General features: G+C 68.9%; 51 protein-coding genes and 2 tRNA genes (1 of these 53 running past the window's edge). 27 read left to right on the top strand and 26 right to left on the bottom strand.

Features of this window, described 5'->3' with window-relative positions; translation table 11 throughout:
- Positions 1–10: 10 nt before the first annotated feature.
- Together mdoH and J3S89_RS10790 are read right to left on the bottom strand one after the other, a co-directional pair.
- On the bottom strand, positions 11–2,287 hold the full coding sequence (gene mdoH / locus J3S89_RS10795) for a glucans biosynthesis glucosyltransferase MdoH (RefSeq protein ID WP_338019791.1): 2,277 nt from the start codon (positions 2,285–2,287) through the stop codon (positions 11–13).
- Positions 2,288–2,317: 30 nt separating this feature from the next.
- Positions 2,318–3,853, bottom strand: coding sequence for an OpgD/OpgG family glucan biosynthesis protein (locus J3S89_RS10790; RefSeq protein ID WP_217927542.1), 1,536 nt, complete (start codon positions 3,851–3,853; stop codon positions 2,318–2,320).
- 333 nt (positions 3,854–4,186) lie between these two features.
- Between J3S89_RS10790 and J3S89_RS10785 the strand changes: the two genes are divergently transcribed.
- On the top strand, positions 4,187–5,053 hold the full coding sequence (locus tag J3S89_RS10785) for a xanthine dehydrogenase (RefSeq protein WP_217927541.1): 867 nt from the start codon (positions 4,187–4,189) through the stop codon (positions 5,051–5,053).
- A 157-nt stretch (positions 5,054–5,210) separates the two neighbouring features.
- On the opposite strand, the gene J3S89_RS10780 is transcribed toward J3S89_RS10785, so the two are convergent.
- Positions 5,211–5,678: a BA14K family protein gene (locus J3S89_RS10780; RefSeq protein WP_230489072.1), complete on the bottom strand. Its 468-nt coding sequence runs from the start codon at positions 5,676–5,678 to the stop codon at positions 5,211–5,213.
- Positions 5,679–5,983: 305 nt separating this feature from the next.
- Positions 5,984–9,691 (bottom strand): vitamin B12-dependent ribonucleotide reductase, encoded by a 3,708-nt coding sequence (locus J3S89_RS10775; protein ID WP_217927540.1) that lies wholly within the window; start codon positions 9,689–9,691, stop codon positions 5,984–5,986.
- A 567-nt stretch (positions 9,692–10,258) separates the two neighbouring features.
- On the opposite strand from J3S89_RS10775, the gene J3S89_RS10770 reads away from it, so the two are divergent.
- From J3S89_RS10770 to J3S89_RS10760, 3 genes are all read left to right on the top strand, one after another.
- Complete coding sequence (locus J3S89_RS10770; protein ID WP_217927539.1) at positions 10,259–10,936, top strand: response regulator; 678 nt, start codon at positions 10,259–10,261, stop codon at positions 10,934–10,936.
- Positions 10,937–11,070: 134 nt separating this feature from the next.
- The gene (locus J3S89_RS10765; protein WP_217927538.1) at positions 11,071–11,481 is read left to right on the top strand and encodes an NADH:ubiquinone oxidoreductase subunit NDUFA12; all 411 of its coding nucleotides are present in this window, start codon (positions 11,071–11,073) and stop codon (positions 11,479–11,481) included.
- Between the two features lie 116 nt (positions 11,482–11,597).
- Positions 11,598–12,206 (top strand): DUF2155 domain-containing protein, encoded by a 609-nt coding sequence (locus tag J3S89_RS10760; protein WP_217927537.1) that lies wholly within the window; start codon positions 11,598–11,600, stop codon positions 12,204–12,206.
- 165 nt (positions 12,207–12,371) lie between these two features.
- Here the strand turns inward: J3S89_RS10760 and aat are convergent, their stop codons facing one another.
- The 6 genes from aat to J3S89_RS10730 form a co-directional block, all read right to left on the bottom strand.
- Entirely contained in the window at positions 12,372–13,046 is a 675-nt protein-coding gene (gene aat / locus J3S89_RS10755) for a leucyl/phenylalanyl-tRNA--protein transferase (RefSeq protein WP_217927536.1), read from the bottom strand.
- 61 nt (positions 13,047–13,107) lie between these two features.
- On the bottom strand, positions 13,108–14,457 hold the full coding sequence (gene accC / locus J3S89_RS10750; protein WP_217927535.1) for an acetyl-CoA carboxylase biotin carboxylase subunit: 1,350 nt from the start codon (positions 14,455–14,457) through the stop codon (positions 13,108–13,110).
- Between the two features lie 20 nt (positions 14,458–14,477).
- A complete protein-coding gene (accB, locus tag J3S89_RS10745; protein WP_217927534.1) occupies positions 14,478–14,960 on the bottom strand; it encodes an acetyl-CoA carboxylase biotin carboxyl carrier protein in 483 nt (160 codons plus the stop codon).
- Positions 14,961–14,977: 17 nt separating this feature from the next.
- The gene (gene aroQ / locus J3S89_RS10740; RefSeq protein ID WP_217927533.1) at positions 14,978–15,439 is read right to left on the bottom strand and encodes a type II 3-dehydroquinate dehydratase; all 462 of its coding nucleotides are present in this window, start codon (positions 15,437–15,439) and stop codon (positions 14,978–14,980) included.
- A gap of 178 nt (positions 15,440–15,617) precedes the next feature.
- The gene (locus tag J3S89_RS10735) at positions 15,618–16,373 is read right to left on the bottom strand and encodes a DsbA family protein (RefSeq protein ID WP_217927532.1); all 756 of its coding nucleotides are present in this window, start codon (positions 16,371–16,373) and stop codon (positions 15,618–15,620) included.
- A gap of 95 nt (positions 16,374–16,468) precedes the next feature.
- Positions 16,469–17,290 carry a DUF3050 domain-containing protein gene (locus tag J3S89_RS10730; RefSeq protein ID WP_217927531.1) on the bottom strand — a complete coding sequence of 274 codons (822 nt, stop codon included), beginning with the start codon at positions 17,288–17,290 and terminating at the stop codon, positions 16,469–16,471.
- 166 nt (positions 17,291–17,456) lie between these two features.
- Between J3S89_RS10730 and J3S89_RS10725 the strand changes: the two genes are divergently transcribed.
- Positions 17,457–18,626 (top strand): pyridoxal phosphate-dependent aminotransferase, encoded by a 1,170-nt coding sequence (locus tag J3S89_RS10725; RefSeq protein ID WP_217927530.1) that lies wholly within the window; start codon positions 17,457–17,459, stop codon positions 18,624–18,626.
- 45 nt (positions 18,627–18,671) lie between these two features.
- On the opposite strand, the gene J3S89_RS10720 is transcribed toward J3S89_RS10725, so the two are convergent.
- Entirely contained in the window at positions 18,672–19,826 is a 1,155-nt protein-coding gene (locus J3S89_RS10720) for a YbfB/YjiJ family MFS transporter (protein WP_217927529.1), read from the bottom strand.
- A gap of 215 nt (positions 19,827–20,041) precedes the next feature.
- On the opposite strand from J3S89_RS10720, the gene J3S89_RS10715 reads away from it, so the two are divergent.
- Positions 20,042–20,566: a hypothetical protein gene (locus J3S89_RS10715; RefSeq protein WP_217927528.1), complete on the top strand. Its 525-nt coding sequence runs from the start codon at positions 20,042–20,044 to the stop codon at positions 20,564–20,566.
- 109 nt (positions 20,567–20,675) lie between these two features.
- Here the strand turns inward: J3S89_RS10715 and J3S89_RS10710 are convergent, their stop codons facing one another.
- Together J3S89_RS10710 and J3S89_RS10705 are read right to left on the bottom strand one after the other, a co-directional pair.
- On the bottom strand, positions 20,676–21,530 hold the full coding sequence (locus tag J3S89_RS10710) for a 2-oxoacid:ferredoxin oxidoreductase subunit beta (protein WP_217927527.1): 855 nt from the start codon (positions 21,528–21,530) through the stop codon (positions 20,676–20,678).
- Positions 21,527–23,278 carry a 2-oxoacid:acceptor oxidoreductase subunit alpha gene (locus tag J3S89_RS10705; RefSeq protein WP_217927526.1) on the bottom strand — a complete coding sequence of 584 codons (1,752 nt, stop codon included), beginning with the start codon at positions 23,276–23,278 and terminating at the stop codon, positions 21,527–21,529. Before J3S89_RS10705 ends, J3S89_RS10710 begins: the two co-directional genes overlap by 4 nt.
- A gap of 408 nt (positions 23,279–23,686) precedes the next feature.
- Between J3S89_RS10705 and J3S89_RS10700 the strand changes: the two genes are divergently transcribed.
- On the top strand, positions 23,687–23,962 hold the full coding sequence (locus J3S89_RS10700) for a hypothetical protein (protein ID WP_217927525.1): 276 nt from the start codon (positions 23,687–23,689) through the stop codon (positions 23,960–23,962).
- Positions 23,963–24,041: 79 nt separating this feature from the next.
- Positions 24,042–24,908 carry a phosphatase PAP2 family protein gene (locus tag J3S89_RS10695; RefSeq protein WP_217927524.1) on the top strand — a complete coding sequence of 289 codons (867 nt, stop codon included), beginning with the start codon at positions 24,042–24,044 and terminating at the stop codon, positions 24,906–24,908.
- Positions 24,909–24,992: 84 nt separating this feature from the next.
- Here the strand turns inward: J3S89_RS10695 and metC are convergent, their stop codons facing one another.
- On the bottom strand, positions 24,993–26,189 hold the full coding sequence (metC, locus tag J3S89_RS10690; RefSeq protein ID WP_217927523.1) for a cystathionine beta-lyase: 1,197 nt from the start codon (positions 26,187–26,189) through the stop codon (positions 24,993–24,995).
- A 282-nt stretch (positions 26,190–26,471) separates the two neighbouring features.
- On the opposite strand from metC, the gene J3S89_RS10685 reads away from it, so the two are divergent.
- The 5 genes from J3S89_RS10685 (at position 26,472) to J3S89_RS10665 (ending at position 33,272) form a co-directional block, all read left to right on the top strand.
- Positions 26,472–27,488: an amino acid ABC transporter substrate-binding protein gene (locus tag J3S89_RS10685; protein WP_217927522.1), complete on the top strand. Its 1,017-nt coding sequence runs from the start codon at positions 26,472–26,474 to the stop codon at positions 27,486–27,488.
- Positions 27,489–27,636: 148 nt separating this feature from the next.
- Positions 27,637–28,830: an amino acid ABC transporter permease gene (locus J3S89_RS10680; protein WP_217927521.1), complete on the top strand. Its 1,194-nt coding sequence runs from the start codon at positions 27,637–27,639 to the stop codon at positions 28,828–28,830.
- 4 nt (positions 28,831–28,834) lie between these two features.
- Positions 28,835–29,974, top strand: coding sequence for an amino acid ABC transporter permease (locus tag J3S89_RS10675; RefSeq protein WP_217927520.1), 1,140 nt, complete (start codon positions 28,835–28,837; stop codon positions 29,972–29,974).
- A 17-nt stretch (positions 29,975–29,991) separates the two neighbouring features.
- Positions 29,992–30,777 carry an amino acid ABC transporter ATP-binding protein gene (locus J3S89_RS10670; protein WP_217927519.1) on the top strand — a complete coding sequence of 262 codons (786 nt, stop codon included), beginning with the start codon at positions 29,992–29,994 and terminating at the stop codon, positions 30,775–30,777.
- A gap of 251 nt (positions 30,778–31,028) precedes the next feature.
- Positions 31,029–33,272 (top strand): glycoside hydrolase family 3 N-terminal domain-containing protein, encoded by a 2,244-nt coding sequence (locus J3S89_RS10665; protein WP_217927518.1) that lies wholly within the window; start codon positions 31,029–31,031, stop codon positions 33,270–33,272.
- Positions 33,273–33,306: 34 nt separating this feature from the next.
- Here the strand turns inward: J3S89_RS10665 and J3S89_RS10660 are convergent.
- A tRNA-Glu gene (locus tag J3S89_RS10660) sits at positions 33,307–33,381 on the bottom strand.
- Between the two features lie 163 nt (positions 33,382–33,544).
- Here J3S89_RS10660 and J3S89_RS10655 point away from each other — a divergent pair.
- Complete coding sequence (locus tag J3S89_RS10655; protein WP_217927517.1) at positions 33,545–34,345, top strand: TrmH family RNA methyltransferase; 801 nt, start codon at positions 33,545–33,547, stop codon at positions 34,343–34,345.
- Between the two features lie 149 nt (positions 34,346–34,494).
- Entirely contained in the window at positions 34,495–35,733 is a 1,239-nt protein-coding gene (serA, locus tag J3S89_RS10650) for a phosphoglycerate dehydrogenase (protein ID WP_217927516.1), read from the top strand.
- A 56-nt stretch (positions 35,734–35,789) separates the two neighbouring features.
- On the opposite strand, the gene J3S89_RS10645 is transcribed toward serA, so the two are convergent.
- The 7 genes from J3S89_RS10645 to J3S89_RS10615 all read right to left on the bottom strand — a co-directional run bounded on the left by J3S89_RS10645 (position 35,790) and on the right by J3S89_RS10615 (position 42,704).
- Positions 35,790–36,911 (bottom strand): glycosyltransferase family 9 protein, encoded by a 1,122-nt coding sequence (locus J3S89_RS10645; protein ID WP_230488958.1) that lies wholly within the window; start codon positions 36,909–36,911, stop codon positions 35,790–35,792.
- The gene (locus J3S89_RS10640; protein WP_217927515.1) at positions 36,908–37,981 is read right to left on the bottom strand and encodes a glycosyltransferase family 4 protein; all 1,074 of its coding nucleotides are present in this window, start codon (positions 37,979–37,981) and stop codon (positions 36,908–36,910) included. The genes J3S89_RS10645 and J3S89_RS10640 overlap by 4 nt, the downstream gene beginning before the upstream one ends.
- Positions 37,982–38,003: 22 nt before the next feature.
- Positions 38,004–39,452, bottom strand: coding sequence for a bifunctional D-glycero-beta-D-manno-heptose-7-phosphate kinase/D-glycero-beta-D-manno-heptose 1-phosphate adenylyltransferase HldE (gene hldE / locus J3S89_RS10635; protein ID WP_217927514.1), 1,449 nt, complete (start codon positions 39,450–39,452; stop codon positions 38,004–38,006).
- Positions 39,453–39,557: 105 nt separating this feature from the next.
- Positions 39,558–39,797 (bottom strand): BrnA antitoxin family protein, encoded by a 240-nt coding sequence (locus tag J3S89_RS10630; RefSeq protein WP_217927513.1) that lies wholly within the window; start codon positions 39,795–39,797, stop codon positions 39,558–39,560.
- A gap of 230 nt (positions 39,798–40,027) precedes the next feature.
- On the bottom strand, positions 40,028–41,053 hold the full coding sequence (locus tag J3S89_RS10625) for an ABC transporter substrate-binding protein (protein WP_217927512.1): 1,026 nt from the start codon (positions 41,051–41,053) through the stop codon (positions 40,028–40,030).
- A gap of 35 nt (positions 41,054–41,088) precedes the next feature.
- Positions 41,089–41,877: an ABC transporter permease gene (locus tag J3S89_RS10620; protein WP_217927511.1), complete on the bottom strand. Its 789-nt coding sequence runs from the start codon at positions 41,875–41,877 to the stop codon at positions 41,089–41,091.
- Entirely contained in the window at positions 41,874–42,704 is an 831-nt protein-coding gene (locus tag J3S89_RS10615; protein WP_217927510.1) for an ABC transporter ATP-binding protein, read from the bottom strand. Before J3S89_RS10615 ends, J3S89_RS10620 begins: the two co-directional genes overlap by 4 nt.
- A 463-nt stretch (positions 42,705–43,167) precedes the next feature.
- Between J3S89_RS10615 and J3S89_RS10610 the strand changes: the two genes are divergently transcribed.
- The 9 genes from J3S89_RS10610 (at position 43,168) to J3S89_RS10570 (ending at position 49,395) form a co-directional block, all read left to right on the top strand.
- Positions 43,168–44,478 carry a 3-hydroxyacyl-CoA dehydrogenase gene (locus J3S89_RS10610; RefSeq protein WP_217927509.1) on the top strand — a complete coding sequence of 437 codons (1,311 nt, stop codon included), beginning with the start codon at positions 43,168–43,170 and terminating at the stop codon, positions 44,476–44,478.
- Between the two features lie 595 nt (positions 44,479–45,073).
- Complete coding sequence (locus tag J3S89_RS10605; protein ID WP_217927508.1) at positions 45,074–46,351, top strand: tyrosine-type recombinase/integrase; 1,278 nt, start codon at positions 45,074–45,076, stop codon at positions 46,349–46,351.
- A gap of 5 nt (positions 46,352–46,356) precedes the next feature.
- The gene (locus J3S89_RS10600) at positions 46,357–46,764 is read left to right on the top strand and encodes a hypothetical protein (protein WP_217927507.1); all 408 of its coding nucleotides are present in this window, start codon (positions 46,357–46,359) and stop codon (positions 46,762–46,764) included.
- 121 nt (positions 46,765–46,885) lie between these two features.
- Positions 46,886–47,092, top strand: coding sequence for a helix-turn-helix transcriptional regulator (locus J3S89_RS23630; RefSeq protein WP_217927506.1), 207 nt, complete (start codon positions 46,886–46,888; stop codon positions 47,090–47,092).
- Positions 47,092–47,682 carry a hypothetical protein gene (locus J3S89_RS10590; RefSeq protein ID WP_217927505.1) on the top strand — a complete coding sequence of 197 codons (591 nt, stop codon included), beginning with the start codon at positions 47,092–47,094 and terminating at the stop codon, positions 47,680–47,682. The genes J3S89_RS23630 and J3S89_RS10590 overlap by 1 nt, the downstream gene beginning before the upstream one ends.
- 113 nt (positions 47,683–47,795) lie before the next feature.
- A complete protein-coding gene (locus J3S89_RS10585; protein WP_217927504.1) occupies positions 47,796–48,275 on the top strand; it encodes a RuvC family protein in 480 nt (159 codons plus the stop codon).
- Positions 48,272–48,559 carry a DUF6378 domain-containing protein gene (locus J3S89_RS10580; protein WP_217927503.1) on the top strand — a complete coding sequence of 96 codons (288 nt, stop codon included), beginning with the start codon at positions 48,272–48,274 and terminating at the stop codon, positions 48,557–48,559. Before J3S89_RS10585 ends, J3S89_RS10580 begins: the two co-directional genes overlap by 4 nt.
- 63 nt (positions 48,560–48,622) lie before the next feature.
- Positions 48,623–48,928 (top strand): DUF4258 domain-containing protein, encoded by a 306-nt coding sequence (locus J3S89_RS10575; protein ID WP_217927501.1) that lies wholly within the window; start codon positions 48,623–48,625, stop codon positions 48,926–48,928.
- Positions 48,929–48,954: 26 nt separating this feature from the next.
- Positions 48,955–49,395 carry a helix-turn-helix domain-containing protein gene (locus tag J3S89_RS10570; RefSeq protein WP_217927499.1) on the top strand — a complete coding sequence of 147 codons (441 nt, stop codon included), beginning with the start codon at positions 48,955–48,957 and terminating at the stop codon, positions 49,393–49,395.
- A gap of 162 nt (positions 49,396–49,557) precedes the next feature.
- Here the strand turns inward: J3S89_RS10570 and J3S89_RS10565 are convergent, their stop codons facing one another.
- The 3 genes from J3S89_RS10565 to J3S89_RS10555 all read right to left on the bottom strand — a co-directional run bounded on the left by J3S89_RS10565 (position 49,558) and on the right by J3S89_RS10555 (position 50,912).
- Positions 49,558–49,854, bottom strand: coding sequence for a hypothetical protein (locus J3S89_RS10565; RefSeq protein WP_217927497.1), 297 nt, complete (start codon positions 49,852–49,854; stop codon positions 49,558–49,560).
- A gap of 104 nt (positions 49,855–49,958) precedes the next feature.
- Positions 49,959–50,468 (bottom strand): hypothetical protein, encoded by a 510-nt coding sequence (locus J3S89_RS10560; protein WP_217927495.1) that lies wholly within the window; start codon positions 50,466–50,468, stop codon positions 49,959–49,961.
- A gap of 369 nt (positions 50,469–50,837) precedes the next feature.
- A tRNA-Lys gene (locus tag J3S89_RS10555) sits at positions 50,838–50,912 on the bottom strand.
- Positions 50,913–51,152: 240 nt separating this feature from the next.
- Between J3S89_RS10555 and J3S89_RS10550 the strand changes: the two genes are divergently transcribed.
- Entirely contained in the window at positions 51,153–51,887 is a 735-nt protein-coding gene (locus J3S89_RS10550) for a cytochrome c biogenesis CcdA family protein (RefSeq protein ID WP_217927493.1), read from the top strand.
- Between the two features lie 7 nt (positions 51,888–51,894).
- Here the strand turns inward: J3S89_RS10550 and J3S89_RS10545 are convergent, their stop codons facing one another.
- Complete coding sequence (locus tag J3S89_RS10545) at positions 51,895–53,001, bottom strand: hypothetical protein (protein WP_217927491.1); 1,107 nt, start codon at positions 52,999–53,001, stop codon at positions 51,895–51,897.
- Positions 53,002–53,200: 199 nt separating this feature from the next.
- Between J3S89_RS10545 and glmU the strand changes: the two genes are divergently transcribed.
- Together glmU and glmS are read left to right on the top strand one after the other, a co-directional pair.
- Entirely contained in the window at positions 53,201–54,550 is a 1,350-nt protein-coding gene (gene glmU, locus J3S89_RS10540) for a bifunctional UDP-N-acetylglucosamine diphosphorylase/glucosamine-1-phosphate N-acetyltransferase GlmU (protein ID WP_217927489.1), read from the top strand.
- 129 nt (positions 54,551–54,679) lie between these two features.
- On the top strand, positions 54,680–55,011 hold the beginning of the coding sequence (gene glmS, locus J3S89_RS10535) for a glutamine--fructose-6-phosphate transaminase (isomerizing) (protein WP_217927488.1). Its footprint extends 1,498 nt past the window's final position; the window shows 332 of its 1,830 coding nt (coding positions 1–332); the start codon lies at positions 54,680–54,682; its stop codon lies beyond the right edge, outside the window.

The following is a 55,011-nucleotide window of genomic DNA, read 5'->3' as shown; positions in this document are numbered from 1 at the left end:
CCGGCGGGCGTCAGCCGCCGGTGGGGGACGTCTCGGGCGTGGTCTCCGTCTCGCTCTCGCCCACGAACTCGTGGGCCTGGGGCGGGACTTCGGCCGGATAGGGTTGAACGCGACGTTCCTCGAGGGCGACGAGGTTGGGCGGCGGCTCGGGCGTCACGATCAGCCGGTCGATCGACTTGATCAGCTCCGGCTCGCACAGCACCGCCATGCGCTCCTTCGGTCCGAGCCAGGAGAGGACCTCGGCGAAATTGGTCGCCTCGTGGATCTTGGCGGCGGCCATCACCGGCTCGAGCTCGGGCTTGCCGCGCGCGCGCAGCGGCGGCGGCAGGTGCATGCGGGCATGGACGGCGCGGGCGACCGGGTTCTCCACCACCGAGGTGAGGCCGTCTTCGACCTCCGGCAACTCGGCTTCCGCGAGCTGCTGGGCGGCACGGGCGGCGGCGAGAATGGCGGGGGGGTCGGTCTCCTCGGGGATGAGGAGGAGGTGGATCTTCTTCAGCGCGAGGCCGGCGGCGAGCGAGCCTGAGGCCCAGGAGATCGGCACCGCCAGCATCAGGCCTATCACCGTCGGCGACATCCAGGCGAGGATCGCCGGCGAGATCACATAGGCCGCGAAGGTCATGACGACGCCGATGGTCGCGTGCTGCCAATGGTGGCGGATGACCTCGGCCAGCGGGATGCCGCCGTCGTCGCGGCGCTGGGTCTTCCAACCGGAATCGCGGCCGAGCAGGATCTCGGCGACGTGGCGCGACTGGAGCAGCATCATCACCGGGGCGACCAGTGCCGAGATCAGCGTCTCCAGCACCATGCCGACGACGATGGCGATCGCGCCGCCGGAGCGGCGGCGGACGTTGCCGCGGATCAGCGATTCGATCACGCCCAGCACCTTGGGCAGCAAGAGCACGCCCATGGTGACGAGGAAGAGCGACACCGCGCGCTCCGAATCGAAGCGCGGCCAGGCCGGATAGAGCGAGAATTCCTTGGAGAAATATTCCGGCCGGATGAACCGCGCCTGCAAGGCCAGCGCCAAGCCGACCAGCAGCAGCATCAGCCAGATCGGCGAGGCGAGATAGCTCATGATGCCGGTGGAGAAGTGCACCCGCGACGGCCAGACGAGGCCGCGCGTGCCGAGCAGGGCCATGTGCTGGAGATTGCCCTGGGCCCAGCGGCGGTCGCGCATGGCGACGTCGAGGAGCGAGGGCGGGCTCTCCTCGTAGGATCCCGCCAGCCACGGCACCATGTAGACGGCCCAGCCGCCGCGCCGGATCAGCGCCGCCTCGACGAAGTCGTGGCTCATGACGTGACCGCCGAAGGGCTTGCGGCCCGGCAGATCCGGCAGGCCGCAGGCCTCGGCGAAGGCCTTGGTGCGGATGATGGCGTTGTGACCCCAGTAGTTGCCGTCGCGGCCGTGCCAGACGGCGAGGCCGCGGGCGATTACCGGCCCGTAGATGCTGCCGGCGAACTGTTGGAGACGGGCGAAGAGCGTGTTGCGATTGACGATCACCGGCAGGGTCTGGATGATCCCGGCCTTGGCGTCGTCCTCCATCAGGCGCGCCAGGGTGACGATGGTGGTGCCCATCATCAGACTGTCGGCGTCGAGCACCAGCATGTGGTCGTAGCGGTCGCCCCAGCGGGTGACGAAGTCCTGGATGTTGCCGGCCTTGCGGGCGACGTTCTTGTGGCGGCGGCGATACCACACCGCCATGCGATCGCCGAGGCGATGGCGCAGGCGGTCGATCGCCAGTTCCTCCTCGACCCAGGCGGTCTGGTCGGTGGTGTCGGAACACACGAAGATCTCGAAATGCCGGCCCTCGCCGAGGGCGATGATCTCCTCGGCCATGGCCTCGAGCGCGCCGATGGTGCGGGCCGGGCTCTCGTTGTAGACGGGCATGACCAGCGCGGTCATGGCGTCGAGTGGGCGATCGAGATTCTTCGGGCGGCGCTCGAAGAAGCCGGCGAAGAAGCCGGCGATGCCGGAGGCGGCGGAGAGGGCGATCCAGGAGAAGGTCAGGCCGAAGAAGAGAATCAGCGGCCATTCCAGGCCGACGATGCCGCCGGCGGAGACGACGCCCACCATCTCGCGCACGCCATAGGCGGAGATCAGGAAGCCCAGGCCGAAGACGAAGAGACGCACCAGACGCGTGACGACGCCGGTCGGGCGGTCGACCTCGGTCGGCGGCCGGCCGTTCCAGACGTCGAGCTTCTGCACCGGCATGGCCATCGGCGCTTCCGGGGGCACCGGAGCGAGGACGGCGGCGGGGGAGGTGAGGGATGCGTCCGTGGTCACGGGGTCATTCCGCATGGCGCGAGGAAGGGATCAGGCGGCGACCCAGCGGTAGAGCCAGGTCTCGCTGACCGGGCGGTTGCCGTCGGTCAGTTGGACGCGCAGCTCGACCAGCGAGGCATTGCCGGGTTCGAGATCGAAGGTGACGCGGTGGCCGCCGGCGGCCGGGTTCGGCACGATCATCGGCGCGACGATCTTGCCGGCGGAGGCGGAGACGGCGAGGTGCAGCTCGCCGGTCGGCGGCGTCGGACCGACGAAATCGATGGCGAAGCGGCGGCGCGCGTCGGTGCCGCCGCGCCCCTCGCGGCTGGCGGAGACGCGGGCGAGATCGGTCGGCTCGAGCCCCGAGGCCTGCCAATGGAGGCGATAGGCGGCCGAGAACTCCTGGCCCGCCGGCAATTTGGCGACCGGGCGCCAATAGGCGACGATGTTCTCGTGGATCTGGCTGTCGGAGGGGATCTCGACCAGCACCACCGACCCCTTGCCCCAGTCGCCGACCGGCTCGACCCAGGCGGAGGGGCGCTGTTCCCAGCGCTGCTCGATGTCCTGGAAGTCGGCGAAGGTGCGGGCGCGCTGGGCGAGACCGAAGCCGAGCGGGTTCTCGTCGCCGAAGGCGGAGATCTGCAGGGTGGTCGGATTGGCGAGCGGCCGCCACAGGCGCTCGCCGGCGCCGGTCTTGACCGCGAGCCCGTCGCTCAGATGGACCGCCGGGCGGATGTCGTCCTGGCGGGTGCGGCCGATCGGGCCGTAGAGGAACATCGAGTTGAGGGCGCCGAGGCCGACGTGGCCGAGGTCGACGCGCGGGAACAGCGTCAGCTCGACGTCGGTGGCGACCTCCGCGCCCTGGCGCAGGGTGATGCGGTAGGCGCCGGTCAGGCTCTTCGACTCGAGCAGGGCGTAGAGGCGGATCGACTGGGCGTTCTCCTCCGGCTTCTCGACGTAGAAGCGGGTGAAGGTGGGGAACTCCTCGCCGTCCGGAGAGGCGGTGTCGATGGCGAGGCCCCGCGCGGTCAGGCCGTAGCGCAGGTCGCGGGTGGTCGCCTTGAAATAGCTCGCGCCCTGGAACACGGCGAATTCGGGCCAGCGATCGGCCTCGGCCGGGCGATGCAGCTTGACGCCGGAGAAGGGCAGGGCGACGCCGTCCTCGGGCGGCGAGGTGCGGCCCCAGTCGAATCGCTCGCGATCGAAGGAGATCGGCAGGGCGAGACCGTTCTCGACCAGATAGACGTCGACGGCGAGCTTGTAGACCGATCCGGCCGGCAGCGGCTCCAGCGCGAAACCGCGATTCTCGCCGCGCCAGACGAAGAGGTCGCGGCGCCAGCGGATCTCGCGATACTGCTCGAAGCCGAGGTCGGCGAAGCGGGCGGGAATGCGGCCGGCCGGCTCGACCCAGGGTTTGGTGGAGCGCAGACGCGCCTCCTCCTTCAGGGCCTGATAGCCGAAGGGCTGGTCCTGGGGCGGCGCCGTCGTGGGCGTCTGGGCGGCGGCCGGGGTGGCGACCGCGAGGGACGCGAAGGCGTGAGCCGCCGCGCAGGCCAGGGACGAGGTCAGAAAGTCTCGGCGATCCATGGGAGATCCGTCGGCCGAAACATGGCCGAAATTGCGGCGGCGGGATTGGCCGTCGGCCGAAACGCCGAACGCGACGGCCGCCGCGAGGACGCGCCGTCCGCGCCCGGATTGTTCGACCGGAAGGACGGCCGACCATAGCTCATTCGTTCGATCGGTCAACGACTTCTGCGGCGTCGCGGGAAGCGGGGGTGAGGCTTCGCGCGCGGCGCGGCGCCGGCGCCGGCTCTGGTCCTCGCCTCGGTCATGAGGTCGCGGGTGGTCCGTTCTTTCGGCTTCGCGCTTCGGTCGCGCCGTCGCGGGCGCTAGACTGGGAGGCGAGACATCGGGGGGAAGATGAACAGAACGCGGATCGCCGACTTTCTCGGCCGAGACGGGGTGTCCTTCGTCGTGGTCCTGGGCAGTGACGAGATCGCCTCGGCGATCGCCTTGCGGCTGACCGAGGCGGGGCGTCGCGTCGTCCTGGTTCGGGATCCGGCGCGGATGGTTCTGCGGCGGGGGATGGCGTTCGACGACGCCGCCCACGGCGAGGCGGCGACGCTCGAGGGGGTCGAGGCGATCCGGGCCGACGACGGGTTCGAGCTGGCGGTGATCCTGTCGGAGCCCCGGCGGGTCGCGGTGGTCGATCTCGATCTCAACGAGGTTCTGGCGATCCGGGCGGCGGACGTGCTGATCGACGCGCGGCCGCAAGGGGGGCGGGAGCGAGCGGACCTGCGCGGGCTCGCCGGGGTGGCGATCGGCGTCGGGCCGGGGTTCGTCGCCGGAGGGCATTGCGACGTCGCGGTGGAGAGCCGGGGCGAGGCGGCCGGGCGGGCGGTCTGGCGCGGGCCGGTCGCAGGCGAGGGCGACGGCGGGGGCGACGCGGCCGGCGGACCGGAGATGCGGTCGCCCTGCGCCGGGCGTTGGCGGACCCCGTTCGAGGTCGGGCGCATGGTCTATCGCGGTATGACGGTTGGACGGGTCGACGGCGAGGCGGTGGTCGCGCCCCGCGACGGCCGGGTGATCGGCATCGCGCGCGACGACGCGCTGGTGATCGGCGGGGTCGGGCTGGTCGAGATCGTGCCGCCGGGCGGCGATGTGGCGTGGCGCGGGGTCGACGCGCGCGGGCGGGCGATCGCGGAGGGCATCCGGCGTGTCCTCGCGGCGATCGCGACGGTCGATCGCCTCTCGGCCGCGATTCGCAACGACGAGAGCCTGTTCTGATCCGCCCTGTGCGTCGCGGCTCGGGCGGGCGTGACGGGGGGCGGAAACGCAATCGACGCGCCCGAGGGCGCGTCGACGGAGATCTCCAGGGGATGCCGTCTCCGGGGTGTGCCGCGTCGCCGCAGGGAGCGGGCGGCGGCGCGTCACGCCGGTGCCGTCACAGACGGCAGCGATGCAGGCGACCGTCGTAGCCGCGATAGGCGTCGGTCGACGGATCGTAGGAGCGATAGCGCCGCAGGCAGCGATCGACATGGCCGTCGTCGGTGGCGGCCTGAGAGGCGGCGCCGGCGGCGATGGCACCGACCGCGAGGCCGATGATGCCGGCGGCGGCGGCCGCGCCGGGATCCCAACCGTCGTCACGATAGTAGCGCCCGCCGTAGTAGCGCGGCGGAGGCGGACGATGCATGCCGGTGCCGCCGGGACGGAAGCCCGGGCCGCCCGGACGCACGCCGGGGCCACCCGGATGGAAGCCCGGACCGCCCGGACGCACACCCGGGCCGGGGCCGGGACGCCCACCGGGGGCGGCGCCGACGGGCGGGAAGAAGGTCTGGGCCGACGCGACGGCAGGCATCAGCCCGACCGTGGCGGCCAGGAAGACGGCGGCGATACGGGTCGAGATACGCATGGGGAACCTCCTGACGTCGCGAGGCGAGCCCGCGTCTGGAAAAGGGATTCCGCCTCCGGCGTTACGTCGGCGGCCTTTCGAACATGTCGGCATCGTGAGCCGATCCGGCAATGGGCGAATATACGGATTTCGCGAGAATCTTTCGCGAACACGCGCCGATCGCAGGGGGACCGCCGTCTTCGCCGCCGCCGGGGCCATCGAGCGGCGGACGAGGCGCGGCGCGATGGCGCATGAAAAATCCCTCCGCGACGGCGTCGGGGAGGGATCTTTCGTCGTCGTGCGGCGCGGGCCGTGGCCCGGCCGGATCACGAACAGCCGGAGGTCGAGCCGCAGGTGTCGCACTTCAGGCAGGTGCCGTTGCGCACCATGGTGAAGTTGCCGCATTCCGAGCAGCTCTCGCCCTCGTAGCCCTTCATCCGCGCCTCGGCGCGACGGTCGGCGGCGGTCACGGGCTTCGCCTCGGTGGCACCGGCGGCGGCGGGCTTGGCGTCATAGGCCGCGTCCTGCTTCAGCGCGGTGGCGCCGAAGACGGCGCTGAGCGCGGTGACGGCGGCGCTCGCCGAGGAGACTGTGCCGGCGGGACGGCCGTCGCCGGTCGAGCGGGGGGCCGAGCCCTCGACCACCTTCAGGCGCTCCGGCAGCTTGCCGCGCACCAGACCGCGCGAGACGGCGGCCTCGGGGCCGGCCGGCTTGGAGCCCTCGGCGACGCCGGAGCCCATGGCGGTGTGGCCGATGTCCTCGGGCTTCACATGGGCGAGGTCGTGACGGCCGAGATAGGAGACCGCCAGCTCGCGGAAGACGTAGTCGAGGATCGACGTGGCGTTCTTGATCGCCTCGTTGCCCATGACCATGCCGGCCGGCTCGAACCGGGTGAAGGTGAAGGCGTCGACATATTCCTCGAGCGGCACGCCGTACTGGAGGCCGAGCGAGATGGCGATGGCGAAGTTGTTCATCAGCGAGCGGAAGGCGGCGCCTTCCTTGTGCATGTCGATGAAGATCTCGCCGATGCGGCCGTCGTCGTATTCGCCGGTGCGCAGGTAGACCTTGTGCCCGCCGACGATCGCCTTCTGGGTGTAGCCCTTGCGGCGGTTCGGCAGCTTCTCGCGGTTGCGGACGGCGCGCTCGATGATCCGCTCGACGATGCGCTCGGCGGCGACGGCGGCGCGGGCCTGGGCCGGCTCGGACGCCTTCATCGCCTCGATCGCGTCCTCCGCCTCGTCCTCGTCGTCGGCGACGAGCTGGCTGTTCAGCGGCTGGGAGAGCTTGGAGCCGTCGCGATAGAGCGCGTTCGCCTTCAGCGCCAGGCGCCAGGAGAGCAGATAGGCGTTCTTGCAGTCCTCGACGGTGGCGTCGTTGGGCATGTTGATGGTCTTGGAGATCGCCCCGGAGATGAAGGGCTGGGCCGCCGCCATCATGCGGATGTGGCTCTCCACCGAGAGGAAGCGCCTGCCGGTGCGGCCGCAGGGGTTGGCGCAGTCGAAGACCGGCAGATGCTCGGCCTTCAGATGCGGAGCGCCCTCCACCGTCATGGCGCCGCAGACGTGGATGTTGGCGGCTTCGATCTCGGCCTTGGTGAAGCCGAGCGCGGGCAGCATCTCGAAGGCGGGGTCGTTCAGCTGTTCGGCGGTGAAGCCGAGCGCCTTGGTGCAGAACTCCTCGCCGAGGGTCCACTTGTTGAAGACGAACTTGATGTCGAAGGCCGACTTGAGGCTGCCGGCGACCTTGGCCAGCGCCTCGTCGGTGAAGCCGCGGGCGCGCAGCGTCGCGGTGTTGACGCCCGGCGCCTGATCGAGCGAGCCGTGGCCGACGGCCCAGGCCTCGATCTCGGCGATCTCGCTCTCGCGATAGCCCAGCACCCGCAGCGCCGAGGTGACCGACTGGTTGATGATCTTGAAGTAGCCGCCGCCGGCGAGCTTCTTGAACTTCACCAGGGCGAAGTCGGGCTCGATGCCGGTGGTGTCGCAGTCCATGACGAGGCCGATGGTGCCGGTCGGGGCGACCACCGAGACCTGGGCGTTGCGATAGCCGTGCTTCTCACCGAGCTTCAGGGCCCGATCCCAGGCGCGGGTGGCGGCCTCGATCAGCGCCTTGTTCGGGCAGGAGGCGTGGTCGAGCGGCACCGGGAGGGTCGCGAGCTTCTCGTAGCCGGTCGCCTCGCCGTGGGCGGCGCGGCGGTGGTTGCGGATGACCCGCAGCATTTCGCTCGCGTTGGGCTCGTAGCCGGGGAAGGGGCCCTGCTCCTCGGCCATCTCGGCCGAGGTGGCATAGGCGACGCCGGTCAGGATCGCCGAGAGGGCGCCGCAGATCGCGCGGCCCTCGGCGCTGTCGTAGGAGATGCCCGACGACATCAGCAGGCCGCCGATGTTGGCGTAGCCGAGGCCGAGGGTGCGGTAGCGATAGGAGAGTTCGGCGATCGCCTGCGACGGGAACTGCGCCATCAGCACCGAGATCTCGAGCACGATCGTCCACAGACGGCAGGTGTGCTCGTAGGCGGCGACGTCGAAGCCGTTGTCGGCGGTGCGGTAGGGCAGCAGGTTGATCGAGGCGAGGTTGCAGGCCGTGTCGTCGAGGAACATGTACTCGGAGCACGGGTTCGACGCGCGGATCTCGCCGGAGGCCGGGCAGGTGTGCCAGTCGTTGATGGTGGTGTGGAACTGGATGCCGGGATCGGCCGAGGCCCAGGCGGCATGGCCGATGTCGTCCCACAGCGCGCGGGCGTCGATGGTCTTCTTGATCTTGCCGTCGGTGCGGCGGATCAGATCCCATTTGCCGTTCTGCTCGACGGCGCGCAGGAAGCCGTCGGTGACGCGGACCGAGTTGTTGGAGTTCTGGCCGGCGACCGTCAGATAGGCTTCCGAATCCCAATCGGTGTCGAAGATCGGGAACTCGATGTCGGTATAGCCCTGCTTGGCGAACTGGATGACGCGCTTGACGTAGTTCTCCGGCACGAAGGCCTTCTTGGCGGCGCGGATCTCACGCTTCAGAGCCGGGTTCTTGGCCGGATCGAAGCAGTCGTCGCCGGGGGCCTCGCAGTTGACGCAGGCCTTCATCACGGCGGAGAGGTGCTTGGCGCAGGTCTTGGAGCCGGTGACCAGGGCGGCGACCTTCTGCTCCTCCTTCACCTTCCAATTGACGTAGGCCTCGATGTCCGGGTGATCGACGTCGACCACCACCATCTTGGCGGCGCGGCGGGTGGTGCCGCCCGACTTGATGGCGCCGGCGGCGCGGTCGCCGATCTTGAGGAAGCTCATCAGGCCGGAGGAGCGGCCGCCGCCGGCGAGGCGCTCGCCTTCGCCGCGCAGCGCCGAGAAGTTCGAGCCGGTGCCGGAGCCGTACTTGAAGAGACGGGCCTCGCGCACCCACAGGTCCATGATGCCGCCCTCGTTGACGAGATCGTCGGCGACGGACTGGATGAAGCAGGCGTGCGGCTGGGGGTGCTCGTAGGCGGTCTGGGAGCGGACGAGCTCGCCGGACTGGTAGTCGACGTAGAAGTGACCCTGCGACGGGCCGTCGATGCCGTAGGCCCAGTGCAGGCCGGTGTTGAACCACTGCGGGCTGTTGGGGGCGACGAGCTGGAGGGCGAGCATGGCGCGCAACTCGTCGAAGAAGGCGCGGGCGTCCTCCTCCTTGCCGAAGTAGCCGCCCTTCCAACCCCAATAGGTCCAGGTGCCGGCGAGACGATCGAAGACCTGACGGGCGTCGTGCTCGGAGCCCATGCGCTCGGCCTCGGGCAGGGCGGCGAGCGCCGCCTCGTCGGGCACCGAGCGCCACAGCCACGAGGGGACGGTCTCCTCCTCGACGCGCTTCAGGCGCGCCGGGACGCCGGCCTTGCGGAAATACTTCTGGGCGAGGATGTCGGCCGCGACCTGGCTGAAGGCGGCCGGCACCTCGATGCCGTCGAGCTTGAACACCACCGAGCCGTCCGGATTGCGGATCTCGCTGGTGGTGGTGCGGAATTCGATCGCCTGATAGGGCGACTGCCCAGCCGTCGTGTAGCGACGCTCGATGCGCATGGTCTTCGATCCCCAGCCCGTCGGTCGGTGCGAGGCACCGCCGAACCCGTCTTTTCGATGGGCGACGGCGTCGCCCGATTTCGATGATTCCCCGATGCCCAGAGGAATATCTTGTGGTGATGGTGTCGGTAAACACAAAATATAGTGTTAACGCCGGTTCATTCACAGGCTCGTCACGGACAGGCCGACGACGACCGAACGCACGTCCCCGATCCCTCGCTGCGCCTTGTGGGCACGACGAGAGCGATCAGGGTCCACGACCGATGACTCGAGAATTTCCATGCGGTCGGAGACTGGAACCCGCTCGGGACCGCACGACCGAAAACTAGTCCGAGTCCTCCGACAGCGTCAAGCGATTGGGGCGGATCGTCGACAGTCGGCTAAATATGGTGTCCGCCCGTGTGGAAAACGGGGACGAACCCGGTCGCTCCCGCAAGTGACGACGGGGATGGGAGAATTCGATTCGAATTGAGCGAAAATTGCCGCTCCGAGCGAAACCCCGTGCTCGAGCGGTGGTGCCAAGGTGCCGTCGAAGCGATGCCGGGGGCGTCGAGGGGGCATGCCATCATGAGACAGAATCGAGCCGGGGGACGCGACCTGCGGGATCTCGACGTCGTCTTCGTCGACGACTCGCGTCAGGATCAGGCGATCATGCGTTCCATCCTCTCCGGGGCACGGGTCGCGCGCGTGCGCGGCTTCGACAATGCCCAGGAGGCGCATCACGCCATGTTGGTGGAGCCGCCGCACATCGTCATCACCGATTGGGAGATGCCGGACGCCGACGGATTGACGCTCGTGCGCTCCATGCGCGACCCGCGCTCGGGTCCGCTCACCTCGGTGCCGGTGATCCTGGTGACGTCCGAGCCGACCCGCACCCTGGTGGAGCGGGCGATCGCGCTCGGGGTCCATCACGTCGTCGCCAAGCCCTTGTCGCCGGCGGCGGTGGTCCGCCGTCTGGAGGCGGTGGCGAATGATCCCCGCACCTTCGTCTTCGACGAGGCGAGCGGGCACTTCGTGCTCGAGGATCGGGAGAAGCTGCTCGCCGGTCAGCGCCAGCGCTGGCAGGATCTGATGACCGGGGTCAAGGCCTTCCCGACCCGCCAGCCGCCGCGCCGGCCGCCGCCGCGCCCGGAGACCGCCGAAGAGGACGACAAGGGGCGCTCGCGTCTGCTCGGCTTCGGCGCGCCGCCGCGGGTGGAACCCTTCGAAGGGGCGACTGGACAGCGGCTCGAGCGCACGGCATAACGGGCGCGAACGAGGATGATCGCGGGCGCGCTCGCGCGGGCGGTCGTCGTGCCTCGTCGAGACATTCGGCCTCGCCGGATTTCGGGCGAACACCGTCCCGAGCTCGGGCCGCGCGGCCGGCGGAGACACGCCCGATGAAGAAGTTCTTGTTGTTGATCCTCACCTGGTGGCAGGGCATGACCGTCGGCACCTGGTGGTACACGCGCAATAACGGCGAGTTCGTCGGCGAGGACGAGTTCGGCAACAAGTACTACCGCACCCGTGGCGGCAAGATCGATCCGGGCCTCGGTTTCCAGCGCCGCTGGGTGATCTACAACGGCGAGGCGGAAGCCTCCAAGATCCCGCCCGGCTGGCACGGTTGGATGCACCAGCGCACCGACGTGCCGCCGTCGGAGGAGAAGGGCTACAAGGCCTGGCCCTGGCAGAAGCCGCATATCGCCAACATGACCGGCACCGCCGCCGCCCATCGTCCCCAGGGCTCGCTCCTCGGGGCCGCCAAGCGCGCTGCGAGCGGCGGCGACTACGTGGCCTGGAAGCCGGAATGATCGGCGCGGGTCGCGGTCTTCGCCTCGACTTCGCCACGACCCTGGTTCATTTCGATCGGCGCCCCGCCCACAATCGGGGCGCCTTCGTCTTTTCTTCCGGACGCGAAAGCCCCGACATGACGCGCCCCTCGTCTCTTCGCCGTGCCGCTCTCCTCGCCCGTGTCCTGGCGACCGCCGGAGTTCTGGCCTCCGCCTCCGCCGCGCTCGCCGCGCCCAAGGAGGCGCTGCGGCCGCCGGCGATGGCCGACGACGAGAACAAGATCGCCCAACCCTTCGCGGTCTTCTCCGGCCTCGACAAGATCACGGGGCGAATCATCTCCTTCGACGTGGCGATCGACGAAACGGTGCAGTTCGGCGCGCTCCAGGTGACGCCGCGCGTCTGCTATTCGCGGCCGCAGACGGTGGCGCCGCTCACCACCTCCTTCGTCGAGGTCGACGAGATCACCCTCGACAACAAGATCCGCCGGATCTTCTCCGGCTGGATGTTCGCCGACAGCCCCGGTCTGCATGCGGTCGATCACGCCGTCTACGACGTCTGGCTGACCGATTGCCGCGGTCATTCGCCCGATCTCCAGGGGTCGAAGGCGGGTGCCGGCGAGGCGCCGGCCACACCGCCGGCCGAGGCGAAGCCCGCCGCGCCGGCCAAGCCCCCGGCGGCGCCGAAGCCCAAGGCGACCGCGCCGGTCGCTCCGCCGCCGGTGCCGGACGTGCCGCCGCTGCGCTGAACGGACGACCTTCCCGTCTTTTCGATCGATGGAAGCCGGCTCATACCATCGGGCATTGAAAATGACCGATGGTATTCCCGACGCGAATTTCTCACGCCTCCGACGCAGATGAGAAATCCGCGTTTCTTCAAAGGCCGGGTGCGTCGGCACCTTCGGCCTTTGGTATCAGGAGAGCGCGGCGAGCGTCGTCGCGCCGTCGACCGGCACGCCCGGGGCGCCGAGGCGGTGAAACTCGGCCGGCGCCGTCAGGGCGGCGGCGAGGCGGCGGCGATAGGCGAGGCGGGGGATCTCCTCTGCGCCGAATCGGGCGAGATGATCGGTCAGGAACTGAGCGTCGAGCAGGCGGAAGCCGCCGAAGCGCAGGCGCGCGACGAGATGGACCAGCGCCACCTTGGAGCTGTCGGTCTCGCGGCTGAACATGCTCTCGCCGAAGAAGGCGCCGGCGATTCGCACCCCGTAGAGCCCGCCGACCAGGGCGCCGTCGCGGCGCACCTCGACGGTGTGGACGCGGCCGAGGCGGAAGAGTTCGCCGTAGACGCGGCGGATCTCGGCGTTGATCCAGGTGCCGGTGCGGCCGGGCGCGGGCGCGGCGCAGCCGGCGATCACCGCCTCGAAATCGGTGTCGACGGTGACCTCGAAGCGATCGGAGCGGACGGTGCGGGCGAGGCGGCGCGCCACGTGGAAGCCGTCGAGCGGCAGGACGCCGCGCCGGTCGGGCTCGACCCAGAACAGATCGGGGTCCTCGGCGCTCTCGGCCATCGGAAAGATGCCGTTGGCATAGGCGCGCAGCAGGAGATCCGGATCGAGGGTTCGGCGGGAGCGGGGCACGCGGGGGTCCATGGGAAAGACCCCCGGCCGTGGCGCGGCCGAGGGTCGGGATCGGGGGGATCGGGCCGTTCGATCAGTCGAAGGGCTTCGTCTCCAGGAAGTGCTCGAGCCAATGGATGTCGTACATCCCGTTGGCGATGTCCTGGTTGTCGATCAGCTTGCGGAACAAGGGGATCGTCGTCTCGATGCCGTCGACGACGAATTCGTCGAGGCAGCGCCTGAGACGCATCAGACACTCGACCCGGTCGCGACCGTGGACGATCAGCTTGCCGATCAGGCTGTCGTAATAGGGCGGGATCCGGTAGCCCTGATAGACGCCGGAATCGACGCGGACGCCGAGGCCGCCCGGCGGGTGATAATAGGTGATCAGGCCGGGCGAGGGCGCGAAGGTGGCCGCGTTCTCGGCGTTGATGCGGCACTCGATGGCGTGGCCCTTGAACTCGATGTCGGCCTGGGTGACCGACAGGCCGACGCCGGCGGCGACGCGGATCTGCTCGTTGACCAGATCGATACGGGTGATCGCCTCGGTGATCGGGTGTTCGACCTGGAGGCGGGTGTTCATCTCGATGAAGTAGAACTCGCCGTTCTCGTAGAGGAACTCGATCGTGCCGGCACCGGCGTAGCCGAGGTCGGCGACCGCCTTGGCGCAGATCGCGCCGATCTTCTCGCGCTGTTCGCTGTTGAGGGCCGGGGAATTGGCCTCCTCCCAGACCTTCTGGTGACGGCGCTGGAGCGAGCAGTCGCGTTCGCCGAGGTGGATGGCGCCGCCCTTGCCGTCGCCGAACACCTGCACCTCGATGTGGCGCGGGGTGATCAGCAGCTTCTCCATGTAGACCGCGTCGTCGCCGAAGGCGGCCTTGGATTCGGCGCGGGCGTTGTTGTAGGCCTCGAGCAGGTCGTCGGGGGTCTTGGCGACCTTCATGCCGCGACCGCCGCCGCCGGCGGAGGCCTTGATCAGTACGGGGTAGCCGATCTCCTCGGCCATGCGGACCGCGTCGGCCTCGGTCTCGACGGCGCCGTCGGAGCCGGGCACCACCGGGATGCCGAGGCGCTGCGCGGTGCGCTTGGCCTCGATCTTGTCGCCCATGATGCGGATGTGCTCGGCCGAGGGGCCGATGAACTTGACGCCGTGGGCCTCGACGATCTCGGCGAAGCGGGCGTTCTCCGACAGGAAGCCGTAGCCGGGATGGACGGCCTCGGCGCCGGTGATCTCGCAGGCGGCGACGATCTGCGGGATGTTGAGATAGCTCTCGGACGCCTTGGGCGGGCCGATGCAGACGCTCTCGTCGGCGAGGCGGACGTGCATGGCGTCGGCGTCGGCGGTGGAGTGGACCGCCACCGTGCGGATGCCGAGTTCCTTGCAGGCGCGCAGCACCCGGAGGGCGATCTCGCCGCGATTGGCGATCAGGATCTTGTTGAACATGGGCGTGTCCGTTGCTCCCGTCATTCGACGACGACGAGCGGCTCGCCGTATTCCACCGGGCTCGCATCGTCGAACAGGATGGCGGTGACGGTGCCGGCCTTGGGCGCGGGGATCTGGTTCATCGTCTTCATCGCCTCGACGATCAGCAGGGTCTGACCCTCGCGGACCTGCGAGCCGACCTCGATGTAGGCGGCGGAGCCGGGCGAGGGGGCGCGATAGGCGGTGCCGACCATCGGCGACTTCACGACGCCGGGGTGCTTCGACCAGTCGGTCTCGCCGGAGGTGGGGGCGGCCGGGGCGGCGGCGGGAGCGGCGGCGACCGGAGCGGGCGCGGCGTGGGCCGGGCCGGCGACGGTCACCGGCGCGATCACCTGCACCGAGCGGACGACGCGGATCTTCAGATCGCCCTGGGCGACTTCGATCTCGGAGAGGTCGGTCTCGGCGATCAGATGCGCGAGGTCGCGGATGAAGTCGGTGTCGAAGGGCTTCTTGGGCGTGGCCATCGGTTCTCGTCTCGGGTTCAGGAGGTGGGCGTCGCGTTTCGGGTCGCGACGATCCGGGCGAGGGCTTCCAGTCCCAGCACGTAGCCGTGCGGGCCGAAGCCGCACAGAACGCCGGCCGCCACGGGCGACACGTAAGAATGATGCCGGAAGCTCTCGCGAGCGAAGATGTTGGAAATGTGGACCTCGATCAGCGGCAGGCCGACGGCCTTGATCGCGTCGTGCAGAGCGATCGAGGTGTGGGTGTAGGCGCCCGGATTGATCACGATGCCGGCCGCGGCGGTGCGGGCCTCGTGGATCCAGTCGACCAGAACGCCCTCGTGATTGGTCTGCCGGAAGTCGACGGCGAGGCCGAGACGCGTGGCGGCGGCGCCGACCATGGCCTCGACGTCGGCGAGGGTCGTCGATCCGTAGATCGCCGGCTCGCGCAGACCCAGAAGGTTGAGGTTGGGACCGTTCAATACGAAGACGGTGTCGGGCATCTCGTGATCCGGGTCGGCGCCGGGGGATGTCCCGGTCGACCGAAGCGATGCGATCGGTCGCCGAATCCCCGCCTTCGGGCAGGGCGGCGGCCGCGCGTCGCGCTTTATAGGCGCGGGCGCGGTCGCGAACAAGGCCCTGGTCCGGGCACGGCTCGGACCCGGCCGGAGCCGGGCCGGATCAGCACTTGCGGGTGGTGGTGCAGCGGGCGTCGGCGATGCGGGCCTGGAGCTTGGAGAGGCCGATGGCGCCGGGGACGACCTCCTCGCCGATCACGTAGGACGGGGTGCCGGAGAGGCCGAGCGCGCCGGCGAGGCCGTAGACCTCCTCGATCGTCGCGTCGACCTCCGTGTCGGCCATCGCCTTGTCGAGCTGGGCGGCGCCGATGCCGGCGGCGGTGGCGGCCTCGATCGCCTTGGCCTTGTCGGCCTGACCGCGCATCGACAGGAGACGCTTGTGGAAGTCGAGATACTTCTCCGGCGCGATCCGGTTGACCGCGACCGCGACCTTGGCGGCGTCGGTCGAGCCCTGGCCGAGAACCGGGAACTCCTTGAGGACGATGCGCAGGTTCTTGTCGCGGTCGAGGAGCGTCAGCATGTCGCCGAGGGCGCGCTTACAGTAGCCGCAGTTGTAGTCGAAGAACTCGACCACCGTGACGTCGCCCTTGGGATTGCCGAGCACCACTTGGCGCGTGCTGTCGAAGAGCACGTTGCTCGAGCGCTTGATCAGCGCCTTCTGATCGGCGGCCTGGGCCTCGGCCTGCTTTTTCTCGAGCGCCTGGAGCGCCTCGGCGATGATCTCGGGATTGGCGATGATGTATTCGCGGACGATCTTCTCCACCGCGGCGCGATCGGGTGCCTCGGCGGCGGAGGCGGTGACCGGCGCGGCGAGGAGGGCGAGGGCGGCCCCGGTGGCGAGGAGGGGGGCGAGACGCATGAAGGCTCCGATCGTCGGCTGGATTCGGGTCAGGATCGTCTCGCCTTATAGGACGAAACCGCGGCGACACGAAGGCTCGTCGCGGCGCGCGCGGCTCACATCGTCTCGAGCACCGGCCGGCGCGCGGTCATGTCGGCGGCGAGCGCCGTCCAGAGCGCGTGGCGTTCGGCCACGGCGGAGCCGGCGGCGGCGATCATCGCGGCGTTCGCGGCCGGATCGGCGCCGACGATCACCTCGATCATGGCGAGGGCGGCGGGGCCGTGTTCGTCGCCGTCGAGTTCGATGTGGCGTTCGAGATAGAAGGTGAGGGTGGGCACCGTCGCCTGGTCGATGCGCCAACGGGCGAGCAGCGCGCGGAACATCGAGGGGATGACGCTCTCGCGGCCCCAGAAGAAGCTGCCGAGCACCTCCGGCAGGGTGCCGTGGAGGGCGGTGGCGAGGGTCGAGCGCACGAAACGGGCGGGAGCCGCGTCGATCGCGGCCGCTTCCAGCGCCGCCTCGGGGGCGACGCCACCGGCGAGCGCGGCGACGAAGCCTTCTATCGGGCGGGTGTCGGCGCCGACCTCGCGCATCGCCTCGAGATAGAGCTCGTAATGGCTGAGGTGACGGCCGCCGGGGGCGAGATCGGTCTCCTCGCCGAGGACGATCTCGTTGACGAGGCGGGCGGCCTCCGGGTTCGGCGGCGGCGTCCACGGCAGGGTGACGGTGGTGAGGTCGCGTTGCAGGCGCTTCAGCAGCGTCATGAAGTCCCACACCGCGAAGACGTGCCAGGCCATGAAACGGCGCAGGTCGTCGAGGGTGACGACGGATGCGAAGACCGGGTGCTCGCCGAGCGCGGCATGGGCGCGCTCCAAGCCGGCGCGCTCCGAGGTGATGCGCTCCGAGGTGATGCGCGACGTCGGGGTCTCGTGGATCATTCTCGTTTCCTCTCCGCGACCGCCCGTTGCCGGCGGTTCTTCATATTCGTCATTTCTCATATATCTAGGGCCACCGCGGATCGGGCGCAACCGGCGGCGGCGAGGGGGGTCGTCGCCGCGATCCGACTGCGCTATTGCTGACCCGTCCCACTTCTCGGAGCCCGTCATGTCCCGTTTCCAGCCGTCGCATCGTTCCTCTGTCGCCCCGTTCATCGCCATGGAGGTTCTGGCGGCGGCGGTGGAGCGCGAGCGGGCGGGACATCGGGTGATCCACATGGAGGTCGGCCAGCCCGGCGCCAACGCGCCCTCGCGGGTGATCGCCGCCGCCAAGCGCGCCCTCGACGGCCGGCTCGGCTACACCGAGGCGCTCGGCATCCGCGAATTGCGCGAGGCGATCGCCGGCCATTACGCCGCGACCTACGGCATCGCCGTGGCGCCGGACCGGATCGCGGTGACGGCGGGGTCTTCGGGCGCCTTCAACCTCGCCTTCCTCGCCGCCTTCGAGCCGGGGGCGCGGGTCGCCATGCCGACGCCGGGCTATCCGGCCTATCGCAATCTCCTCGCCGCCCTCGGGCTCGAGGCGGTGGAGATCGAATGCGGGCCGGAGACGCGTTGGGCGCTGACGCCGGAGATGCTCGAGCGGGCGCATGCGGAAAAGCCGCTCGACGGCGTCCTGATCGCCTCGCCGGCCAATCCCACCGGCACGATGTACAGCCCCGAGGTGCTCGACGCGCTGGTCAAGGCGGCCGACGCCATGGGGCTCTGGTTCATCTCCGACGAGATCTATCACGGCCTCGTCCACAACGGCCGGCAGGCGACGGCGCTCGCCTCGTCGGACCGGGCGATCGTCGTCAATTCCTTCTCCAAATACTATTGCATGACCGGCTGGCGGATCGGCTGGATGGTGATGCCGGAGGTGCTGGCGAAGCCGATCGATCGGCTGGCGCAGAACCTGACGCTCTCCAACAACGAGATCTCGCAGCGCGCCGCGCTCGCCGCCTTCGATCCCGCCTCCACCGTCGAGCTCGACGTGGTCAAGGCGGGCTATACCGCCAACCGCGCCTTCCTGCTCGAGCATCTGCCGCGTCTCGGCTTCGACGATCTGCTGCCGGTCGACGGCGCCTTCTACGCCTATGCGTCGGTGGCGCGCTTCTCCAACGACAGCATCGACTTCGTGAAGCGGATGCTGGCCGAGGCCGGGGTGGCGGCGACGCCGGGGCCGGATTTCGACGCCGCGCGCGGCCACGGCTATGTGCGCTTCTCCTTCGCCGGGACGATGGCGGACATGGTCGAGGCGACGGATCGGCTGGGCCGGTGGCTGCCGAAGATCGGCTGAGCCGGCGCCCGCGTCAGGCGCGCGAGACGTCGTGAATTGCGCGCGTCAGGCGCGCGCGGGCTTCGTGCCGATCCAGGCGATCACGGCGCCGAGGACGAGGAGCGAGGCGCCGCAGGCGAAGAGCAGCGGATAGGATCCGGTGGCGGCGAAGACCTGACCGAAGGCGAGGGCGCCGAGCGCCTGGGCCGCCGCGTAACCCGTCGTGGCGAGCGCCCAGTTACGGGCGTGATGCTCGGCGCCGTCGATCTCGCGGGCACAGCCGGAGGCGAGCATGCCCGAGGTCGGGGTGATGCCGCCGACGACGATCGAGGAGACCGCCAGGGCGAGGAACCCGGTCGAGGCGAGCGGCAGGGCGATCACGCAGGCCTTCAGCAACAAGGCCCCGACCAGCGCGGCGCGAAAGCCGACGCGATCGGCGATGCGGCCGGCGACGAGCGGCCCGAGGGCGGCGCCGAGGCCGAACAGCGTCCATTGCAGACCGCCGGCGGGCAGGCCGCGCCCGAGGTCGCGGGCGATCCAGTCGACCCAATAGACGGTGTGGGGGATCGAGCCGGCGCCGTCGAGGCCGTAACCGAAGGCGAAGAGGGCGACGGCGAGCGAGGGGCGGCTCACCGTGGTGGTCGCGCTCGGGCGCGGCAGGTCCGGCCAGACCGGGGCGGCGAGGATCGTCAGCACCAGGGCGCCGAGGCCGAGCGCGCCCCAGGTGACGGCGATGCCGGAGCGCGCCAGCAGCGGCACCAGGGTGCCCGAGAGCGCGATGCCGAGCCCGACGCCGGTGAAGACGATTCCGGCGACGATGCCGCGTTTGGAGGCCGGCGCCTGGAGCGAGGCGGCGGCGGGAGCGACGACGATCAGCACGGCGCCGCCGAAGCCGGAGACGAATCGCGCCGCCGAGAGCCAGACGACGCCGAAGGGCACCATCGCCGCGAACAGCGACAGCGCCGTGGCGAGCATCGCGATCCGGAGCGACCGGGGGGCGCCGAATCGCGCGGCGATGCGGGCGGCGGCGATGGCGCCGAGGAGGTAACCGGCGAAATTGGCGGCGGCGAGCGTGCCGGCGCCGTGGGGGCCGATCCATCCCTCCTCGATCAGGCCGGGCACCAGCGCGGTATAGGCGAAGCGCCCGAAACCGAGGCCGACCAGAAGGGCGGCGAGGCCGGCGAAGGCCCGGGGGCTGAGGACGCGATCGGCTGCGGACATCGGTCTCGTCTCGGCTCTCGGGTGCGGGGGATGGGGCGCGGGAGGGCGCGGCGCGAGCCTCGCACGCGCCGCGCCGCTCCGCCAAGCGCGACGGCGCGAACAAGGCGTCGAGGCGTCGCAGGGCTGGGTTGCGCGAGGTCATGGACGCGACACGGCGGCGCGCGATGATCCTTCTCGCGTTCCGCGTGATCGTCGCCCCGACGAGGGAGGAGTCCATGTCGCAGCCGTCTCGCATCGTCATCGCCGCTCTCGCCGGCCTCGTTCTCGTCGCGGCGCCGGTGCCGGTTCGGGCCGGTGCGGTGTTCGACGGATTTCTGGAGGGCATGGACGACGGCTGCCGTCAGTCGCCGGCCTTTCAGGCGTTCGAACAATCGTTGGTGGCGCGCCACACGCCGCCGATCCGGCGCGGGACGAAGATCGCCGCCCCCGCCGATCTCGCCGCCGCGATCGGGCCGGCGGCGGCCGTCGACAAGGGCGAGTGGGTCGAGGTGAGCGTGCCGCTCGACGGGACCTGGCGCGGGGTCGCGGTGAAGCGGTTCGTGTTCTCGCTCGGCAAGGAGAACGGCATCCACGCCTGGGCGGTGGAATTCGCGGCGCCGGCCGAGGCCGTGACCGCGACCTTCGCGGAACGGGTGAAGCGGAGCAACGCGGCGATGGCGGTCGAATACGCGGAGATCGAGGCCTCGACCGGGCTCGATCTCGACGGGCGGGCGGCGCTCTATTGCGACCTCTCCAACTGACGCCGGAGAAACGCGAAAGGGGCCCGCGTCGTGCGCGAGCCCCTCTCCCCCGGCCGTCGGCAGCCGAAGGCGCCGACGGCAAACGTCCGCACTGCTTCCGTCTTCGGCCTCACGCGCCGACGACGAACTTCTCGGCGATCTTCTCCGCGTCGCCATGGCCGGTCGGCGCGCTCGCATAGGCGCCGCGATCTCCCTTGAAGAAGATGCCCGTGGTCATCTCGTTGGCGCCGAGGACCTTGGCGGTCGCCTCGGTGCGATCGGTCGTCGCGGTGACGGCGTTGCGCTCGATCGTCTTCTTCCACTCCATCTCTTCCGGGCGGAAGGTGATGCAGGGGGAGAGCACCTCGACGAAGGAGAAGCCGGGGTGGCGCACCGCCTCGGCGATGACGGCGGCCAGCGGCTTGACGTCGAGGGCGAAGCCGCGCGCGACGAAATTGGCGCCGGCGGCGAGCGCGATGGCGAGCGGCGAGAAGGGCTTCACGCCGGTGCCGCCGGGGGCGGCGTCGCTGTCCCAATCGGCTTCGGTCGTCGGCGAGGGCTGGCCCTTGGTCATGCCGTAGACGCGGTTGTCCATGACGATATAGGTGATGTCGACGTTGCGACGGCAGGCGTGCAGGAAGTGGTTGCCGCCGATCGAATAGCCGTCGCCGTCGCCGCCGACGGTGATCACCTCGAGGTCGGGACGGGCGAGCTTCAAGCCCGTCGCCACCGGCAGCGCCCGGCCGTGGACGCCGTGGAAGCCGTAGGCGGTGGTATAGGCCGGCAGCCGCGACGAGCAGCCGATGCCGGAGACCACCACCACCTCGTGCGGCGGACGGCCGAGTTCGGCGAGCGCGCGCTGGAGCGCCTGGAGCACGCCGAAGTCGCCGCAGCCGGAACACCAGATCGGCTCGACCGAGGACTTGAAGTCCTTGAGCGTCAAGGCCTGTTGCGGGCAGACGTGAGGAGCTTCGTGGATGGTCATTCGGCGGCCTCGCGGGTCTCGGCGGTGAGGTGGGCGACGATCTCGGCGGCGCGGAAGGGCGCCGGGCCGGGGCGGGCGAAGCTCTCGGCGCCGGGGCCGAGGGCGCGTTCGCCGAGGAGATGGCGGAAGAGCTGGCCGGAGGCGTTCTGCTCGACCACCACCACGCGAGCGGTGCCGGCGAGCGCCTCGGCGAGCCGGTTCTTCTGCAAGGGCGCGATCAGGCGCAGCGCGACCACGCGGGTCGGCGTGCCGGCCTCGGTCAGGCGGCGGGCGGCCTCGGCGGCCGGGCCGACGGTGGACCCGAAGGCGATCAGCGCCAGCGTCGCGTCGGCGGGGCCGTGGACCTCGCCCCAGGTGTCGCCCCAGTCGAAGGTCTCGAGCTTGCGCAGACGCTTCTTCATCTGTGCGATGTGATCGACGGCGGCGTTGGAGGGATGGCCGCTCTCCTTGTGGGAGAGACCGTCGGCGACCCACTGGGTGCCGGGATTGCCGGGGGCCGGCATCGGCGAGACGCCGCTCTCGGTCAGAGCATAGCGGCGGAAGTCGGGGCCGGTCACGGCCGGCTCGACCAGACGCTTCAGCGGCGCCGGGCGGGTCCGGGGGATGTCGATGATGGTCTGGGTCTGGCCGAGCGACTGGTCGGAGAGGAGCATCACCGGCGTCTGGAGCGCCTCGGCGACATGGACGGCGCGTTCGGTGGTGGCGGCGCAGTCGGCGATCGAGATCGGCGCCAGAACCACGCGCGGCGCATCGCCCGGGGTGCCGTGGAGGGCGATGTCGAGATCGCCCTGGTCGGACTTGGTCGGGATGCCGGTCGAGGGGCCGACGCGCATGACGTCGACGACCACCATCGGCAGTTCGGCGGCGATGGCGAGGCCGAGCGTCTCGACCTTGAGCGCGAGGCCGGGGCCGGAGGTGATGGTCATGGTCGGCACGCCGGCATAGGCCGCGCCGCAGCACATGTTGATGGCGGCGATCTCGTCCTCGGCCAGCACGACGCGGCCGCCGTGTTCCTGCATCTCGACCGCCAGCCACTCGGTGATCTCGGTGGCCGGGGTGATCGGATAGGCGGCGACGAATTCGATGCCGCCGCGCAGGGCCCCGAGGCCGACGGCGTCGTTGCCGGAACACATCCAGCGCGCCTTCTTCTCGCCGGGCGAGAGCGCCATCGAGACGCCGAGAGCGGCGAGCGCCTCGGCGCCGACCTTCGCGGCGGCGAGGCTCGCGGCCACCGCCTTCTCGCCCTTGGCCCCGATCTGGGCACGGATCGCCGCCTCGATCGCGGTCTCGTCGAGACCGGCGAGGCGGGCGGCGACGCCGAAGCCGACCATGTTGATGCGGCCACCTTCGACCGAGCCGGCGAGCGCGCCGAAGGCCACCTCGAGGATGCGCGCGCCGGTGGCGGCGATCACCGCCGGAACCGGGCCGGCCTTGGGGTCGGAGAGAACGACGCTGTCGCCGTCGAGCGGGATCTCGGGGGCGAAGCGCTGAATGTTCTCCCAATCGAGGGCGATCAGGGCGTCGAAACGGTCGGGCTGGGCCTCGATCGGACCGTCGATGCCGGAGCGGCCGATCTCGATCAGCGCGGCCGCCTCGCCGCCGCGCACCTGGGCGCCGGAGAGCTTCGTCATCAGGCCGTAGTGGCCGTCACGCGCGGCGGCGGCGAGCAGGGTGCTGCCGGCGGTGATGGCGCCGGTTCCGCCACTGCCGGCGATGACGATGGAAACCGACTTTCTCGTCGTCGACATCGAGACGTTCCTCTCCGGCCTTCATCGGCCGTGTTCGTCGAATCTGCTGAAATCCTGTGCGTCGGGGGCGACGCGATGCGTCTTTCGCACGAGACCGAGGGTCGAATCTTTGACATGGAGCAAGTGCGGGCCATGATATTACATATTTTGCATGCAACTTCGACCCTTCCGACCGGCTCGGGGTGGCGAAGGGTTCACGATTCGGTGTCGAGGGGGGGCGGATTCAGATTCGGTCAACCACCCCGACCGATCGCCGTCGGCGCGGGGTGGTGTTTAACGACTTCTCGAGCCGATCGAGTCAAATTTCAGGTTCGTTCGTTTCGATCTCGGTATCGTGGTCGGATCGGGTCGGCGGCTTCGCGTCGTCGACGGCCGCGACCGGATGACCGTCAGGGGAGGATCCCAATCGTGAGTCAATCTTCGTCGCTTCGCCGCGCTTCGCTCGTGATCGCCCTCGCAGCCGTCGGCTTGGCGCTCGGGGCCTGCTCGAGCGGGTCGGTCTATCAGTCCGACTACGTCTCGCCGATCGCGGCGACGCCGGCGCCGCAGCCGAGCGTCCCGTCGGCGGGGGGCGCGGCGCCGGCGCGGCGGATGCCGCTGCTGCCGCCGGTGCCGGGTGACGAATCGTCCAACGGTCTACCCCCGGTCAGCACGGCGTCGCTGCTGTCGCCCCATTACAATTGAGCGTCGGACCGTCACGCTTTTGCCGCCGTTTCTCGACCGTGATAGTCACCGCCCCGGCGGGAAACAGACGAGGACCGGCGTGACCCTTTCGACCTCCCTGATCGAGACGAGCCTGCGACGGGTCGGCGCCGCCCTCCGGCGGCTCGGCCACGGCGCCCGGCTGACGGCGCGGCGGCGGCCGGTGCACGAGCGCCGGCTCGGCCCGGCGCTGGAGCGGCCGAGCTTCGTCCTGGCGTGCGGGCTCGTCGTGGCGCTCGCGGCGATCCCGCTGTTCGATCCCCTGATGCGGTTCCGCCCGGTGGTGGCCGACGGGTCGATCGCCGACCGGATCCTGACCTTCGGCACCTCGTTCGGCGAGGGGGTCGAACTGCTGGTCGGCTCGGGCGTCCTTCTTCTTCTTCTCGCGGCGATCGACCCGGCGGAGCTGACGCGGGCCGTGCGGGTGCGTCTCCATGGCGTGGCGACGGCCTTCGGCTTCGTCTTCGCGTCGGTCGCCGGCAGCGGTCTCTTCGCCTCGTCGATCAAGAACCTCTACGGGCGGGCGCGGCCGGAACATCTCGTCGGCGACGGCGTCTTCCAGCTCCACGGCGCCGCCTTCTCGGCGCAATGGGCGGCGTTCCCTTCTGGACACGCCACCACGGCCGGGGCGAGCGCGGCCGTGCTCGCGCTGTTGTTCCCGCGTTGGCGCGGGGTGGCGTGGGCGGCCGGGGCGGCGATCGCGGTGACGCGGATCGGCCTCGGCGCTCATTTCCCCTCCGACGTCGCGGCGGGTTTCGCGCTCGGCGCGGCCGTCACCTTCTTCCTGGCGCATCGGCTGGCGGCGCGCGGCCTCGTCTTCGCCCAGGGCGCCGACGGACGTCTCGTCGTGCGGCGGGCGGCGGGGCCGGCGGGATGGTTCGACCTCCTCGCCGATCTCCTCGCCGCGCGGCGCGGGCACACCGCCTGAGCGGTTCCTCGATCGGCGAGCCGATCGAGGTGGCTTCTCGGCTCAACTTCGCCGGCCGAGCCGATCGAGGTAGTTTCTCTCGGCTCAGCCTCGTGCGGCGAGCCGATCGAGGCCGGCGGCGAGATCGGCGATCAGGTCCTCGGTCGCCTCGAGGCCGATCTGCAGGCGCACGACCGGGCCTTCGGCGACCCAGGGCACGGCGGTGCGGATCGCCGAGGGGAAGGCGGGGATCGCCAGACTCTCGTAGCCGCCCCAGGAATAGCCGAGGCCGAACAGCGCGAGCCCGTCGAGGAAGGCGGCGACGGCCTCCTCCGAACAGGGCTTCAGCACGATCGAGAACAGGCCCGAGGCGCCCTCGAAGTCGCGCTTCCAGATCGCGTGATCGGGATGCGACGGCAGTGCCGGGTGGAGCACGCGCGACACTTCCGGCCGGGTCTCCAGCCAACGGGCGATCGTGAGCGCGCTCTCCTGATGATGCGCGAGGCGAACCGCCATGGTGCGGGCGCCGCGCAGCGCCAGATACATGTCGTCGGGGCCGGTGAACATGCCGAGATCGCCGTGGGTGCTCTTGATCTTCGCCCAGGCGCGCGGGCCGGCGGCGATGGTGCCGATCAGGGCGTCGGAATGGCCGACCACGTATTTGGTCGCCGCCATGATCGAGACGTCGACCCCGTGGTCGAGCGGCCGATAGAAGAGCGGCGTCGCCCAGGTGTTGTCGATGAGGACGATCGGACGCGCTGCGCCGAGCCCGTCGAGGGCGCGGGTGATCGCGGCGACGTCGGGCATCTCGAAGGTGAGCGAGGCCGGGCTCTCGAGGAAGACGGCGCGGGTGTTCGGGCGGACGAGATCGACGACGCCTGCGCCGACGTGCGGATCGAAATAGGTCGTCTCGATGCCGAATCGCTTCAGGATGCCGTCGCAGGCGGCGCGGGTCGGGCCGTAGACGCCGTCGATCATCAGCACGTGGTCGCCGGTCTTCAGAACCGCCATCAGCGCGACGACGCAGGCGGAGGCCCCCGACGGGGTCAGAACCGTGCCCTCGGCGCCCTCCAGTTCGGTGATCAGCGCCTCGAGGGTCTCGGAGGTCGGCGTGCCGCGGCGGCCGTAGGTGTAACGGGCCGGGGTCGCCGACTTGCCCTTCATCTGCGCGACGCTCTCGAAGAGCACGGTCGAGGCGTGGACCACCGGCGGATTGACGAAGGGGCTGCCCTCGACGCGACCGCCGTGGGCGAGGCGGGTCATCGGCGAGGTCGCGGGGGAGGCGTTCCTTGAGTCGGTCATGTGGCGGTCCAATTTTCTCGAGCGGGGCGGCGAATGCCCATTTTTTGCGTCGCGATAGGGATTTCCACGGAAGGTTCCGCTTGACCCACCGTCGGCTTCGGTCTGTGATGGCTCTCGTGATCGATCGCGGTGTTGCACTCTAGTTCAAGACGGAGGCGACCGCGAGACGGGGAGGGGCGGGTTCGACATGGTTCGAACAGGTTCGCGTCTCGGCGATCGCGCAAGCTCTCTCGATAGGCTCTGCGGGACGTTACCCGCGCGCCGTCAACAAAAGGCAGGACCATGACGAAGACGATGATCGTGGCGACCTTCGGTGTCGCTCTGGCGGCCTCCGTGGCCGGCGCCTCCGCGGGAACTCTCGACGACGTGAAGGCCAAGGGCTTCATCCAGTGCGGCGTCAGCCAGGGCTTGGCGGGCTTCTCCCAGCCCGACAGCGCGGGCAACTGGGCCGGCCTCGACGTCGACTTCTGCCGTTCGATCGCGGCCGCGATCTTCAACGACACTTCCAAGGTCAAGTTCACCCCGCTCTCCGCCAAGGAGCGCTTCACGGCGCTGCAGTCCGGCGAGATCGACGTGCTCTCGCGCAACACCACCTGGACCATGTCGCGCGACACCAAGCAGGGCAAGTTCGCCGGCGTGATGTACTACGACGGCCAGGGCTTCATGGTGCGCAAGTCGCTCGGCATCACCTCGGCCAAGCAGCTCGGTGGCGCCTCGGTCTGCACCAACACCGGCACCACCACCGAGCTCAACCTCGCCGACTGGTTCCGCACCCAGAAGCTCGACTACAAGGTCGTGTCCTTCGAGAAGTCGGAAGAGGTCGTGAAGGCCTATGACGCCGGCCGCTGCGACGTGCTGACCACCGACGCCTCCGGCCTCTATGCCGAGCGCCTCAAGCTGACCAAGCCGGACGAGCACATCGTTCTGCCGGAGATCATCTCCAAGGAGCCGCTCGGCCCGATGGTGCGCCAGGGCGACGACGCCTGGTTCAACGTCGTGAAGTGGACCTATTTCGCGCTGCTCTCGGCCGAAGAGGCGGGTGTCACCAAGGCGAACGTCGACGAGATGAAGGCCAAGTCCGAGAATCCGGACATCAAGCGTCTGCTCGGCAAGGACGGTTCCTTCGGCACGGACATCGGCCTGACCAACGATTGGGCCTACCAGATCGTCAAGCTGATGGGCAACTACGGCGAGCTGTTCGAGAAGAACGTCGGCGAGACCAGCCCGCTCAAGATCTCGCGCGGCATCAACGCGCTGTGGTCGAAGGGCGGCCTCCAGTACGCGCCGCCGATCCGCTGATCGCGACGACCTTCCCGGATCCGGCCGGTCTTTCGGCCGGGTCCACGGAACCGACGTGTCTCGGAGTGGGGGCTCCGGGACGTGGGTGGGTGAGGGCTCGTAACAACGACGACGGCGCGGATCGGCGCCGGCGGCGCAAGGGGGACCGATGGCTGAAGATCACCGAAGCGCGGACGAAGCACCGCGCGTGCCCTGGTACAACGACCCGATCTGGCGCGGGTATGTGTTTCAGGGGCTGACCCTGATCGTCGTCGCGGGGATCGCCTGGACGATCGTCCACAATACCGCGGTCAATCTCGAGAAGCGGCACATCGCGCAAGGGTTCGGCTTCCTTTCCACGACCGCCGGCTTCGATCTGGCGCAGGAATCGATCTCCTTCCCCAAGGATGCCAGCTACGGCCGGGCTCTCCTGGTCGGTCTGGTCAACACCGTCATCGTCGCGGTCGCGGGCATCGTGTTCGCCACCATCGTCGGCTTCCTGGTCGGCGTCGGGAGGCTCTCGCACAATTTCGTCATCTCCCGGCTCTGCACCGGCTATGTCGAGCTCTTGCGCAACATCCCGCTGCTGCTGCAGATCTTCTTCTGGTACTTCGCCGTCCTCGGCGTCCTGCCGAGCCCGCGCGACAGCATCCAGCCCGTGCCCGGATGGGTCTTCCTCAACAATCGCGGCCTCTACCTGCCCGAGTTCCGGTTCGGCGGTTTCGCCGGCGACGGGATCTTCTATGGGCTGATCTTCGGTCTGGTGGTCTCCTGGTTCGTGCGGCGGTGGGCGTCGAAGCGGCAGATGGAGACGGGGCAACCGTTTCCGGCCGGTTGGACCTCGGTCGCGCTGATCGTCGGCCTGCCACTGGTTCTGTTCGCCGCCTCCGGGTTCGATCTGACGCTGGTGGCGCCGAAGAAGTCGGTGTTCAACCTCTCCGGCGGCATCCAGATCATCCCCGAACTGATGGCGCTGGTGCTGGCGATCTCGCTCTATACGGCGAGCTTCATCGCCGAGGTGGTGCGTGCCGGCATTCTCGCGGTCAGTCACGGCCAGACCGAGGCGGCGCGCTCGCTCGGGCTCAGCCACGGGCAGACGCTGCGACTGGTCGTGATCCCGCAGGCGATGCGGGTGATCATTCCGCCGCTGACCAACCAGTATCTCAACCTCACCAAGAACTCGTCGCTGGCGGTGGCGATCGCCTATCCCGACCTCGTCTCGGTCGGCGGCATCGTGCTCAACCAGTCGGGTCAGGCGATCGAGGTGATCGCGATCTGGATGGCGATCTATCTCGGCACCTCGGTGGCCACCGCGATGATCATGAACGCCTACAACCGCCGCATGGCGATCGTCGAGAGGTGAGATCATGACCGACGCGACGCAGCACTCCGGCGCCTATGTGCGCGAGACCCTGGCGGAGGCCCGCGAGGCGCCCGGCCGGTTCTTCGGTCCGATCGCCTGGATGCGGCAGCATCTGTTCGGCTCGGTGATCGACACGCTGCTCACCTTCCTCGGCGTCGCGATCATCGCGTGGCTGGCCTGGCAGGTGATCGACTTCGCCTTCCTGAGGGCGGTGTGGACCGGCGAGAACGGCGAGGTCTGCCGCAAGGAAGGGGCCGGCGCCTGCTGGCCCTATGTCGAGGCCTATTGGAAGCAGTTCGTCTACGGACGCTATCCGATCGAGGAGCGGTGGCGGCCGACGCTGGTGTTCGCGCTCTTCGCCGCGACGCTTGTGCCGCTGGCGATCCCGTCGGTGCCCTACAAGCGGCTCAACGTCTTCCTGTTCCTGGTGGCGTTCCCGGTCGTCTCTTTCTTCCTTCTGACCGGCGGCGTGTTCGGTCTGGTCGAGGTGGAGACGACGGTGTGGGGCGGCCTTCTGGTCACTCTGATCGTGGCGCTGACCGGCATCGTCTGCTCGCTGCCCTTCGGCATCCTGCTGGCGCTCGGGCGCCGGTCCAAGCTGCCGATCATCCGCATCCTCTGTATCGTCTTCATCGAGTTCTGGCGCGGCGTGCCGCTGATCACCGTGCTGTTCATGGCCTCCAACATGCTGCCGCTGTTCATGCCGGCAGGCATGGAGGTGGACAAGCTCCTGCGCGCCCTGATCGGCGTGGCGCTCTTCACCGGCGCCTATCTCGCCGAGACGATCCGCGGCGGTCTTCAGGCGATCCCCAAGGGGCAGTACGAGGGCGCGATGGCGCTCGGGCTCGGCTATTGGCAGATGATGGGCCTCATCGTGATGCCGCAGGCCCTCAAGATGGTGATCCCGGGCATCGTCAATTCCTTCATCTCGCTCTTCAAGGACACCACGCTGGTCCTGATCGTGTCGCTGTTCGACCTCCTGGGCATGATCCAGGCCTCGCTCGCCGATCCGATCTGGATTTCGCCGGTGACCGGCAAGACCGGGTATTTCGTGGCCGCCGTGACCTTCTGGGTCTTCTGTTTCGGCATGAGCCGCTATTCGCAGTGGATGGAGCGTCGGCTCGCCACCGGACACAAGCGCTGAATTCGAGGGACATCCGGATGATCAAGACCGACGACACCATCGTCGCCCAGGCGAACGGCGCGCTCTCGACCGATCTCGCCGTCGAAATGCGCGGCGTCAACAAGTGGTACGGCGACTTCCACGTCCTCAAGGAGATCGATCTCCAGGTGAGGAAGGGCGAGAAGATCGTCATCTGCGGCCCGTCGGGCTCGGGCAAGTCGACCATGATCCGCTGCATCAACCGGCTCGAGGAGCATCAGGCCGGCAGGATCATCGTCGACGGGATCGAACTCACCGAGGACCTCAAGCGCATCGACGAGATCCGCCGCGACGTCGGCATGGTGTTCCAGCACTTCAACCTCTTCCCGCATCTCACCATTCTCGAGAACTGCACCCTGGCGTTGATCTGGGTGAAGAAGATGCCGAAGAAGGAGGCCGAGGAGGTGGCGATGCACTACCTCACGCGAGTGCGCATCCCCGAGCAGGCGAAGAAATATCCCGGCCAGCTCTCCGGCGGTCAGCAACAGCGCGTGGCGATCGCCCGCTCGCTCTGCATGAGCCCGAAGATCATGCTGTTCGACGAGCCGACCTCGGCGCTCGATCCGGAGATGGTCAAGGAGGTGCTCGACACGATGGTCGGCCTCGCCAACGAGGGCATGACCATGTTGTGCGTCACCCACGAGATGGGCTTCGCCCGGCAGGTGGCCGACCGCGTCATCTTCATGGACGCCGGTCAGATCATCGAGGCCAACGAGCCCAACGCCTTCTTCGCCGACCCCAGGCACGAGCGCACCAAGCTCTTCCTCAGCCAGATCCTGCACTGAGCGAGCGGGCGCCGAAACCTCGGCGGCACGCTCTCGGCGCGAGAGGATGGACCAGAACGGCCGGGCCTGGAGCCCGGCCGTTCGCGTTCGGGGGCGAGCCGGACGCGGCGCGGAGGGCGCACCCGCAACACTCGGTCGACCGCTCGGTCCTCGAGGGCGTTCGTCGCCGACATGGCATTGAAACCGCGTCCGATTTCGGCATGATCGCGGCCGTGGCCCGGATCGGTCGGGTGGGCGGGGGATGTCGCGCCATGTGGTATTTGCGAGCGCTCGCCGGCCTCCTGCTCGTCGCGACGCCGAGCGGTGGGACGGCGGCCGGGGTGGCGCCGGACGAGGCGGAGGCGCGCGTCGAGGTGCTGCTCGGGGCGATGACGTTACCTGAGAAGATCGCGCAGTTGACCGTCGTGTCCGACTATCCCGGTTTCGATTTCGCTCGCGTCGAGACGGGCGAGGCCGGCAACGTCATGAACTTCGGCTATTCCGACCGCGACATGCGCCTGCTCGCGGCGGCTTGGCCGAAGTCGGGTCAGAAGATCCCGATGCTGAACGGCATCGACATGGAATACGGCTATCGCACGCTGCTGCCGGTTCCGATCGCCCAGGCGGCGACGTTCGACATCGCCGCCAATCGCGAGGCGGCGCGGCTGATGTCGCGGGAGGCGGTGCTCGACGGCGTCGACTGGACGATGGGGCCGATGGTCGACGTCTCGCGCGACCAGCGTTGGGGGCGGACCGTCGAGGGGGCGGGGGAGGACGTGCTGCTGGCGAGCTGCCTCGCCGGCGCGCGCACGCAAGGGGCGCGGGCGGGCGGCCAGGCGGTGATCCTGAAACATTTCGTCGGCCACGGGTTCGCGGAAGGCGCGCGCGAATACGGCCCGGTCGAACTCGGCGAACCCTTCCTGCGGGACGTCGCGCTTCCGCCCTTCCGCACCGCGATCGCGGTCGGGGCGGACATGGTGATGGCCGCCTTCAACGCGGTGAACGGCGTCCCCATGGCCGCCAATCGGCGTCTCCTCCAGGAAATGCTGCGCGGCGAAGCGGGCTTCGGCGGGGCGATCGTCTCGGATTGGGAATCGATCAAACAGCTGCGTTTCCATCGCCTCGCCGAGGATCCGGTCGAGGTGGTGGCGCTGGCGCTCCGCGCCGGGGTCGATCTCGACATGTCGTCCGATCAATATCGCCTGCATCTCGCGGAGGCGCTCCGGCGCGGACTCGTTCGCGGCGACGAGATCGACGCGGCGGTCCGGCGGGTGCTGCGCACCAAGGTGAGGCTCGAACGGGAACGCGCGGTGGCCGATCCGAACGGCGCGTCGCCGGCCGTCGTCGCGGCCGATCTGCGCCGTCTGTCGGTCGAGATCGCCCGTCGCGCCGACGTGCTGCTCGAGAATGCCGGGAACGCGGTGCCCTTGAAGGGCATTCGCCGGCTGGCGATCGTCGGCGGTCTCGCCGACGACGCGGCGGCGCATCTCGGGCCGACGCCGGGACACGCCGCCGAGGCGGAGGTGACGACCTTCGCCCGGGCGCTCTCCGAGCGCGCCGCACGGTCGGGCGTCGCGGCCGACGTGGTCGAGGGCTGCCCGAAATCCTGCGCCGAGGTCTCGCCCGACGATCCGCGCATCGCCGAGGCGGCGCGCCGGGCGGCGGCGGCCGACGCGATCGTCGTCGTCGTCGGGGAGGACGAGCGGCGGATCGGCGAGGCGACGAGCCGCGCCGACCTGCGCCCACCGGCCGGCCAGATCGCGCTGGTGCGCGCGCTCGTCGCCACCGGGCGGCCGGTGGTGGTGCTTCTCCAGGGGGGCCGCGCCCAGATCGTCGAGGAGATCCGCGACGGGCTCGGCGCACTGATGATGGTGTGGTTTCCCGGGACGAACGGAGCGGTCGCCACCGCCGAGATCCTCTTCGGCGACGTCGCGCCCTCCGGCCGACTGCCCTTCACATGGCCGCGCGCGACCGGGCAATCCCCGCTCTCCTACGACCTGCCGCCGACCTCGCGGCCGGCTGCGGCGCAAGATCGCTGGACCAACCGCTACCTCGATCTGCCGCCGGAGCCGCGCTACCCCTTCGGCCACGGCCTGACGACGAGCCCGGTCGACTACGCCGACCCGGTCCTCGATCGGCCGCGGGCGAGCGTCGCCGATACCGTGACCGTCCGCGTCGCCGTGACCAATCGGGGGACGCGGGGCGTGCGCGAGGTGGTCCAGCTCTACGCCCGCGATCTCCTCGCCTCGCGGGCGCGGCCGGACCGCCGTCTCGTCGCCTTCGAGCCTGTCGAGATCGAGCCGGGGCGGACGCGTGAGGTGGCGCTCGAGGTGCGTGTCGCCGATCTCGGCTTCCACGTCGAGAACGGGCATTGGATCGTCGAGCCGGGCGTCTTCCGCTTCTTCGCCGGCCCGGACGCCCGCGCCATGCGCGCCGTCGACCTGACGGTCACCGACGGCCTCGACGTCGCGCCGCGCGACGAGCCGATCCTCTGTCTCGATCGCCTGACGCGGTGAGACGTGGGGGAGATCTCGAAGTGGAGAAGAAGCGTGGCGCGCCCTACGGGAGTCGAACCCGTCTTTGCAACGTGAAAGGCTGCCGTCCTAACCGATAGACGAAGGGCGCTCACGAGGCGTGCTTCTATAGTGCTTCGTTCGCCTCGGCAAGTCCCCCCGCGCACGCGGACGAGGCGACGGGCGGGCTTGTGGAAATCCCCCGCGCGACGGTCTTGTGACGGGGCGCGCGATCGTGGCAGGGAAGGGGCCTCGCCTTCGGGAAGGACCCCGTCATGCCGCTTCTCGTCCCCGTCGACGACCCGCTCGATCCGCGCATCGCGGACTTTCGCGACATTCGCGAACGCGATCTCGTCGGCCGCCGCGATCTCTTCGTCGCCGAGGGCGAGGTGGTGCTCTCGGTTCTCGCGGGATCGCCGCGTCACGAGACGGTGTCGCTCCTCATCGACGCGCGCCGGATCGAGGCGCTGGCGCCGCTTCTCGAGCGGTTGGCGCCGGAAGTGCCGGTCCATGTCGCCGCGCGCGGCGTCGTCGATGCGATCGTCGGCTTTCCGCTCCATCGCGGCATCCTGGCGATCGGCCGGCGCGGGACGCTCCCGACGGCCTCGGCGCTCCTCGAGACCCTCGCCCCCGACGCGGTCGTGGTGGCGGCGCTCGGCATCGCCAATCACGACAATATGGGCGGCCTCTTCCGCAACGCCGCCGCCTTCGGGGCGGGCGCGGTGCTGATGGACGCGACCTGCTGCGATCCCTTCTATCGCAAGGCGCTGCGGGTCTCGGTCGGCCATGTGCTGAGCGTGCCGCAGGCGCGGTTCGGCCTCGGCGAGGATCCGGTCGAAACCCTCGCGCGGCACGGGTTCGAGGTGCTGTCGCTGTCGCCGTCGGGCGCCGAGCGTCTGGTCGACGTCCGCCCGCACGGCCGGGTCGCGTTCCTGCTCGGCACCGAGGGACCGGGGCTGCCGGAGGCGGTCCTGGCGCGCACCCGGGCGGTTCGGATCCCGATGGCGCCGGGCGTCGACAGTCTCAACGTCGCGACCACCTCCGGTATCGTGCTGCATCATCTGTGCGTGCGGTGACGGCCGAAGCCGCCGCCGTCTCGGGCGAGGGGGCGCGCGCCGCGACCCTTCGGCACGGCGGAGATCGCGAAATGTTGCATTTCTGGCATTGAAACGGGGGGGCGCTTCGTCCTAGACCGGCTGTTCCTTTCCCGAACCCGGTGTCGATCATGCCTGCTCGCCTCTCTCTGCCCCGCGATCGCATCTCCATTCTGCTCCTCGAGGGCATCAGCCAGACCGCCGTCGACCTGTTGAGGGCGGCCGGCTACACCAACGTCACGCATCTGAAGACGGCGTTGGAAGGCGATGCGCTGAAGGAGGCGGTCAAGGGTGTCCACATGATCGGCATCCGCTCGCGCACCAAGTTGACCGAGGAGGTCTTCGAGGCGGCGGACAAGCTGATGGCGGTCGGCTGCTTCTCGGTCGGCACCAATCAGGTCGATCTGCAGGCGGCGGCCCGGCGCGGCATTCCGGTCTTCAACGCGCCCTTCTCCAACACCCGCTCGGTCGCCGAACTGGTGATCGGCGAGATCGTCATGCTGCTCCGCCGCATTCCCGATCGCTCGCGCTCGGCGCACGAGGGCGGCTGGGACAAGTCGGCCAACGGCTCCTTCGAGGTGCGCGGCAAGACGCTCGGCATCGTCGGCTACGGCAACATCGGCTCGCAGCTCTCCAATCTCGCCGAGAGCATGGGCATGCGGGTGATCTACCAGGATCTGACCGACAAGCTGCGCCACGGCAACACCGAGCCGGTCGGCAGCCTGACGGAGCTGCTCGCTCAGGCCGACGTCGTCTCGCTGCACGTGCCGGAGACCCCGGCGACGCACATGATGATCGGCGAGAAAGAGATCCGCGCCATGAAGAAGGGCGCCTATCTCATCAACAACGCGCGCGGCACGGTGGTCGATCTCGACGCGCTCGCCGGCGCCCTGAAGGACGGCCATCTCGCCGGCGCCGCCGTCGACGTGTTCCCCAAGGAGCCGAAGTCGAACGCGGAGAAGTTCGTCTCGCCGCTCCAGGGCCTCGCCAACGTCATCCTCACCCCGCACATCGGCGGGTCGACCGAGGAGGCGCAGGAGCGCATCGGCTCGGAAGTGGCGCGCAAGCTCGCCGACTGGTCCGACATCGGCTCGACCGTCGGCGCCGTCAACTTCCCGCAGGTGCAGCTGCCGGCGCGTCCGGCCGGTACCCGCTTCATGCACGTCCACATGAACCGGCCGGGCATGCTCAACCGGCTCAACACGCTCTTCTCCGATCGCGGCCTCAACATCGCCGCGCAGTATCTCCAGACCGACGGCGAGGTCGGTTACGTGGTGATCGAGGCGGATGCGGCCGACGATTTCGCCGACGAGGTGCTGGCGGAGATGCGCTCGATCGAGGGCACGATCCGCGCGCGTCTGCTCTACTGAGGCTCGTCCCCGAGATCCCGACGCGTCGGGATCTCGGGGACGAGGGCGGGTCCGCGTCACGCTCCCGAGGCCGCGATCGTCAGCCGCTCCCGCGCGGCCTCGACGATCCGGCCGGGGTCGATGGCGGTGATGCCGCGCAGGCCCGAGGCGGCTTCCGCCTCGGTCGGGACGAGGATCGTCGCCCGGGTCGAGCGCGGCCGCCAGCGCCGCGTCTCGCGGGTATCCTCCGGATAGAGCGCCACCATCGGCCGGTCGAACAGGGCGGCGATGTGGACGATCGAGGTGTCGGGCGAGATCACCAGATCGGCGCCGGCGATCAGCGCCGCCGTCGCCTCGATCCGCGCCACCGGCACCGGCTGGGTCTCGACGGGCCAGCGCGCCACGGCGGCGCGCCAGTCGCCCGGCACCGAGGGCGGCAGCGGCACGATCACCCGCGTCGGCTCGGCGCGCGCCGCGATCAGGCGTTCGGCGATGGCCGCGATGGTCGGCGCCGGCAGGATGCGGGTGCGATCGGCGCCGAAGGGATTGAGCAGGATTCGCGTCACCGGGCGGTCGCCCCACAGAGCGGCGGCGGCGGCGCGGTCGTCGGCGGGAAGCCGCCAATCGAAGCGCCAATCGCCGGCCTGCACGCCGATCGCCGCGAGAAACGCGGCGGCGCGCTCGACGACATGGCCGTCCACGGGCAGATCGAGCAGGCGGAACAGCGAGCCGATGCCGGGTTCGACCCCCTTCAGCCGCAGCCGCGCGCCGGAGAGCGCCATCACCAGCATGTCGGACCAGCGGGCGCGGTCGGTCAGTTCGACCACCGTGTCGCAACCGAGCCGGCGCAGCGCCAGCCCGGTGCGGACGACGTCGCCGAGCGACTTGCGCCGGCAGGGGAGCACCACGTCGACGCCGGGGGTCTCGCGATAGAGATCGAGCTGATGGGGGGCGGCGACCGCGATCATGGTCGCCCCGGTGGCGCGGCCGATCGCGCCGAAGAGATGGCTCGACAGGACCCAGTCGCCGATCTTGCCGTCCCAGCGGATCAGCGCCACGGGCCCGAGCGGCCGCCCGACGGCTGCGCTCGCCGGCCACGGCGACCAGACGAGCCGGGCGAGCGCGATGCGGATCCGCATGGCGAGTGGATTGCGCCGTTTGGTCGAGGCGGTCGACTGGTCGGCGGCGGTCTCGCTCATGGACGGGCCTCGCTGGCGATGGCTTCGGCGAGCGCCACCAGCGCCCGCACATGGGTGTCGACGTCGGGATCGTAGAGGAGCGCCGCGCGGCCGTCGGCGAGGCGGGAGGTGCCGGCGCGGACATGCGCCACCGCGCGCGCCAGCGCCTCGGCGAGGGAGGCGGGATCGGCGCGGGTGAAGTCGATCCGCGCCGTCTCGGCGATCACCTCGCGGCAGCCGAGCGTCTCGGCCGTCACCACCGGGGTGCCGCACAGGATCGATTCCACGCCGACGAGGCCGAAGGGCTCGTAGTCCGACGCGAGGATCGCATAGTCGGCCGCCGCATAGAGCCGCTCCATTCCGGCGACGTAACCCATATCGCGCAGATTGCGCCCGGCCTTCCCGATCGGCCGCCCGGCGACGGCGAGGAGAACCGGCAGGTCCGTCGTCTCGAACACGCGCCGCAAGACGTCGAGCCCCTTGCGGCGGTGGCTCGACGAGGGGAAGGCGAAGACGACGGTCTCGTCGTCGAAGCCGAAGTCGCGGCGGAGCGCCCGCCGCGCCGCCGCGTCGACCGGCCGGAACCGGCCCGCGTCGACGGGCGGATAGAGCGTCCGCAGCTTTTCATCTGGAATCGCATAGAGATCGCGGAGCTCGTCGGCCATCAGCCGCGAATGCGCGACGACGATCGATGAGCCGGCGTAGAAGTCTCTTTCCAGGCGAACTTGTCGCCGGTCCCAGAAGCCCTGGGGGCGGCCGGAGGCGAGGCCGTGGCCGAGATGGGTGCCGCCGCAGATCGCGATGTCGGCCGAGCGGGTGCGGTTGGTGCCGATCATCACGTCGACGGGGTGGCGGCGACGAGCGGTCACCAGACGCCGGGCGAAGACCTCGTCGCGCAGCTTGCCGGGGACGAGGGCGAGCGAGATCGCGACCGGGTCGATCCGGCCGTAGTCCGGCAGCGATCGATCGAAGGCGCGGGCGAAGACCGTCGGCCGGTGGCCGAGGCGGGCGAGGCCGGCGACGACGTCCATGGCGTAGCGTTCCATGCCGCCGCTCGCCTTCAGGGCACTGCAGGACAAGCCGAGCCGCATGGCGGGGATCCCTCCGTCGCGCTCAGGCGTCGCCGCGCTCACTGATGCGCGCGATGATCGCCGAGGTCGAGCGCCCCTCGACGAAGGGCAGGACCCGCACCTCGCCGCCGGCCGCCAGGACCTCGCGGGCGCCGACGATCGTCTCGATCGTGTAGTCGCCGCCCTTGACGAGCACGTCGGGCGCGACCGCCGTGATCACGTCGAGGGGCGTGTCGGTGTGGCGGCCTTCCGCGTCGACCGACCCGTCGAAGGGGATCACCCAATCGACCGCCTTCAGCGCCGCCAGCACGGCGGCGCGGTCGGCGAGGCCGTTGACCGGGCGGGTCTCGCCCTTCAGGCGGCGCACCGAGGCATCCGAATTGAGCGCCACCACGAGGCGATGGCCGAGCGCCTTGGCGCGGGTCAGATAATCGACGTGGCCGGCGTGGAGGATGTCGAAACAGCCGTTGGTCATGACGATGCGCTCGCCGCGCGCCTTGGCCTCGCGGATCTGGCGCAGGGTGACGGCGGGATCCTCGACGTCGCCGTGGGGGGCGGCGAGCGCGAAGAGTTCGTCGAGCGTCACCGTGGCGGTGCCCATTCGGCCGACGACGATGCCGGCGGCGAGATTGGCGAGACGGGTCGCGTCGGCGAAATCGGCGCCGGCGGCGAGCGCGGCGGAGAGCGTCGCGATCACCGTGTCGCCGGCGCCGGTGACGTCGTAGACCTCGCGCGCCTCGGTCGGGATGTCCAAGCGGAAGCCGTCGCGGCCGAAGAGGCTCATGCCCTTCTCGCCGCGCGTGACCAGGAGATATTCGAGCGCCAGGCTCTCGCGGAGCGCGAAGCCGCGCGCGGCGAAATCGGCCTCGTCGACGGCGCGGCCGGCGACCACGGCGAATTCCGAGGCGTTGGGGGTGATCGCGGTCGCGCCGCGATAGCGGCCGAAATCGGAGCCCTTGGGATCGACCACCACCGGCCGCGAGGCGGCGCGCGCGGCCGCGATCATCGCGGCGACCGCTTCGAGCGTGCCTTTGCCGTAGTCGGAGAGCACGACCAGATCGTGATCGGCGAGCGCGGCGGTGAAGGCGGCGAGCAGCGCGGCGTGATCGGCGTCGGCGAAACCGTCCTCGAAATCGAGGCGGAGCAGTTGATGGCGCTGCGACAGGACGCGCAGCTTGACGATGGTGCGGGCGCCCTTCACCGGCACGAAACAGGTCTCGACCCCGGCCTCGGCGAGCCGGGCGGCGAGGGCCGCGGCATCGGCATCGACGCCGACATAGGCGAGGAAAGTGACGGGCACCCCGAGGGAGGCGAGATTGAGCGCGACGTTCGCGGCGCCGCCGGGGCGCTCGAACACGTCGGCGACCCTGACGATCGGCACCGGCGCCTCCGGCGAGATCCGCCCGACCGGCCCTTCCATGTAACGATCGAGCATGGCGTCGCCGACGACGAGGAGGCGCTTGGCGGCGAGATTGCGCAGAAGGAGGTGCATGGACGAACGCTCGAAGACCCTGGGGACCTCGTGTCTAATCCACTCGCGCGGGCAGGTCCACTGCGGGGGCCGAGCCGCAAACGGCGCGGCGCGTCGAAGCGCCGATCAGCCGCGATCGACGAGACCGCGCAACGCCGCGTTGATCCGTTCCTGCCAGCCCGGCCCGTCCTCCTGGAAGTGCTCCAGGATGTCGCGATCGATCCGCAGGGTGACGGTCTCGCGGACGTTGGGCAGCGTGGGGGCCTTGGGCGGGGCTTCCACCGGCCTGGTGGTCGCCGATCTGAAGGCCGTTTCGGCGGCGTCGCGCGCGGAGGAGCCGGAACGCCGGATCGGGGGGCGGGTCATGATGAGGGTCCTTCGGCGGGTGAGTGTCGCGCCGATCGTCTCTCGGCGCCGGAGCGAAGGCCGGAATCCCGCGACGCATCCGGCGTTCAGGATATCAGCCGGACGTGCCGGACGCGAGGGATCACGGCGGCGACGGCAGAGCGATCGCTCGAGGGCGGTGACGGGACCGCCGCGCCGCGTGGTCGACGGGCCACGGGATCCCGAGGGATCGGGACCCCGTGGCATCGTGGTCACTTCACCGTTTCGGCCGACTTCTTGACGAACCGGCCGTCGAAGGTCGCGGCGAGGTCGATCTTCGCGGCGGCGAAGGCGCCGGGCTCGGTCGCCTCGAGGAAGGCGAGGGTGGAGGTCATGCCCTCCTCGGGGATCAGGCCGGTCTTGGAATAGGTCGGGAAGGACGCGGCCACCGCCTTCAGATAGAGGGCCTTGTCGCCGAGCCAATATTCCTCGGGCACGGCCGCGGCGATCTCATCCGGCGTCGCCTTCTCGATCCACTTCAGAGTGCGATAGAAGACGTCGGTCAGCGCCTGGACGGTCTGCGGGTTGGCGTCGACGAAGTCCTTCTTCAGATAGAGCACGGCGGCCGGGTTCGAACCGCCGAAGACGGCGCGGGTGCCGGCCTCGGTGCGCATGTCGACCAGGACCTTGATGGCGCCGTCGGCGTCGAGCTTGGAGATGACCGGGTCGAGATGGGCGACCGCGTCGACGTTGCCGTGCTCGACCGCCGCGACCGCCGAGGCGCCGCCGCCGACGCCGATGAAGGAGGCGTCGTCCGCCTTCAGCCCGGCCTTGACCAGCTGATAGACGGTCGTCAGATGGGTCGAGGAGCCCGGCGCGGTGACGCCGATCTTCATGCCCTTCAGGTCGGCGACGGTCTTGACCTTGTCGGCCTTGTCCTTGGCGACGGCGAGAACGATGCCGGGGAAGCGGCCGAGCTCGATCACCGCCTCGATCTTCTGGCCCTTCTGCTGCATGCGGATGGTGTGCTCGTAGGCGCCGGTGACGGCGTCGACCGAGCCGCCGATCAGCGCCTGCAGCGCCTTGGAGCCGCCGCCGAAGTCGTTGATGGTGACGTCGAGGCCGGCGTCCTTGAAGTAGCCGAGGCGCTCGGCGAGCGTCAGCGGCAGATAATAGAGCAGCGGCTTGCCGCCGACGCCGATCTGGAGCGTCGTCTTCTCGGGCGCGGCCACCGCCGGACCGGCGGCGAGGCCGAGGGCGACGAGGCCCGCGGCGAGGAGGGTCGTGAAGGACTTCATGTGCGTCTCTCCCTGTCGTTCTTGGTTGGTGACGGTCAATCGTTGCCGATCGGAGCCTGTGGACGCCAGACGAGCAGACGATTTTCGATCGCCGTCACGCCCCAGTCGATGATCAGGACGAAGACGGCGAGCACGAACATGCCGGCGAAGACACCGGCGATGTCGAAGACGCCTTCCGCCTGATGGATGAGATAGCCGAGGCCGGCCGAGGAGCCGAGATATTCGCCGACCACCGCGCCGACCAGCGCGAAGCCGACCGAGGTGTGGAGCGAGGAGAACATCCACGACAGCGCCGACGGCCAATAGACGTGGCGGAAGAGCTGGCGGTCGTTCATGCCCATCAGTCGCGCGTTGGCGAGCACCACGGGACTGACTTCCTTGACGCCCTGATAGACGTTGAAGAAGACGATGAAGAACACCAGCGTCACGCCGAGCGCCACCTTCGACCAGATGCCGAGGCCGAGCCACAGCATGAAGATCGGCGCCAGCACGACGCGGGGCAGCGCGTTGACCATCTTCAGATAGGGGTCGAACACCGCCGCGACGGTCGGCTTCCGGGCGAACCAGAAGCCGAACAGGATGCCGCCGGCCGCGCCGATCACGAAGGCGAGGGCGGTCTCGATCAGCGTCACCGCGAGGTGATGCCAGACGACGCCGGTCGCCACCATCCGCACCACCCGGGAGAAGACCTCGCCCGGGGTGGAGAAGAAGAAGGGTGGCAGCAGCAGCACGCCGCCGATCTTCACCGTCGATCCGATCCACCAGATCGCGATCGCCACCACGGCGACGAGGGCCTGGAGCGCGAAGAGCTTCATCCGGCTCATGCGGCGTCCTCCCCGTAGGTCTTCACCACTTCGGCGCGCAACTGGTTCCAGATGGCGCGGTGCAACTCGTGGAAGCGCGGATCGAGCCGAATTTCGGAGGCGTCGCGCGGGCGAGCGAGATCGATGCGGTGATCGCCGATGACGCGGGCGTTCGGACCGGCCGACATGATCAGCACGCGATCGGACAATGCGATCGCCTCCTCGAGGTCATGGGTGACGAAGAGCACGGCCTTGCGATCGGCGGCCCACAGGCCGAGCAGGAGATTGCCCATGATCTGCCGGGTCTGGGCGTCGAGCGGGCCGAAGGGCTCGTCCATCAGCAGGATTTTGGGGTGGCGAATCAGCACCTGGGCGAGGCCGACGCGCTTCCTCTGGCCGCCGGAGAGCTGATGGGGGTAGCGATCGGCGAAGCGGGCGAGGCCGACGCGGCCGAGCCAGACGCGCGCCTCCTCGAGCGCTTCGGCGCGCGGCCGGCCGGCGATCTCGAGGCCGAGGGCGACGTTGTCGAGCGCGGTCTTCCAGGGCATGACGGCGTCCTGCTGGAAGAGATAGCCCGCCTCGCGGCAGAGGCCGGAGAGGGGGCGGCCGAAGACCTCGACGCCCCCGGCGGCGGGCTTCAACAGGCCGGCGACGGCGTTGAGGAGCGTCGACTTGCCGCAACCCGTCGGCCCGACGATCGAGACGAATTCGTTTTCCCCGACGGTCAGAGAGGTCGCGTCGACCGCCTCGTAGGCGGGGCGCCCCTTCTGGCCGAACGCGATGCGCAGTCCGTCGAGACGGATCGCCGGCCGTGCGTCGGCAGCCGACGTTTCGCCTGAGACTTCCATGTTCCGCTTCCCCCCCCGGGCCCATCGCCGGCGAGGTTCGCACCCCGCTTCCGGCAAACGTCCGCATTCTCACGATGCGGGCGGGTACTTTCCCCATCCGGTCCGGTGGGGTCAAGCGTGTGAGGGGCGGTGTTCGAGGCGGGGCGGGCGCGGCGTCTCGGCGAAGGCGACGTCTTCGCAGGAGCGAAGGCGTGACGCGCGGCGCCCATGCCGCGGTGAGCCCGTGATGGAGGGCGAAAGGCCCGGCGTCTCGGGTGGCGCACGTCCCCCGACGGCCGCGCTCTTCGCCCGCGCGGCGAATGTGCGGACGCGAAGAATTGCGTAGGGTTTCTTGCGGTGCAGCAAAAATTCCAGAATCCGTCCATTCTCCCCCCTGCGAGGCGCCGCGCGACGGCCGCCCACGACACCACTCAATCGACGAGCGGCGCCCGCGATGCGCCCTCACGGAAGCGAGGAATGGACGATGACGAGCGACATCAGATCGATCACCGTGATCGGTGGCGGCACCATGGGCAGTGGCATCGCCGCGGCCTGCGCGGCCGCCGAGCGCAACGTGCTCGTGCTCGAGGCGACCCGCGATCTCGCCGAGGCGGCGCGGGCGCGGGTGGCGGCCCTGGCCGTCGACGCGGCGGAAGCGGCGCGCATCGCCGAGCGCCTGACGGTCGGCACCATCGGCGACGACCTCGGGTTGATCGGCGACAGCGACTGGATCTGCGAAGCGGTGATCGAGAAGCTCGAGGTCAAGCGCGACCTGCTGCGCCGCATCGAGCCGAAACGGCGCGATGGTTCGATCGTCTCGACCAACACCTCGGGCATCCCGCTGCACGACATTCTCGAAGGCGCGCCGGAGCGCCAGCGACGCGATACGCTCGTCACCCACTTCTTCAATCCGGTCCGCCTGATGCGCCTGATCGAGATCGTCTCGGGCGACGACACCAGCCCCGAGGCCCACGACAAGCTGGTCCATTTCGTCCACGACGTGCTCGGCAAGGGCGTCGTCGACGCCAAGGACACTCCGAACTTCATCGGCAACCGCATCGGCTGCTTCTGGATCCTCGCCGGTCTCCACAAGGCGGTGGCGCATCGTGCCGCCGGCCTCACCATCGAGACCATCGACGCGCTGATGAGCGCGCCGGTCGGCATTCCCTCGACCGGGCTCTACGGCCTCGCCGACCTGATCGGTCTCGACGTGATGGATTCGATCGCCCGCAACCTCGCCGCGACCCTGCCCGAGGGCGACGCCGGCCGGGCCTTCGCTTCGCTCCCGGCGGCGGAAGCCGCGATGGTCGCGCGCGGCCAACTCGGGCGCAAGACCGGCGGCGGCTACTACCGGGTCAAGCGGACGCCGGACGGCGGCAAGGTCAAGGAGGTCTACGACTCCACCACCGGCACGTGGTCGCCCGCCGCGCGCGTGACCCTCTCCCCGGTTCATGCCGATCTGGCCTCGTTGATGTTCGCCGACGACGCCGAAGGCCGTTTCGCCTGGGATCTGCTCGGCGACACCCTGGTCTATGCCGCCGACCTGGTTCCGGAGATCGCCGACGACGTGGTCAGTATCGATCGCGCGCTTCGCTGGGGCTTCGCGTGGACCCGCGGCCCGTTCGAACTGCTCGATCGGATCGGCCCGGCGCGAGTCGTCGCGCGTCTGCGCGCCGAAGGCCGTGCCGTGCCGCACATGCTCGCGGTCGCCGAGCGCGTCGGCGCCGCGACCTTCTACGAAGGCGACACCTACCTCACCGCCGAGGGCGGCAGGGCTCCGATCGCCCCGGAGTGATCGCGCCTCCGGCGCTCGATCGACTGCGGATCCGCCGTGGCATCGTCCACGGCGGAGGCGTCTTCGCGAGACGCTTCGGCTCGCTGCCGCTTCCGCAATCCCACCCCGGCCCCCTCGCCAGCCTCCGCGAGGACGTGGACGCTTTTCTCTTCGAGGCGCGTCGAACGGCGGCGAGCGTGTTCGTGGTCGGAGTGCGTCGACCCTCTTCGAGGGTGACGATCCGCCGCTCCGGCGGAACGGTGCCTCGAGCGACGTGGACCCGACGGGACCGCCGCGTCGCGAGCGGTCGACCACCCGTCACCCCGAGCGTCACCCGGCAGACGTTCCACCGAAAAATTCGGCCCGCGAAGTCTTGCGAATCACTGATCTGATTGGTGAGCCGGGCGGGGATCGAACCCGCGACCACATGATTAAAAGTCGTTTTTTTAGCCCCATTTCAAGCCATTGAAGCAAAAGGAATTCAGCGATTTTCACCAGATAACCACCTGTAAATACGTGTCTTTGTGTTGACATCTGCGGACACGAGCGGACAATGGATGTCAGCGATGCACCTCCGCAGTGACGGACACGGTGCGGACACGGAGACCCGCTGATTATGTCTCAGAGGCTCACGGACACGATTGTGAAGGGGCTCGAGGCTCCTCCGTCGGGGAACAAGATCCATTACGACGCGGAGATGAAGGGCTTCGGCATCCGCGTCACCGCCAACGGCGCGAAGTCGTTCATTCTGAACTATCGAACCAATGGCGGGCGGGAGCGTCGCTTCACCATCGGCGCCTATCCCGCGTGGAAGGTCGCCGCCGCGAGAGCGGAAGCCGCCGAACTGCGCAAACGGGTCGATCGCGGCGAAGACCCTCTGGCAGAGATCGAAGCCGACCGGAACGCGAAGACGGTTCGCGATCTGTGCGAGCGGTTCACGAAAGACCATCTACCGAAGACCCGCCCGAACACCGAGTCCGGCTACCGCATCATCATCGACCGTGAAATCCTCCCGGAGTTGCAGCACCGGAAAGTCGCAGACGTGACGTTCTCGGATATCGACGAACTGCACCGCAAGATCACCAAGCGCGGCGCTACATATCAGGCGAATCGGACGGTTGCCGTCCTGTCCAAAATGTTCAGCCTCGCCATTCGCTGGGAGTGGCGGACGGACAATCCATGCCGAGGCGTCGAAAAGAACCAAGAGGTTAAGCGCCACCGTTACCTGTCTCCGGCCGAACTGGGACAACTGACCAGGGCGCTGACCGGCCTCGCCGACCAGCAGGGAGCGGACATCATCCGGCTGTTGCTCCTCACGGGTGCGCGACGTGGCGAAGTGCTCGCCGCGAAGTGGGAACAGTTCGACATCGAGGCCGGGGTTTGGACGAAGCCGGGTTCGACGACGAAACAGAAGACGCTTCATCGCGTCCCGTTGTCGGCGCCGACTCGCCTGCTTCTCGCAAACCTCCGTGCCAAGGCCGGCGACGATGCGGAGTACGTCTTTCCGAGCCGGCGATCGGCGACCACCTCGGAGGCAACGAAGGGCAGCCGTGGCAAGCCCGGCCCCCGCGTTGACATCAAGCGCGCATGGCGACAGGTCTGCATCGATGCCAGCATCACCGAAGCGCGGCAGATCAAGGGACGCACGGGCAAGGTGCGCACCGTCGTCGAACCGTCCGCTCGCATCCACGACCTGAGACACACCTATGCGTCGATGCTCGCGTCGGCCGGCATGTCGTTGCCTATCATCGGCGCCCTTCTCGGGCATTCCCAGCCCTCGACCACCGCTCGCTATTCGCACCTCATGGACGACCCTCTGAGGGCAGCGACGGAGCGGGTCGGGGCGATCATCGCGCCCGGCAAAGACGCCGAATTGGTTTCGATCAAGGGATAGAATCCATGGTTGACGTTTTATGGATAGGCATCCGTGAAGAGGTGGAGGCGGGGGATTTCTCACGTCTTATCTCCAAACTGAGAGATGAGGATGGCTACGTCCCGCAAGAGGCGAGAATTCTTATCGCCGATATTATTGAAGGTAAAATTGTACGCCCGGCCAATCGTCCGCGCAGCGTGAACAAGGAATATGAAGAACAGAAGATTGCGGATTACGTAAGATTTCTTCAATATGAATACGATATGAAGCAAATGGCCGCCATTTCAAAAGCAATGGAGGAGTTCAAGATAAGCGAGCGGTCAGTCAGGACATTCCTTGCGAGAAGATCAGAGAGCGCACTTTTAACACATCTCAAGAGAACCCGAGAACGAGAGAGGCTTATGTTCAAGGCAATGGCTGCCAAAGATGAGTGAGATACCGGGGGCAGGTGATCTGCAAATAAGTCCGCCTTTATTGCATACGTATTTGATTTTGTAGGTCTTTTTGTCCTGTTATGGTCGCTTCCATCCTGGTTCATGCAGAGGATGGAATGTGATGTCGCTTCTCGAAGATATGTTGGCTGAGAAGGAAATCGCCGCCGAACTTGGGGTGAGTTCTCGAACGGTTAAGCGTTGGCGCGCGATGCCCGATGGGCTTCCGTTTATCGCCCTCGGCGGTCGCATTTTCTATCGCCGCTCATCAGTTCGGTCTTGGATCGAGGGTCGCGAGTGTTTCCCGAACCGGCGTCGGAGGTCCGCGTGATGGGCGACTTCACCACGACGGCACTCGTCGCCTACATCGACAACGAGGGCGAATATCTGACGATCCGCCACTTCGATGACGAAAGCGAATTGGCCGATTGGTCTGGCCGGGGGCTCGCCAAGTTTGCCGAGATGCTTGGCGAGAACGAAGCGGAGGGTATCCCCTGCTTCTGGGGTGGCCCCGCCTCAATGAACCCATACGTCGGCGTTCTACCGTTCGCTGACGAACGGGGGGCGGTATTGCAACGTCCCGACGCAAAACACCCCGCGCGCGGCTGGCACCGTGGCGGGGTGGGAAATGCAGATCCGATTGGCGTCGCGATCAGCAAGAACGATATCACCGCCCCCGCAACGATCCAAGCCGCGAAAAGTCGGGAGCCCCATCGATATTGTGTCTGTATCCGACCCGACGTCGACGGGTGGGAATACCTCGTTGTCAATCAGGGCGGCGACTCCGGCGGATGGCGGGTGCGAGTGCCGAGGTTGAGCGAGAGATCGCGATCGAGAAGGCGAAGTCCGAGCCGAAGAAGGGATGGGGCGACGCCGCGAAATCCAGCGGTGACGGGCTCATGTCGAAACTCGACGAGATGATCGCCGGCATCCCCGTCTATCAGTTCGGTGACGGCGGACTGGTCCAGACCGGGACATATGGCGAGTTGGCAAACGTCGATCAGGCCTGATCGGTCGAGCACCGGAGCGCAAAGGTGGAACACGTCGCCATCACCCATCCGACCATTGGCATCGACCCCGGCCTATCGGGGGCTATGGCGGTGGTGACGCCTTCGGGCGATCTCGTGACCGTGTTCGACCTCCCCGTGATGGGCGAGGGCAAGGCGGCGCGGATCGACGCCACATCTCTCGCTCGGCTGATCTCGGAATTCGATCCGGCGAAGGCGGTGGTCGAACAGGTCGGATCGATGCCGGGACAGGGTGTCGCCTCGACCTTCGCCTTCGGCCGTGCCGTGGGAGTCCTGGCGGGCGTCCTGGGGGCACTGGCGGTGACGACCGAGTATGTGGCGCCCGGAACGTGGAAGCGATCCTACGGGCTCGCCAGCGCCAAGGAAGACGCGCGCCGAAGGGCGATCGAGCTATGGCCGGCGCACGCCGCCCTCTTCGCCCGCAAGAAAGACCACGGGCGGGCGGAAGCGGCGCTCATTGCGAGATGGGGGATCGATCGCAAATGACCATCGCCGCAACGCTCGAAGACCTGGCGGTGACGCTCGCCGCGCGATCGATCGACTACGGCACGCCCGACGCGGCTTTCGATCGGATCGCCCGCCTGTGGTCCGTCGTCCTCGGAACCGAGATCACGCCGCACCGTGTCGCCCTGATGCTCGCGCTGATGAAGGCGGCGCGGTTGATCGAGAGGGAAGATCACGGTGACAGTTGGGCCGACCTCGCCGGCTATGCCGTGATCGGATCGACGCTCGCCCCGGAAGCCCACGAGGTAGGCGAGATCGCCCCTTGACGAAAACCAAAAAGCAATCATTTTGATGGTATGACAAAGCCGCGTAGACATCTCCGCCTCGTCGTGACCGATGAACAGCCAGATGATCTCGACGCGCACGAGGCTCGAAGGATCGTGCGCGATCTGGCGACGAACTCCGCGCGTGTATCGGTGCTGCCACATGCACAGAAGCGCAAGCGGCAGCGGCGGATTTCGTTCGAAGACATCCTTCGCGTGCTTCGCGGCGGCACTGTCACCGAGGGGCCATACATCGCGCCGAAGTCGGGGTGGTGGCGCTTCAACGTCACGGGCCGGTCGGCGGGTGACGAGGTGACGTGCGTCGTTGAAATCGAATGGAAGACGAAACTTCTCGTGGTGACGGTGTTCTGAGTTCGAGGAAGCATGAGGTGTTCGCCATGACCTACCACTATACGGACAGCGGCCTGGATCGCGTGTTCCTGGTCAACGGATACGAGATCCATGCGACCCCCTACGGCGATGCCGTGTCGATTCACGATGTCGAAGGGCTTCACCGAGCCATCGCACGCGCCATCGTACGCAGCCCGAAGCGGATCGACGGTGCCGAGTTCCGGTTCCTGCGGAAGCATCTCGACCAATCGCAAAAGGCGCTGGCGAACCTGATCGGCGCCGAAGAACAAGGCGTCTATCGGTGGGAGCGGCTGCGAAAGAAGCCGGTTCCTGGCATGGCCGATCGTCTGATCCGCATCCTCTTCGAGGAAAGCGACGACGACAAGCCGGGCCGCTGGATTCTGGAACGGCTCGCCGATCTCGATCCCGTCGACGCCGACGACATCAAGATGGATCGGAGCGCCGACGGGTGGGGTGTCGCAGCCTGAAGCCGATTTGGCCAATCAGCAAAGCGGGTCGGCTTGAGGTGCCGTCCCTCACAATCGGAGGCCTGCTCGCGAGTGGCGATCCTTCGCCGTCTCGACTCGGTTTACCGCAATGCGGTGGCGAAGGAGAGGGAAGCGCAGGCGGCGCGGCGGGCGGGGTGACGGTCACGTCTTGCAGACGTAGGTATGCTCGTATTCAGGCCGCCAAATCTCGAAGCTGGTCTTGATCTCGCACTTCCGGTTGGTCTTCTCGAACCACATCTTCGCAATCGCTTGATGCGAGGCGAGGACGGGATCGGTGACGACCATGCCGAGGGTGAGACCGGAAAGGAACGCGGGGCCGGCGATCGTTCCGGGGCTCGGCGTCGTCATGATCTTGCCGATGTCGGGCCGGTCGAAGACCCAGAACGTCCCGTTGGGGGTGTCGATCACCTCCTTTGAAACGCTGCCGTAGGTCTCCATGATGCCTCCGGCGGCGCACCCGGCGAGAAGGGCGGCAAAGGGAAGGGCGAGTAGGGCACGGGTCATGTTGACGTATACCTATGTTGGTGATGAATATAGCTTGCCTACTTCATGCACTGCGAAATTGTCTTGCTCATCTCTGCAATATTGTCTGACGTGTCGAATTGCGCCTGAATGGTCACATAAGAAAATATAAGAAATATAATTTTCTTTGTGCTTGGCAACTTGATAGATGAAATCAGCCTTCTTTCGAAATCCTTATCGAACAGCCCAACTGTCTTTTTCGGGAAGAATGTTCCGCCGCTTGCAGTGAACTCAATGTTCTCAGCCTGAGAATTACCAATTCGGACTTGGCCTAAAATACCTCGTCCGGAATACTGGATGGGGACCTGTACTGCGATACTTGCTCCGTCTGTGCCGCACCAAACAACAAGCTTAGGCGGTGTAAGGCCGGTCGGAACCCCGACATAGTCAGAGGACAGGATAGAAGCCTCGGATATCGTGGCGTCTGTCATTTTGTCCACATAACTAGATGAGACCCACCCCGCCGCTCCCACGGGGCTAACCAATGACAACATGATCGGGATCGAGGTCCACGCAGCCTGCTTGATCATATGCATCGGCTCCTTGGGGCAAGTGAGGCCGATCGAACCACGCGCGTCGGTTGGTGTCGAGTCGGGTTTTCACCTCCTGGCTTGGCTTCGGGAGGCATATGCCATGGGCCTGTGGTCAGCCTCACCCCTTCCTCAGCCGCACCCCAGTACCTTCGCCATTCTCCACAACGAAGATGACGCCGGCCTCCTCAAGGGCGCGCCGAACGGCGGCGAAGTTCGGTCTCGTCATCGTTGTTCGGGAAATGCTGCGTCGGGAATCTCGGCGGGGAAAGGGACTCCCGGATTGCGGACACCATGCGGACACCAAGGGCAGCAACAGGCAGGTGCTTTCGCTGAAATCAAATAACATATTGTTTTTATTTGTGTTTTTGGTGAGCCGGGCGGGGATCGAACCCGCGACCACATGATTAAAAGTCACGTGCTCTACCGCTGAGCTACCGGCCCACAGCGCGGCCGGACCATAAGGGGAGGGCTCGGTCCGGGTCAAGCCGGGGGCAGGCCCCATCCCGGGGTTCCTCCTTAGGCCCGCGAGGCCGCCCGCGTGTGCCGATGCCGTCCTCTTCCCATCGGTCAAATGCGAACTGGCGCGAAGGTGATTTCATGGCATCGCCGTTTCGCGCTAGGAACGCCCGCGAGACCCGCATCGCCGTTCGCCCGGCAGAGGCCCGAGGAGACTTTGCGTCCATGACTTCCGATCTCACCCTGCTCGGCACGTTCGGCGCGGGGCTCCTCTCCTTCGTCTCGCCCTGCGTCCTGCCGCTGGTGCCGCCCTATCTCGCCTTCATCGCCGGGGCCAGTCTCGACGAGATGACGGGATCGGGATGGGAAGCGGCGCGGCGGCGCATCTTCCTCGCCGCGCTCGCCTTCGTCGCGGGCTTCGCCACGGTCTTCGTGGCGATGGGCGCGACCGCCTCGGTGTTCGGGGCGCTGGTCCGGTCGCATCTCGACGTGCTGGCGCCGCTCGCCGGCATCGCCATCATCGTCATGGGTCTCCATTTCCTCGGCGTCTTCCGCATTCCGCTGCTCTATCGCGAGGCGCGGGTCCAGGTCGCGCGGCGGCCGGCCGGGCCGATCGGCGCCTATGTCATCGGCATCGCCTTCGGCTTCGGCTGGACGCCCTGCATCGGGCCGGTGCTCGCCGCGATCCTCGGCGTCGCCGCCAGCCGCGAGACGGTCGGGCAGGGGGCGATGCTCCTCGCCGTCTATGCCGCCGGCCTCGGCGTGCCGTTCCTGGCGGCGGCGGCCTTCTCGCAGCCCTTCATGAGACTGATGCGCCGGTTCCGCGCGCAGATGGGGCTCGTCGAGAAGATCACCGGCGTGTTGCTGATCCTCACCGGCATCGCCTTCCTCACCGGCGGCATCGAGCGGCTGTCGTTCTGGCTGATCGAGACCTTCCCGATCCTGTCGTCGATCGGCTGACGCGGCCTCAGCGGATCGCCGCGAGCGGTTGGCCGGTGAAGCCGGTCACCGCGCAGGTCACACCCAGCGCGCGCAGGCGGATGCAGGCCTTGGCGGCGTCGCTCTGGCTCGGATAGGGGCCGGCGACCAGCCGCGCCTCCATGCCGGTGTCGGTCTCGCGCAGGCGCGCCAAGGCCTCGATACCGTTGCCGAATTCCGTATAGCGCTCGGTCAGGTCCGACCACGACTTCTTGAGCGAGACCAGCGAGCGATAGCCGCCGAGATCGATCGCCGCGATCGTCCCGGTCGGCGCGGCGACGGGGCTCGCCTCGGCGTGGGGGGCGGGATGAGGAGCGGGCGCCGGCGCCGGCACGGGTGCGGGTGGCTGGGCGGCGGAGGCGAGCGGCTTCACCGTCACCGTCTCGATCGACGGGACGGCGGGGGCCGGGGCCTGGCGGTCGGCCTTGCCCGGGGCGGCGGGCTTCGGCGGCAGCGAGCCGGTGACGATCGGCAGATCGCTCTCCGGCCGGGGCTGCGGCAGGCGCCGCGCGTCCGCCGCAGCCTCGCCGGTCGCGACGACGTGGGACGCCGCCTCGCGCGCGGCGACGGGTGTGGCCGGCGCGGCGGTGGGGGCGGCGGCCTCGTGCGCGGGTTCGGACGGGGTCGCGGTGGTCGCCGCCGGGGCGGGCGCGGAGGCGGCGGCGAGCGTCGTCAGGCGTTGCTCGAGCCGGTCGAGGCGGCGCGAGAGACCGTCGCCGGACAGGCCCATCTGGGCCATGCGCCGTTGCAGGTCGCGCATTTCGGCGCGCAACTGATCGATGTCGCGGCTGGTGGCCGGGGATTCGCCCGGCGACAGGGCCATCGGCGTGATCCGGCTGCCGCCGACGACGCGGGCCGGCGCGACACCGCCCGCGCCACGCTCGGCGACGGCGATCGAGCCGGTGATCTCGTCCGACGCGGGGAGGGCGACGACGCGCGTCTCTTCCGCGCCTTCGGGACGCGGCGGCGCGTATTGCCAGGACGCGAACCCCAGAATCACCGCGACGACCGTGGTGAACCCCCACACCGCCAGCCCGAGGCCGCCGTTGGTCGCATCGTCGTCCAGGAGGGCGGCGGGGTCGCCGGGTCGATCCATCTCGGTGATCCGTCTCGCGTGGTCGGGTTCCGCCCGATTCGTCGTTTCATTCTATCATCTTCGTCGCCGCGCTTTCGAAGCCGAACGCGGTCGCGACGGACGGCGGGCGGGCCGAGACCGGCCGGGGCCTTGTTCCGGCGGCCGGCCCGCGCTATCGAACCCGGAACGTCGGCCCAGAGGCGGCCCCGGGGAGATTTCGATGACCGACCGTTCCTTCCTCGCGATCGTGCTCGCCGCCGGCGAGGGCACCCGGATGCGTTCCCGCCTGCCGAAGGTGCTCCACGAGGTCGGCGCGCGGCCGATGGTCGCCCATGCGATCGCCTGCGCCCGCGCCGCCGGCGCGACCGCCTGCGCCGCCGTGATCGGCCCGAACGCCGAGGCCGTCGCGAAGGTCGCCGAAAAGGCCGGCGTCGAGGAGGTCTTCGTCCAGACCGATCGTCTCGGCACCGCCCATGCCGTGCTTCAGGCGAAGCCGGCGATCGCGCGCGGCGCCGACGACGTGGTGGTGCTCTACGGCGACACGCCGCTGGTGGCGCCCGCCACCATCGACCGGGTCCGCGCCGAACTCGCGGCCGGCGCCGACGTCGTGGTGCTCGGCTTCCACAGCCCCGCGCCGACCGGCTACGGCCGCCTTCTCACCGAGGGGGGCCGTCTCGTCGCCATCCGCGAGGAGAAGGACGCGAGCGAGGCGGAGCGGGCCGTCGACTTCTGCAATTCCGGCATCATGGCGCTCTCCGGCCGGCACGCGCTGTCGATCCTCGAGGCGATCGGCAACGCCAACGCCAAGAGCGAATATTATCTGACCGACGCGGTCGAGATCGCCCATGGGCGTGGGCTCGTCGCGGTCGCGGTCGCGGGCGAGGAGGAGGAATTCCTCGGCGTCAACGACCGGGTTCAACTCGCCACCTGCGAACGCGTGTTCCAGGCGCGCCGCCGCGCCGAGGTGCTCGCCTCGGGCGTCACGCTGATCGCCCCGGACACCGTCTTCTTCGCCGCCGACACGGTGATCGAGCCGGACGTGACGATCGAGCCGAACGTGGTCTTCGGGCCGGGCGTACGGGTGGCGAGCGGCGCGCGCATCCGCGGCTTCTCCCATCTCGAGGGCGCCTCGGTCGGGGAGGGGGCGACGGTCGGCCCCTTCGCGCGTCTCCGCCCCGGGGCGGAGCTCGGCCGCGACGTCCACGTCGGCAATTTCGTCGAGATCAAGAACGGCAAGGTGGCGGCCGGGGCCAAGGTCAACCACCTCACCTACATCGGCGACGCCACCATCGGCGAGAAGGCCAACATCGGCGCGGGCACCATCACCTGCAACTACGACGGCTTCGGCAAGTATCTGACCGAGATCGGCGCGGGCGCCTTCGTCGGGTCGAACTCGTCGCTGGTGGCGCCGGTCAAGATCGGCGACGGGGCCTATGTCGGGTCGGGGTCGGTGGTCACCAAGGACGTGCCGGCGGACGGGCTCGCGGTCGCGCGCGGGCGCCAGACCACGATCGACGGCTGGGCGGCGTCGTTCCGTGCCAAGATGGCGCGGGCGCGCGCGAAGTCCTGAGGTGGGATCGGGCGGCCTCCGCGCCGTGTTGCGCCGCGTCACATTCCGCAATCGAATGTGATTTCGCCCGAATGCCGGGCTTCGGATAGAAGCGGGGCAACAGATTCAACGACAGAGGGTTCACCCTTCATGTGCGGCATCATCGGTATCGTCGGGCGGGAGCCCGTCGCGGGCCTTCTGGTCGAGTCTCTCAAGCGTCTCGAATATCGCGGCTACGATTCCGCGGGCGTGGCCACGCTCGAGGCCGGGTCGGTGCTGACCCGGCGCCGGGCCGAGGGCAAGCTGCGCAATCTCGAGATCCGTCTCGCCAAGGAACCGCTCACCGGCCTGATCGGCATCGGCCACACCCGTTGGGCGACGCATGGCGCGCCGACCGAGGCCAACGCCCATCCCCACGCCACCGCCCGCGTCGCCGTGGTCCACAACGGCATCATCGAGAACTTCCGGGAACTGCGTGACGA

The organism is Pinisolibacter aquiterrae (assembly GCF_019160155.1).
Lineage (GTDB): Bacteria > Pseudomonadota > Alphaproteobacteria > Rhizobiales > Ancalomicrobiaceae > Pinisolibacter > Pinisolibacter aquiterrae.
This window is presented reverse-complemented; position numbering and strand designations above follow the sequence as displayed.

Excerpts from the sequence above, each read along its gene's own strand:
- J3S89_RS10790 (WP_217927542.1), bottom strand. The coding sequence starts at position 3,853 with ATGGATCGCCGAGACTTTCTGACCTCGTCCCTGGCCTGCGCGGCGGCT.
- J3S89_RS10785 (WP_217927541.1), top strand. The coding sequence starts at position 4,187 with ATGAACAGAACGCGGATCGCCGACTTTCTCGGCCGAGACGGGGTGTCC.
- J3S89_RS10780 (WP_230489072.1), bottom strand. The coding sequence starts at position 5,678 with ATGCGTATCTCGACCCGTATCGCCGCCGTCTTCCTGGCCGCCACGGTC.
- J3S89_RS10775 (WP_217927540.1), bottom strand. The coding sequence starts at position 9,691 with ATGCGCATCGAGCGTCGCTACACGACGGCTGGGCAGTCGCCCTATCAG.
- J3S89_RS10770 (WP_217927539.1), top strand. The coding sequence starts at position 10,259 with ATGAGACAGAATCGAGCCGGGGGACGCGACCTGCGGGATCTCGACGTC.
- J3S89_RS10765 (WP_217927538.1), top strand. The coding sequence starts at position 11,071 with ATGAAGAAGTTCTTGTTGTTGATCCTCACCTGGTGGCAGGGCATGACC.
- J3S89_RS10760 (WP_217927537.1), top strand. The coding sequence starts at position 11,598 with ATGACGCGCCCCTCGTCTCTTCGCCGTGCCGCTCTCCTCGCCCGTGTC.
- aat (WP_217927536.1), bottom strand. The coding sequence starts at position 13,046 with ATGGACCCCCGCGTGCCCCGCTCCCGCCGAACCCTCGATCCGGATCTC.
- accC (WP_217927535.1), bottom strand. The coding sequence starts at position 14,457 with ATGTTCAACAAGATCCTGATCGCCAATCGCGGCGAGATCGCCCTCCGG.
- accB (WP_217927534.1), bottom strand. The coding sequence starts at position 14,960 with ATGGCCACGCCCAAGAAGCCCTTCGACACCGACTTCATCCGCGACCTC.
- aroQ (WP_217927533.1), bottom strand. The coding sequence starts at position 15,439 with ATGCCCGACACCGTCTTCGTATTGAACGGTCCCAACCTCAACCTTCTG.
- J3S89_RS10735 (WP_217927532.1), bottom strand. The coding sequence starts at position 16,373 with ATGCGTCTCGCCCCCCTCCTCGCCACCGGGGCCGCCCTCGCCCTCCTC.
- J3S89_RS10730 (WP_217927531.1), bottom strand. The coding sequence starts at position 17,290 with ATGATCCACGAGACCCCGACGTCGCGCATCACCTCGGAGCGCATCACC.
- J3S89_RS10725 (WP_217927530.1), top strand. The coding sequence starts at position 17,457 with ATGTCCCGTTTCCAGCCGTCGCATCGTTCCTCTGTCGCCCCGTTCATC.
- J3S89_RS10720 (WP_217927529.1), bottom strand. The coding sequence starts at position 19,826 with ATGTCCGCAGCCGATCGCGTCCTCAGCCCCCGGGCCTTCGCCGGCCTC.
- J3S89_RS10715 (WP_217927528.1), top strand. The coding sequence starts at position 20,042 with ATGTCGCAGCCGTCTCGCATCGTCATCGCCGCTCTCGCCGGCCTCGTT.
- J3S89_RS10710 (WP_217927527.1), bottom strand. The coding sequence starts at position 21,530 with ATGACCATCCACGAAGCTCCTCACGTCTGCCCGCAACAGGCCTTGACG.
- J3S89_RS10705 (WP_217927526.1), bottom strand. The coding sequence starts at position 23,278 with ATGTCGACGACGAGAAAGTCGGTTTCCATCGTCATCGCCGGCAGTGGC.
- metC (WP_217927523.1), bottom strand. The coding sequence starts at position 26,189 with ATGACCGACTCAAGGAACGCCTCCCCCGCGACCTCGCCGATGACCCGC.
- J3S89_RS10685 (WP_217927522.1), top strand. The coding sequence starts at position 26,472 with ATGACGAAGACGATGATCGTGGCGACCTTCGGTGTCGCTCTGGCGGCC.
- J3S89_RS10680 (WP_217927521.1), top strand. The coding sequence starts at position 27,637 with ATGGCTGAAGATCACCGAAGCGCGGACGAAGCACCGCGCGTGCCCTGG.
- J3S89_RS10675 (WP_217927520.1), top strand. The coding sequence starts at position 28,835 with ATGACCGACGCGACGCAGCACTCCGGCGCCTATGTGCGCGAGACCCTG.
- J3S89_RS10670 (WP_217927519.1), top strand. The coding sequence starts at position 29,992 with ATGATCAAGACCGACGACACCATCGTCGCCCAGGCGAACGGCGCGCTC.
- J3S89_RS10665 (WP_217927518.1), top strand. The coding sequence starts at position 31,029 with ATGTGGTATTTGCGAGCGCTCGCCGGCCTCCTGCTCGTCGCGACGCCG.
- J3S89_RS10655 (WP_217927517.1), top strand. The coding sequence starts at position 33,545 with ATGCCGCTTCTCGTCCCCGTCGACGACCCGCTCGATCCGCGCATCGCG.
- serA (WP_217927516.1), top strand. The coding sequence starts at position 34,495 with ATGCCTGCTCGCCTCTCTCTGCCCCGCGATCGCATCTCCATTCTGCTC.
- J3S89_RS10645 (WP_230488958.1), bottom strand. The coding sequence starts at position 36,911 with ATGAGCGAGACCGCCGCCGACCAGTCGACCGCCTCGACCAAACGGCGC.
- J3S89_RS10640 (WP_217927515.1), bottom strand. The coding sequence starts at position 37,981 with ATGCGGCTCGGCTTGTCCTGCAGTGCCCTGAAGGCGAGCGGCGGCATG.
- hldE (WP_217927514.1), bottom strand. The coding sequence starts at position 39,452 with ATGCACCTCCTTCTGCGCAATCTCGCCGCCAAGCGCCTCCTCGTCGTC.
- J3S89_RS10630 (WP_217927513.1), bottom strand. The coding sequence starts at position 39,797 with ATGACCCGCCCCCCGATCCGGCGTTCCGGCTCCTCCGCGCGCGACGCC.
- J3S89_RS10625 (WP_217927512.1), bottom strand. The coding sequence starts at position 41,053 with ATGAAGTCCTTCACGACCCTCCTCGCCGCGGGCCTCGTCGCCCTCGGC.
- J3S89_RS10620 (WP_217927511.1), bottom strand. The coding sequence starts at position 41,877 with ATGAGCCGGATGAAGCTCTTCGCGCTCCAGGCCCTCGTCGCCGTGGTG.
- J3S89_RS10615 (WP_217927510.1), bottom strand. The coding sequence starts at position 42,704 with ATGGAAGTCTCAGGCGAAACGTCGGCTGCCGACGCACGGCCGGCGATC.
- J3S89_RS10610 (WP_217927509.1), top strand. The coding sequence starts at position 43,168 with ATGACGAGCGACATCAGATCGATCACCGTGATCGGTGGCGGCACCATG.
- J3S89_RS10605 (WP_217927508.1), top strand. The coding sequence starts at position 45,074 with ATGTCTCAGAGGCTCACGGACACGATTGTGAAGGGGCTCGAGGCTCCT.
- J3S89_RS10600 (WP_217927507.1), top strand. The coding sequence starts at position 46,357 with ATGGTTGACGTTTTATGGATAGGCATCCGTGAAGAGGTGGAGGCGGGG.
- J3S89_RS23630 (WP_217927506.1), top strand. The coding sequence starts at position 46,886 with ATGTCGCTTCTCGAAGATATGTTGGCTGAGAAGGAAATCGCCGCCGAA.
- J3S89_RS10590 (WP_217927505.1), top strand. The coding sequence starts at position 47,092 with ATGGGCGACTTCACCACGACGGCACTCGTCGCCTACATCGACAACGAG.
- J3S89_RS10580 (WP_217927503.1), top strand. The coding sequence starts at position 48,272 with ATGACCATCGCCGCAACGCTCGAAGACCTGGCGGTGACGCTCGCCGCG.
- J3S89_RS10570 (WP_217927499.1), top strand. The coding sequence starts at position 48,955 with ATGACCTACCACTATACGGACAGCGGCCTGGATCGCGTGTTCCTGGTC.
- J3S89_RS10565 (WP_217927497.1), bottom strand. The coding sequence starts at position 49,854 with ATGGAGACCTACGGCAGCGTTTCAAAGGAGGTGATCGACACCCCCAAC.
- J3S89_RS10560 (WP_217927495.1), bottom strand. The coding sequence starts at position 50,468 with ATGATCAAGCAGGCTGCGTGGACCTCGATCCCGATCATGTTGTCATTG.
- J3S89_RS10550 (WP_217927493.1), top strand. The coding sequence starts at position 51,153 with ATGACTTCCGATCTCACCCTGCTCGGCACGTTCGGCGCGGGGCTCCTC.
- J3S89_RS10545 (WP_217927491.1), bottom strand. The coding sequence starts at position 53,001 with ATGGATCGACCCGGCGACCCCGCCGCCCTCCTGGACGACGATGCGACC.
- glmU (WP_217927489.1), top strand. The coding sequence starts at position 53,201 with ATGACCGACCGTTCCTTCCTCGCGATCGTGCTCGCCGCCGGCGAGGGC.